Raw genomic sequence first — 54,922 nt, 5'->3', positions numbered from 1 at the left:
CCGCCGTACAGGTACGAGTACTGCTCAGTCCTCGCCGAGATACGCCTTCCGTACGGATTCGTCGTGCAGGAGGTCCTGCCCCGTGCCGGAGAGGACGACCTTGCCGATTTCCATGACGTGGCCGTGGTCGGCGAGGGAGAGGGCGGCCTGCGCGTTCTGTTCGACGAGCAGGATGGTGGTGCCCTGGGATTTCAGCTCGCTGATGGTCTCCATGATCTTCTGCATCATGATCGGGGAGAGGCCCATGGAGGGTTCGTCGAGCATGAGCAGTTTGGGTCGGGACATCAGGGCGCGGCCCATGGCGAGCATTTGTTGTTCGCCGCCGGAGAGTGTTCCCGCGGCTTGTTTTCTGCGTTCGCCGAGGATGGGGAAGAGGTCGTACGCCCGCTGGATGTCCTTTTCGATGCCCTCTTTGTCGTCGCGGAGGTAGGCGCCGAGGCGGAGGTTGTCGGTGATGGTGAGGCGGGGGAAGATGTGCCGGCCTTCGGGGGAGTGGGCGAGGCCCATGGCGACGATTTTGTGGGCGGGGACGCCGGCCAGTGGTTTTCCGTCGAAGGTGATTTTCCCGGAGAGCGGCTTCAGCAGGCCCGACAGGGTGCGGAGTGTGGTGGTTTTACCGGCGCCGTTGGTGCCGATGAGGGTGACGACCTGTCCGGCTTCGACGTTGAAGGAGATGCCTTTGACGGCTTCGATCTTGCCGTAGGCGACCCTGAGGTCTTCGACTTCCAGTAGTGCGGTCACTGGTCGTCCTCCGTGCGGGTGTCGGTGCCGGGTGCTGCTTTGGTGGAGGGGGTCTGGGCGGCTTCGGCTGCTTCGACTTCGGCTACTTCTTCGTCGCCGGGTGCGCCTTCGAAGGGCGTTCCGAGGTAGGCGGCGATGACGCGTTCGTCGGCCTGGACGACGTCTGAGGTGCCCTCGACGAGCTTTTCGCCTTGGACGAGGACGGCGACGCGGTCGCAGAGGTTGAAGATGAACCGCATGTCGTGCTCGATGACGAGGATCGCGATGCCCTGGTCGCGGATGGCGAAGACCAGCTCTTCGGTGGCGCGGGTTTCTTGGGGGTTCATTCCCGCGGTGGGTTCGTCGAGGAGGAGGAGTCCGGGTTCGCTGGCGAGGGCGCGGGCGATCTCGAGTTTGCGTTGTTCGCCGTACGGGAGGTTGCGGGCGAGGTGGTCGGCTTTGTGGGCGAGGCCGATGAACTCGAGGAGTTCCATGGCTCGTTCGTGGGATGCGGCTTCGGCTTTCTTGAATCCGGGGCCGCGGAGGAGTGCCGACCAGAGGCCTTCTTTGGTGCGGGTGTGGCGGCCGACGAGGACGTTTTCCAGGACGGTCATGTTGGCGAAGAGCCGGATGTTCTGGAAGGTGCGGGCTATGCCGGCGCTGGTGACGAGGTGGGGTTTCGGGGGGAGGACGGTGCCTTTGTAGGCGACGGTGCCTTCGGTGGGGACGTAGAGGCCGGTGAGGCAGTTGAAGAAGGTGGTTTTGCCTGCGCCGTTGGGGCCGATGAGGCCGACGATTTCGCCGCTGTTGACGGTGAGGCCGACGGAGCGTACAGCGGTGAGGCCGCCGAATCGCATGGTGACGTCGGTGGCTTCGAGGACGGTGGTGGTTGTCGTCATGGTGGTCACGCCCCCGCCTTGGCGGTGCCGACATTGGTGCCGGGGAGTCTTTGTTCTGGTACGTCGAGTTGGTCGGTCTCGTGGAATTCGAGCTGGGCGCGTTTGTTGGCGACGAGTCCTTCGGGTCGGAATCGCATGAGGAGGATGAGGGCGAGTCCGAAGAGGATCAGCTGGAAGTCTTCGAGGAATTGGAGTTTGGCGGGGATGAGGTAGAGGAGTGCGGCGCCGATGAGGGGGCCGCTGATGGTGCCCATGCCGCCGAGGATGACTGCGGCCAGGAGGAAGGCGGAGTTCGGGGGCACGGTGTTGGCGAACAGGTACTGCTCGGGGGTGATGCTGTACGAGACGTGTGCCTGGACGGTTCCGGCGAATCCGGCGAGGGTGGCGCCGAGGGCGAAGGCGATGAGTTTGACGCGGAATCCGTTGATTCCCATGGCGGTTGCCGCGGTTTCGTCTTCGCGTACGGCGACCCAGGCGCGGCCGATGCGGGATTCTCCGGAGCGTCGGAAGACCATGACGACGACTGCGGTGAAGAGCAGCATCAGGAGGTAGTAGTTGCCGGATCGGCCGAGGGTGAATCCGGCGATGTCGTGGGGTGCGCCGAAGTTGAATCCGAAGAGTTCGAGGTCGGGGATGTTGGGGATGCCTTGGGAGCCGTTGGTGATGTCGGGTCCGGCGCTTCCGTTGAGGTTGTTCATGGTGATGCGGAAGATTTCGCCGAAGCCGAGGGTGACGATGGCGAGGTAGTCGCCGCGGAGTCGGAGGGTGGGGGCTCCGATGAGGACGCCGAAGATGAGTGAGGCGGCTGCGCCGACGAGTACGGCGGCCCAGAAGGGGAATTGGACGCCGAAGGTGGATTGCGGCGATCCGGAGACGAGGGCGGCGGTGTAGGCGCCGACGCCGAGGAAGGCGACGTATCCGAGGTCGAGGAGTCCGGCGAGGCCGACGACGACGTTGAGGCCGAGGGCGACGGTGGCGAAGATCAGGATGTTGGCGCCGATGAGGGCGTAGGACTCGTCGGTCTGTGTGAAGGGGAAGCAGGCCGCGGCGATTAGTGCGGCGGTGAGGGTGATGGTGCGGTGTTTCGCGGTGAGCCGGTTGAGGCGGGCGATGAGGCCGGCGCGGAACACGGCGGGGGCGGCGAGTGCGACGGTGATGAGGAATCCGACGAAGAGTTCGGAGTAGGCGTCGATGCCGTAGGCGAAGACGTAGAGGCCGGTGCCGAATGCGGCGGTGATGATGAGGATTTCGACCCAGTTCGCCAGTTCTTTGGCGGGTGGTGCGGGTGGTGCTTTGAGTGCGTGCTTGAAGCGGTTCCAGGTGCCGGTGGTTTCGTCGTCTGGGGGCAGGTCGCTGGGGAGGCCGAGTGCGGCGATGACGGCGATGAGTGCGCCGATCTCGGATATCCAGGCACCGGGTTCGAGGTTGATGACGCCGCCGAGTTGTACGGAGATGGCGGCGAGGGCGTAGGTGGTGGTGCCGAGGACGGCGAGTGCGGTGAGGGTGACGGGGCTGGTTTTTCCGCCGGGGGTGAGCCAGGTGAGGCCGCGGATTCCTATGCCGGAGAGGGTGAAGAGGATGGTAAGTGCGGCGCCGACGAGGGTGATGACCTGGAGGCCGCCGGGGTAGCCGGTGACGGTGAGGTTGCCTGGGAATTCTTCGGTCCAGGTCCAGGCGAGGAAGGTGCCGGCGAGGGCGAGTGCGGCTCCGGTGAGTACGCCGGTGCGGGCTGCCTTGGTGGGCAGGGGGAGCAGCGAAGTGGGCTGCTGTGCGGGGGTTTTGGTGGTGTTGGTGGTCATGGGTATCACGCCCGATCCGCGACGCGTTCGCCGAGCAGGCCTTGTGGCCTCAGGAGCAGTACGAGGATGAGGAGGGTGAAGGCCCAGACATCCTTCCAGGCTCCGCCGCCGAAGAGTTCCATTCCGGGGATCTCGCCGATGTAGCCGGTGGCGAGGGATTCGGCGACGCCGAGTACGAGGCCGCCGAGCATGGCTCCGTAGATGTTTCCGATGCCGCCGAGTACGGCTGCGGTGAAGGCTTTGAGGCCGAGGATGAAGCCCATTTTGAATCCGACCTGGCCGTTGTGGAGTCCGTATCCGACGGCTGCGATGGCGGCGAATGCGGCGCCAATGGCGAAGGCCATGACGATGATGCGGTCGGTGTTGATGCCCATGAGTTTGGCGGTGTCTGGGTCTTGGGCGGTGGCCTGCATGCCGCGGCCGGATCGGGTTTTGCTGACGAAGAGGCCGAGGGTGAGCATGCAGAGGGGTGCGGCGAGGAGGACGAAGAGGCTGCCTATTTGGATGTTGGCGCCGAGTATGTTGACCGGTTCGCTGTCGAACTGGGGGAAGGAGAGGTCTTTCTTGGCGTCCGGGTACCACTTCCAGACGGCTTGTTGGAGAAAGATGGAGAGGCCGATGGCGGTGATCAGGGGGGCGAGTCGTGGGGCGCCGCGCAGGGGGCGGTAGGCGAAGCGTTCGGCGGCGGTGCCGACGGCTACGGAGCAGATCATGCCGCCGATGATCATGAGGGGTATGGCGGCGGCGAGGGAGAAGCCGTCGGGGAGTATGAGGTGGACGGTGAGGGCGCCGAAGCCCCCGATCATGAATATCTCGCCGTGGGCGAAGTTGATGAGCTGGACGATGCCGTAGACCATCGTGTAGCCGATCGCGATGAGTCCGTACATCGCGCCGAGGATGAGTCCATTGGCCAGCTGCTGCGGCAGTTCGTTCACCGCAAGGCCTCCGTGGAGTGGTTCGGATAAGGCGCCGCGCGGGAGCGCTCGTAGCGCTCCCGCGCGGTCTGGTGCTGTGCCGTTTTGGCGGCCGGGAGGGCCGGGTTCTTATTCGGGCTTGTAAGCGCCGCTGAACTCCGGCTTCCACTCCTTACCTTCGACCCGGTAGGCGGTCATCATGGTGTTGGTGGTGTCGCCGTACTCGTCGAACGAGACGGTTCCGGTGACGCCTTCGAACTTGACCTTGCTCATGGCTTCGAGGACCTTGGCTCGGGCGTCCTCGGGGAGCTTTCCGTTGTTTTCTTCGACGGCGATCCTGACGGCTTCGATGATGGACCAGGTGGCGTCGTAGGTGCCGCCGCCGTAGGCCTCGTAGGCGTCCTTGTATCCGGCCGCTTCGTAGTTCTTGATGAAGGTCTTGGCGGAGTCGAGCATTTCTACGGGTTTGCCGACGGATGTGGCGAGGTCGCCTTCGGCCTTCTTGTTGAGCTTGATGAAGTCGGCGCTGTAGATGCCGTCGCCGCCCATGAGCGGGATCTTGGCGCCGCTGCCCTTGAGCTGTTGGCTGAGGGGGCCTGCTGCCGGGTATTCGCCGCCGTAGTAGACGGCTTCGGCGCCGGAGTTCTTCACCTTGGTGACGACGGCGCGGAAGTCGCGGTCCTCGGGGTTGATGTGGTCGGAGGCGACGATCTTTCCGCCGAGCTTGGTGAAGGTGTCCTTGAAGGACGCGGCGAGTCCGGCGCCGTAGGTCTTCTGGTCGTCGATGAGATAGACCTTTTTGATCTTCGCCTTGTTGTAGAGGTACTTGGCGGCGAAGTCGCCCTGGACCTGGTCGGTCGTGGCGGTGCGGAAGAAGGTCTTGAAGGGGCGCTTGAGGTCGCCGGTCTTCCAGCCGTCGCCCTGGGTGAGTTCGGTGCCTGTGTTGGCGGGGGAGACCTGGACGAGGCCCGCGTCGTTGAAGGGCTTCTGCATCGACTGGGAGACGTTGGAGTTCAGTGGTCCGACGACGCCGAGTACTTCTTTGTTGCTGATGAACTTCTGTGCGTTCTGCTGGCCAACGGAAGGCTGTGCCTGGTCGTCGGTGGCTTGGAGTTTGAACTCGACGCCTTCGACGGTGCCTTCCTTGTTGGCGGTCTTCACGGCGAGGTCGGCGGAGTTCTTGATGCCGAGGCCGAGTGCGGAAAGGTCACCGGTCAGGGGCGCGTCCACGCCGATGACGACGGTGGTTTTGTCTCCGTCGCCGCCGCCTTTTCCTTCGTCGCGCGATCCGCAGGCGGTGAGTGTGAGTGCCCCGGTGGTCAGCACGGTGGTGAGTATGAGCAAGGAACGGTTTCGCACGATTGGTCCTTTCCCTGGCGCGGCTTCCTCAGTGGTGAGGTGCCGTGTGATCGCCGGGCCGTACTGGTGTGGTACAGGGCCGTGCAATTCAGTTCGCGCCCGGCGGCGCGGTGACTGGCGGTGACTCTAAGCGCAGGTGAAGGAGTGTGGGAGCGGTGCGGAGCAGGATGTGACGTTCTTGTTATGCGGGGTGAATCGTCGGCGGTGAAGTGAGGTCCAAACCGGGTTTTTGGTGCTGTCACCGTCGTTCGCATGGTGAGAATTTGCAGTTCCGCTCAGGGGTCTCAAGTGATCTTGAAGTGCCGCTCGATGTGAATCCTGCAGTGTGAATAGGGGATTTCGATGATCCGCTTTGTGTGAACGGATTGTGTCGAGAGGGCCCGTCGAAATTACTCACGGTTACCGCGGAATGGATCGGTCCGGGGTGGGGCCGGGCAGCCCGACGCGGTGGCACGACAGACGGGCGGGGCACGCCACTTGCGTGACGTGCCCCGCCCGTGGTGACCCGGGGTGGCCGGGATCGCATGCCGAGACCGACTGTCGCCCCCCTGCGCCGAGGCCGACCGCTGAAGGGTCAACTCTCCTTGCCCGCCTGGCCGTTGTCGGGCACGGTGTCCCGGAGCAGACAGGTCAGGCGCGCGGTGCAGACCCGCTTGTCCTGCTCGTCGCTGATGACGATCTCGTACGTGGCGGTGGAGCGGCCGCGGTGCACAGGCGTGGCGACACCGGTGACGAGGCCGGAGCGGGCGCCGCGGTGGTGCGTGCAATTGAGGTCGACGCCCACGGCGATCTTGGAGACGCCGCCGTGCAGCATGGAGCCGACCGAGCCGAGGGTCTCGGCGAGCACCGCGGACGCACCGCCGTGCAGCAGCCCGTACGGCTGGGTGTTGCCCTCGACGGGCATGGTGCCGACGACCCGGTCGGGCGCGGCCTCGACGATCTCGATGCCCATGCGGGTGCCGAGGTGTCCGGCGGAGAACAGGGCGGGCAGGTCGACACCGAGTGCGGCGTACTCGGCGACGATCTCCTGCGGGAACTTGACGTTGTGCTTCTCGCCCATGGGCCTCGACTCCAGTTCGTCGTCCTTGTGGCGGCGGTACGGCCGTGCGGTGCACCGTACCCGCCGCCTGAGCAAACGCTTAGACGAGGGCCGATTGTTCCAGACCACCAGGACGGACCACCGCCCGCCCACGGCCGGAGCGGGACCACCGCCCTCACGGGAGCCGGGAGGGGAGGCCCCACCCCCCTCCGGGAGCCGGGCGGGGAGGGCGCACTCCCTTACGGGCGGGCCTCCAGGCGGACGACGACGGACTTGCTGGCCGGGGTGTTGCTGGTGTCCGCGGTCGCGTCGAGCGGCACCAGGACGTTCGTCTCCGGGTAGTACGCCGCCGCGCAGCCGCGGGCCGTCGGATAGTGCACGACCCGGAAGCCCGGCGCGCGCCGCTCCGCACCGTCCCGCCACTCGCTGACCAGGTCGACGTACGCCCCGTCCGCGAGGCCGCCGAGCTCGCGGGCGTCGGCCGGGTTGACCAGGACGACGCGGCGGCCGTTCTTGATGCCTCTGTAGCGGTCGTCGAGGCCGTAGATCGTGGTGTTGTACTGGTCGTGGGAGCGCAGCGTCTGCAACAGCAGCCGCCCATCGGGCAGTTCGGGGTACTCGACCGGTGCCGCCGTGAAGTTGGCCTTGCCGGTGGCCGTCGGGAAACGGCGCTCGTCGCGCGGGGCGTGCGGCAGGGCGAAGCCGCCGGGCCGTGCCACACGCGCGTTGAAGTCCTCGAATCCGGGCACCACGCGCGCGATGCGGTCGCGGATCGTGGCGTAGTCCTTCTCGAACTCCTCCCACGGCGTGGTGCTCTTCTCGCCCAGGACGCGGCGGGCTAGCCGGCTCACGATCGCCGGCTCGGACAGCAGGTGCGGGCTCGCGGGCTCCAGGCGGCCGCGCGAGGCGTGCACCATGCCCATCGAGTCCTCCACGGTCACGAACTGCTCACCACCGCCCTGCAGATCGCGCTCGGTGCGGCCGAGCGTCGGCAGGATCAGGGCACGCGCGCCGGTGACCGCGTGGGAGCGGTTCAGCTTCGTCGACACATGCACCGTCAGGCGGGCGCGGCGCATCGCCGCCTCCGTGACCTCGGTGTCGGGCGACGCCGACACGAAGTTGCCGCCCATGGCGAAGAAGACCTTCGCCTCGCCGTCGCGCAGCGCGCGGATCGCCCGCACCACGTCCAGGCCGTGCTCGCGCGGCGGGGCGAAGCCGAACTCCCGCTCCAGGGCGTCCAGGAACGCGGGCGCGGGCCGCTCGAAGATGCCCATCGTGCGGTCGCCCTGCACGTTGGAGTGCCCGCGCACCGGGCACACCCCCGCGCCCGGGCGGCCGATGTTGCCGCGCAGCAGCAAGAAGTTCACGACCTCGCGGATCGTGGGTACCGCGTGCTTGTGCTGCGTCAGGCCCATCGCCCAGCACACCACCGTCCGCTTCGAGGCGAGCACCATGGCGAGTGCCTCCTCGATACGGGACCGCTCCAGGCCTGTCGCGGCAAGCATCTCGTCCCAGTCCGCCGCACGCGCGGCGGCGGCGAACTCCTCGTACCCATGGGTGTGTTCGCGGACGAACTCCTCGTCCACGGCGCCGGACCCCGCGGCGGACCCGCTGTCGGACGCGGCGAGGATCAGCTTGTTGAGGAGGCGGAACAGGGCCTGGTCGCCGCCGAGACGGATCTGCAGGAACAGGTCCGTAAGGGCTGTTCCCTTCAGCATCCCCTGCGGGGTCTGCGGGTTCTTGAACCGCTCCATCCCGGCCTCGGGCAGCGGGTTGACCGTGATGATCCGTGCGCCGTTCGCCTTCGCCTTCTCCAGGGCGGACAGCATGCGCGGATGGTTCGTGCCCGGGTTCTGCCCGGCCACGATGATCAGATCCGCCTTATAGAGATCCTCCAGGAGAACGCTGCCCTTGCCGATGCCGATGGTCTCCGTCAGAGCCGAGCCCGACGACTCGTGGCACATGTTGGAGCAGTCCGGCAGGTTGTTCGTGCCGAACTCGCGGGCGAACAGTTGGTACAGGAACGCGGCCTCGTTGCTGGTGCGGCCCGACGTGTAGAAGAGCGCCTCGTCCGGTGAGCCGAGCGCGTCCAGCTCGTCGGCGACGATGTCGAAGGCCTGCTCCCATGTGACGGGTTCGTACCGCTCGGCGCCCTCCGCCAGATACATGGGGCGGGTGAGGCGGCCCTGCTGGCCCAGCCAGTACCCACTGCGGCGGGCCAGGTCCGCCACCGGGTGCGCGGCGAAGAACTCCGGCGTGACCCGGCGCAGCGTGGCCTCCTCCGCGACTGCCTTCGCGCCGTTCTCGCAGAACTCGGCCTTGTGCCGGTGCTCCGGCTCTGGCCAGGCGCAGCCGGGGCAGTCGAAGCCGTCCTTCTGGTTCACGCGCAGCAGCGTCAGCGCCGTGCGGCGCACACCCATCTGCTCCTGGGCCATGCGCAGGGTGTGCCCGATGGCGGGGAGCCCGGCGGCGGCGTGCTTGGGGCCTTCGACCTGCGGTGCGTCCTGGACGGGATCGCCGGCGGGGGGCTTGCCTGCCATGACCGGTCTCCTTCGAACAGTCACTGTCTGCGTACGTCTCGATCCTCGCACGCCCGCGACCGGCTCAGGCAGCCTGTGGATAACTCGGCCGAGGGACGCACGACGGACGCACGACGGACGCACGACGGACGCACGACGGACGCGCGACGGACGCGCGACGGACGCATGAGGTACGCACGACGGACGCTCGACCCTGCGTAGGACCTGGGCAGTACCGGCGTACGGGACAGGACAGGGCGAGCGGCCCGGCCAGACCGGCGCCGGCGCGGCGACGGCGGCTCGCGGCGAGGGCGGGAGGAGGCCGGAGAGCGGACGCGGACCGGATTGTCAGTGGGGCGTGGCAGGATCGGGGGCGTGGCAGAGACAGCATCGAAGAAGACCCCCGCCCAGACGAAGGCCGCCAAGGCCGCCGACCCGTCCGCAGGCGGCAAGCGCCCGCGCCTGATGCTCATGGACGGGCACTCGCTCGCCTACCGGGCGTTCTTCGCGCTGCCCGCGGAGAACTTCACGACGGCGACGGGCCAGCCCACCAACGCGATCTACGGATTCGCGTCGATGCTGGCGAACACGCTGCGCGACGAGGAGCCAACGCACTTCGCAGTCGCCTTCGACGTCTCCCGCAAGACCTGGCGCTCCCAGGAGTTCGCGGAGTACAAGGCGAACCGCTCCAAGACCCCCGACGAGTTCAAGGGCCAGGTCGAGCTGATCGGCGAGCTGCTCGACGCGATGCACGCCGAGCGGTTCGCGGTCGACGGCTTCGAGGCGGACGACGTCATCGCCACCCTCGCCACCCAGGCCGAGGCCGCGGGATTCGAAGTCCTCGTTGTCACCGGTGACCGCGACTGCTTCCAGCTCGTCTCCGACCACATCACGGTCCTGTACCCCACGAAGGGTGTCTCCGAGCTGACGCGGTACACCCCGGAGAAGGTCCAGGAGAAGTACGGCCTGAGTCCCTCCCAGTACCCGGACTTCGCGGCCCTGCGCGGCGACCCGTCGGACAACCTGCCCGGCATCCCCGGCGTCGGCGAGAAGACCGCCGCGAAGTGGATCAACCAGTTCGGCTCGTTCGCCGAGCTCGTGGAGCGCGCCGACGAGGTCAAGGGCAAGGCCGGCCAGAACTTCCGCGACCACCTGGAGGCAGTGAAGCTCAACCGCCGCCTCACCGAGATGGTCCGGGACGTCGAACTGCCCAGGACCGTCGCAGACTTGGAGCGCGCGGCGTACGACCGCAAGGCCGTCGCCGTCGTCCTCGACACCCTGGAGATCCGCAACCCCTCGCTGCGCGAACGCCTCCTCGCGGTCGACCCGGGCGCCGAGGACACTGAGCAGACGCCCGCGGCCGACGGCGTGGAGATCGACGGCACCGTCCTCGGCTCCGGCGAGGTCGCCCCCTGGCTCGCCGAGCACGGCAAGGCCGTCCTCGGCATGGCGACCGTCGCCTCCTGGAAGCTGGGCGCCGGAGCCGTCGCCGAGGTCGCCCTCGCCGCCGCCGGGGGAGCGGCCGCCTGGTTCGACCCGTCCCAGCTCGACGAGGCCGACGAGAACGCGTTCGCGCAGTGGCTCGCCGACCCGAAGAAGCCGAAGGTCGTGCACGACGCGAAGAACGCCCTGCGGGTCTTCGCCGAGCACGGCTTGACCATCGAGGGCATCACCATGGACAGCGCCCTCGCCGCCTACCTGGTCAAGCCCGGCCGCCGCTCCTTCGCCCTGGACGCCCTCTCCCTGGAGTACCTGGGCCGGGAACTCGCCCCGGCCGCCGAGGCCGACGGCCAGCTGGCGTTCGGAGCGGACGACACCGCCGAGGCCGACGCCCTGATGCACCAGGCCCGTACCGTCCTCGACCTCGGCACCGCCTTCGGCGAGCGCCTCAAGGAGGTCGGCGCCGCCGAGCTGCTCACCGACATGGAGCTGCCTGTCTCCGCGCTCCTCGCCAAGATGGAGCGCTCCGGCATCGCCGCCGACCGCGCCCATCTGGAGGCCATGGAGCAGCAGTTCGCGGGCGCCGTGCAGCAGGCCGTGAAGGAGGCGCACGACGCCGCGGGCCACGAGTTCAACCTCGGCTCGCCCAAGCAGCTCCAGGAGGTCCTCTTCGGCGAGCTCGGCCTGCCGAAGACGAAGAAGACCAAGACCGGGTACACCACGGACGCCGACGCCCTGGCCTGGCTCGCCGCCCAGACGGACAACGAACTCCCGGTGATCATGCTCCGCCACCGTGAGCAGGCCAAGCTCCGCGTGACCGTCGATGGCCTGATCAAGACGATCGCCGCGGACGGCCGCATCCACACCTCGTTCAGCCAGATCGTCGCCGCCACCGGCCGTCTGTCCTCCACGGACCCGAACCTGCAGAACGTCCCGGTGCGTACCGACGAGGGCCGCGCCATCCGCCGCGGCTTCGTCGTCGGCGAGGGCTTCGAGTCCCTGATGACCGCGGACTACAGCCAGATCGAGCTCCGCGTCATGGCCCACCTCTCCGAGGACGAAGGCCTCATCGAGGCGTTCACGTCCGGTGAGGACCTGCACACCACGGTCGCCTCGCAGGTCTTCGGCGTCGCCGGGGACCAGGTCGACGCCGAGATGCGCCGAAAGATCAAGGCCATGTCGTACGGCCTGGCGTACGGCCTCTCCGCGTTCGGCCTGTCCCAGCAGCTGAACATCGAGGCGTCCGAGGCCCGTGCCCTGATGGACACCTATTTCGAGCGCTTCGGCGGCGTACGCGACTATCTGCACCGCGTCGTCGAGGAGGCCCGCGCGACGGGGTACACGGCGACGATCCTCGGCCGTCGCCGCTACCTCCCGGACCTCAGCAGCGACAACCGCCAGCGCCGCGAGGCCGCCGAGCGCATGGCGCTCAACGCACCGATCCAGGGCACCGCCGCGGACATCGTGAAGATCGCGATGCTGCGGGTCGGACAGGCCCTGGAGAAGGCCGAGTTGTCCTCCCGGATGCTGCTCCAGGTGCACGACGAAATCGTCCTGGAGATCGCGGCCGGGGAGCGGAAGCGGGTCGAGGAGCTGGTCCGCCGCGAGATGGCCGGCGCGGTCAGCCTCCGGGCCCCGCTCGACGTATCGGTCGGCCTGGGCACGGACTGGGAGTCGGCGGCGCACTGAGACGGGGCGGGGTGCGACGGGGGTACGGGCGCGGCCTGGCCGGTGAGCCGGGGAACATGCCCCGTACCCCACCCCAACCACCCTCCCCCACCCCCACAACCACCCTCCCCCGCAGCTCACACACCCGTATGGCCGCTGTGCCCGTGCCGTGGGTCTCGGCAGGCGGCAACGTGGCGGGCATGGTCAGCCACCAGCGCCGCGCGGTCGTACTCGCCGCCATGGTCCCCGCACTGCTCGTGCCGATATCCGCGGTCGCGGCACGCGCCGAGGACCGGCGCGCACGTCGCGCCGCGACCTGCCGCACCGCAGCCGCACCAGTACGCGCCGCCCGTACGTCCCCGGACGTACGGGCGGCGTCGTCGTACGGGCCACCGGACCCCCGGCCGATCCCCGTACCCGAGGACGAGAGCGTGCTGTGGTGCGCGCTCGAAGGCGGTGGGCATCGGCAGGCAGCCGCCGGTCCCAGCCGCGTCCTGCTCGTCGAGACGGTGCTGCGGCGGGCGCAGGAGCTGGGGCGGCGCCTGACACGCGCCGAGACCCGCGCCGGGCAGCGCGCCGTACGCACCCGCACCGCAGGCTCCGGCAGCGAGCGCCGACAGTGACCTCCGGAGGACCGGGCAGCCTGTGGCCAACCGGTGAAAAGCGGTCGGGAACGGGTGTCTGTGCGCGGAAAGTTGCCGTAGGGTCGCTTGGGTCAGCGCGCTGGGGAGAGCGCGCGGTCACCACCGGAGGGGATCTGACGTATGGCAGCGCTGCACGGCCGACGGTTGCGCAAGACAGCGGTGAGCGCGGCGCTGGCCGCGGCGGCGGTGGCGGCGCTCTCCGCGTCGCAGGCTCCGGGCATCACCGACACCCCGCAGGGCCGCAGGACCACCGAGTCCACCGCGCCCGCGGACGACTCCGCGACCGGCAACTCCCCGTACTACACGGACCTTCCGCGCCTGGAAAGCCCGATCCCGCCGGGTGACGGCGACGAGCAGGAGCGCACCGGCGAGGCCGATGCCGGCATACCCGCCACCGTCCTCGACGCCTACAAGAAGGCCGAGGCGGAACTGCGCGCGAGCAAACCCGGCTGCCGACTGCCGTGGCAACTCCTCGCCGCGATAGGCAAGGTGGAGTCGGGGCAGGCGAGCGGCGGCCGCGTCGACAGCAACGGCACCACCCTCGAAGCGATCCTCGGACCGCCGCTCAACGGCGTCGGCTTCGCGAACATCCGCGACACCGACGGCGGTTCGTACGACGGCGACACCACGTACGACCGCGCCGTGGGCCCCATGCAGTTCATCCCCTCCACCTGGGCGACTTGGGCGCAGGACGGCAACGGCGACGGAAGGAAGGACCCCAACAACATCTACGACGCGGCCCTCGCCGCAGGCCGCTACCTCTGCGCGGGCGACCGCGACCTGTCCACCACGTCGGGGCTGCACCAGGCGATCCTCAGCTACAACCGCTCGCAGCACTATCTGCGTACGGTCCTGTCGTGGCTGGAGTACTACCGCAAGGGCACGCACGAGATCCCCGACGGCACCGGTGTCCTGCCCGTGGGCCGCAGCAACGACGACGCCAAGTCCGGCTCCGGAAAGGGCGGTTCGGGCGACGGCGGCAAGGGCCACACGGGGACGGGCCGCGCAGACGACAAGAACCCTGGCGAGAACCCCGGCAAGAACCCCGGCAAGAACCCCGGCGAGACCCCCGACCCCGGCTCGTCCACCGGCGGCTCTGGCGGAGAGACCCCCGGCGGCGACCCCTCCGAGCCCGGCACGGACCCCACGGAGCCAGGCGGCTCCCACCCGGGCGGCGGCGGTCCCGGAGGCAGCGGCGGTGGCGGCGGTGGCGGCGAGAGCCCCAACCCCACGCCCACCCCCACACCCACACCCGCCCCCGAGGACCGCGTCGCGAAGCTCGCGGACGCGGGCACCGGCGAGCTCACCGCGACCGCGGGCCAGACCTTCGCGGTGAAGCCCGCCGTACGGGCGCACGGCGCGAACGGCGCGGGCGTCGCCGAGGTGAAGGTGCGGTTCGAGATCGTCGGCGACACCGACAGCCGCTTCGCGGGCGGCGCCGCCTCCGCGACCGTCACCACGGACAGCCGCGGCAAGGCCGTCGCGCCCGAGCTCCGTGCGGGCGAGAAGACCGGCGAGTTCAAGGTCCGCGCCAAGGTCGTCGGCCGCACCCTCGACGCCGTCGACCACACCGCCGAGGTCACCGCCCGCCAGGCCGACGAGCTGACGCGCGTCGGCGACAAGGAACTGACCTGCGAGGCGGGCGCCGAGTACGCCGACCCCGTCGAGGTGAAGGCCACCTACAAGGGCGCGGCCGCGGCCGGCGTCGAGGCCACCGCGACCATGATCAAGTCGGCGGACGACCCGACCGCCAACGACAAGGGCCCGTACTTCAAGGACGCCGACGGCAAGGCGCTCCGTACGCTCAAGGATCTCAAGACCGACACCGACGGCACCTTGAAGCTCCCGAAGATCTACGCGGGCGACGCCAAGGGCACGTACCTGCTGAGGATCGAGACGGTCGGCGGCGGCAGCGTCACCGTCGAGCTGAAGGTCTCCTGACCCGGACAACGGGCCGCCGCAGACCACCGAGCCGCACAGCCCCACCCCTGGAGACCGCCGAGCCGCACAGCCCGACCCCTGGAGATCACCGAGCCGCACAGCCCAACCCCCGGAACTCCTCCGCCCCCGCGCCCGCTACGGGCCCGGGGGCGGACCCGTATCCGCGGCAGCGCCCCAGGAACCCCGGGGGACCGCGCGTGCAACGTGTTCTCATCTCGCGGTCGCGTTGCTACGGTGCCCCCGCCCTGACGCCGTATCAGGTCGGCGGTTCCGGCCGGCCTGGCCACCACCACGGGAGGCCGAGCATGCGTGCCCTGATCTCCGCCGGCATCGGCCTCGTCGCCGCGATCGCGCTGGTCCTCACCATCACGGCGATCGGCGCGCCACCCGGCGAGACCTCGCCGAAGCCGCTGCTCACCACCGTCCCCGACCACCCGTAGGGAGGGCCGCGATGCGCCGCAAGGCCGGCCTCGTACTGCTCGCGTTCGCCGTGTTCTTCACGGCCCTGTCTCCCCTGATGCGGTTCTACGCCTTCCCGCGTCTGGCGAAGATCCCGCCCAGCCAGTACCAGGAGATGGTCCTGGAGGTGAAGCCCGCGACGCTCATCGACTACGGCACCATGCAGCCCAAGAAGGTCGACAAACTCACCATCGTGCAGACCCTCAAGGGCAACGTCGAGGAGTCGGAGAAGATCGAGAAGCGGGTCGGGAAGGACGTCGTCGTCTGGGACGCCCTCGTCCATGTCGTCGGCCCCGACGGCAAGATGGTCTCCCAGATCCCTGAGCGCTACATCTTCGACGCCCACAGCCAGGAACCCGTGCACGCCAAGGGCGAGATGGTCGACGACCGCCCCGTCAAACGCCAGGGCATCGAGTTCAAGTGGCCCTTCCTGACGGAGAAACGGGACTACGAGTACTACGACGCACGCTCCGACACCACCGCGCCCATCCACTACAAGGGCACCCGGGACTTCCGCGGCGTCGAGGTCTACTACTTCGAGCAGACCGTCCCCTGGACCGAGGTCGAGGTCCCCAACACCCTGCCCGTGAAGGGCATCACGCCGGACTCCGTACGCAAGACCGGCACGAAATTCTGGTACACGACGGTCCGCAAGTTCTGGGTCGAACCGACCACCGGAGCACCCGTGTACGGCGAGGAGATCCACAAGGAGGAGATGCGCGGCGGCACGCTCCTCGAAGGCAGCGGCCGCGACAAGGTCACCGCCTTCGCCGGGCACGCCAAGATCCGCGAGGACTACATCGACTACACCGTCGACCTGGTCAAATCCCAGCGCACCCTGGTCCTGCTGCTCACCAGCTACCTGCCCTGGGGCTTCCTCGGCCTCGGCGCCGCCCTGCTGACCCTGGCCCTCGTCCTGGAGGCCCGCGGCCGCAGGCCCGGCGAACCCGAACCCGAGTCCGCCCCGGAACCGGAACCGGTCAACGCCTGAGGCCCGGCCGCGTAAGGCTCACCGCCTGAGCCGCGCGTTCGTATGGCGGGTCGGCTCCGCCGACGCCGGGTCCTCCGGCCACGGGTGCTTCGGATAGCGGCCGCGCAGCTCCGCCCGTACGCCCCGATAGCCGTCCCGCCAGAACGACGCGAGGTCCGCGGTCACCGCCGCGGGCCGGCCGGCGGGGGAGAGCAGATGCACCAGCACGGGCACCCCCGCGACCTCCGGCGTCCGCGCGAGGCCGAACATCTCCTGCAACTTGACGGCAAGGACGGGCTGTTCGGGATCGGAGTAGTCGACCCGGATCCGCGAACCGCTCGGTACCGCGAGCCGCTCCGGCGCCAGCTCGTCCAGGCGCGCGGCCTGACCGCCCGCCCACGGCAGCAGTCGGTTCAGGCACTGGCCCGCGTCGATCCGGCCCAGGTCCGCGCGCCTGCGCGCCTTGGACAGCTCCGGCTCCAACCACTCCGCCACGCGCGCGTGCAGGGCGTTTTCCGATACGTCCGGCCACGGCGCCCCCAGACGCCGGTGCAGGAACGCGAGGCGGCACCGCAACTCCCTTGCGTCGGCGGACCACTTGAGCAGCGCCGTACCCTCCTCGCGCAGGCCGGTCAGGAGCGCCTCCCGGACCAGGGCGGGGTCGGCGTCCCGGAGCGGGCGCACCGCCAGCTCCACGGCACCCAGGCGGCGCACACTACGCGCGACCACGTCACCGTCCACCCAGGCGACCTCCTCGCCGTCGGACCGCAGCGGCGCGGCAGCCCGTAGGACCGTCTCCTCGTCGACCACCGCACCGAGGCGCACGCGCGCGTGCGGCGAGCCCACCGGGCGGTCCGCCACGGCGACGGCCAGCCAGGGCGCGGCGTGCAGCGGCGATCCGGGGCCCGTCGCGGCGGCCGTGCCCGACGCCATCAGGAACGTGCCGTCGCCACGCGCGCGTGCGACCCGCTCCGGGAACGCGAGCGACGCGACAAGCCCGCACACCCGGTCGTCGCCAAGGCCGGCCCCGCGCCCGCGCCGCTCCCCGACGGCCGCCGTGAGCCTGCGGACCTCCTGCCGCCAGCGCGCCCCGTAAGCGTCACCGCCGCGCCGCGCCGACCGCAGGGCCGCCGCCAGGTCGTCGCCGTACTCGCGCGGCGGCTCCTCGCTCAACAGCGCCACCGCCTCGGCCGCGGCCCGCGCACCCACCTCATGAGCCCCGTCGAGCAGCGCCCGCGCAAGGCGGGGATGCAGCCCCAACCGGGCCATGCGCGCGCCCCGTTCGGTCACCCGACCGGTGTCCGCGGCCAGCGCGCCGAGCGCGGTCAGCACCTCCCGCGCCGCCGCCATCGCGCCGGCCGGAGGTGCGTCGAGCAGCGCGAGGCCCGACGCGTCCGGGGCGCCCCAGCACGCGGCCTGCAGTGCGAACGCCGCGAGGTCCGCCACCTTGATCTCCGGCGCCGGGAACCGTGGCAGCCGCCCCTGCTCCGCCTCCGCCCAGCAGCGGTACACCGCACCCGGCGCCTCCCGCCCGGCCCGCCCGGCGCGCTGCCGCCCGGCCGCCTGCGAGGCCCGCACCGTCGTCAGCGCGCTCAGCCCCCGCGCGTGATCGGTACGGGGCTCCCGCGCGAGCCCCGAGTCCACGACCACCCGCACCCCCGGCACCGTCAGCGACGACTCCGCGACCGACGTGGCCAGGACCACCCGCCGCCCCGCACCCGGCGACAGCACCGCGTCCTGCACCGCGGCCGGAGCCCGCCCGTGCACCTGCAGCACCTCGGCGCCGCCCAGATCCCCCAACTGCCCTGCCACGCGCGCGATCTCACCGACACCGGGCAGGAAGCACAGCACATCCCCGTCCCGCTCCGCGAGCGCCCGACGCACCACCGCCGCGACATGGGAGAGCAGCGCCGGATCCACCCGCATGCCATGAGGAGGCCGCACCGGACGCGTGGGCGGCGCCCACACCACGTCCACCGGGTACGCGACACCCTGCGCCTCGACCACCGGCGCACCGCCGAGCAGCCGCGCCCACCCTTCCGCGTCGGTCGTCGCCGAGGCCGCCACCAGCTCCAGCTCCGGCCGCAGCGCGGCCCGTACGTCGAGGAGGAACGCCGCCACCGTGTCCGCGTCCAGATGCCGCTCGTGACACTCGTCGAGGACGACCACGTCGACCCCGGCCAACTCCTGGTCGCGCTGCAGGCGTTGCAGCAGCACACCGGTCGTGACGACCTCCACGCGCGTGTGCCGCCCGACGACGCGCTCCCCGCGCACCGTGAACCCCACGCTCTCGCCGACCTTCTCGCCGAGCAGCCACGCCATCCGCCGCGCCGCGGCCCGCGCCGCGATCCGCCGCGGCTCGGCCACCACCACGCGCCGCCGCGCCGAACCCCCGAGGAGGCCCGCCAGCTCCAGCGGCACCAGCGTCGTCTTGCCCGTGCCGGGCGGCGCGCACAGCACCGCCGCGCCCCGCTCCTCCAGGGCGGCACGCAACTCGGGCACGGCCTGCCGTACGGGCAACTGCTCCAGGACGTCGCTACGGATCACGCCCACCAGTCTCCCGGACGGCACTGACAGGCCCCGCGTCCGTACGGGATCAGCCGCGCTCGTCCCGTTCGCACACGAAGATCGCGGTACCCGGGATCAGCCCGCCGCGCAGCGGGGACCAGCCGCCCCACTCCTGGGTGTTCCACTCCGGCCACTCCGGCTCGACCAGGTCCACGAGCCGGAAGCCGCCCGCGACCACGTCCCGCACCCGGTCGCCGACGGTCCGGTGGTGCTCCACATAGACGGCGCGGCCCTGCTCGTCCTGCTCCACATAAGGAGTGCGGTCGAAGTAGGAGGCGGACACGGACAGGCCCTCGGGGCCCGGCTCGTCCGGGAAGGCCCAGCGCAGCGGGTGCGTCACGGAGAACACGAACCGCCCGCCCGGCCGCAGCACCCTGCGCACCTCACGCAGCACGAGCACCGGGTCGGCGACGAACGGCAGCGCCCCGTACGCGGAGCAGGCCAGGTCGAAGGAGGCGTCGGCGAAGGGCAGCGCACCCGCGTCCGCCTGTACCAGGGGGAAGGGCGCCGCCGAGTTCAGCTCGTCGATCCGCAGCGCGTGCTGGAGCTGGCGGTAGGAGAGGTCGAGGGCGACCGGGCGCGCTCCCTGGGCGGCCAGCCAGCGCGAGCACTGTGCGGCGCCGGCGCCGATCTCCAGTACGTCCCGGCCCTTCAGGTCCTCGGCCGGGCCGAGCAGCTCGGCCTCGACCTCGTCGAGCCCCTCGGGGCACCAGACGAAGCGGTCGTCGCCGAGGAAGGTGCCGTGCTCGACCTGGTACTCGTCCGCGTTCCGGTCCCACCAGCCGCGGTTCGCGCGGCTGCTCTCGGTGACGCCCGAGTCACGTCGGGTCGCTTCCGGCTCGGGCAGCTCGTGCTCTTGGATGGTCGGCTCCCTCGTCGTACTGTTCCGTCTTGTCCTCGAAAGCTGTCGCTGCGGGGTATTGCGGGGCACTGTTGGCCTCGTGCGACAGTTCTTGTGCCGGGAATGCGGCGATCCGCCCCGGGTGCCCGCCTTCGCGCATTGACCCTGCCCGGCAGCCCCCGTATGCTACAAGTTGCGCTGGCGGCCTGCGCTCCTCAGACAGAGCAGGGTGCGCTCGCATCTGTTGTATGTCCCCTCGGTTGTCGAGGCGATTCCGTTTTTCCCTTGGGAAGTCTTCATGGGGAAACCGCGCCTCCTGAACTGTCTGGCTTCTGCAGGGCGAAATGGGCTCTCGGCGTAGCAGTACCTACGACTTCAATGTCCGTACCGGAGCCCTTTCCCACATGACGAGCAGCACCGAGACCACCGCCACCACCCCGCAGGTTGCGGTCAACGACATCGGTAACGAGGAAGCCTTCCTCGCCGCGATCGACGAGACGATCAAGTACTTCAACGACGGCGACATCGTCGACGGCGTCATCGTGAAGGTCGACCGGGACGAGGTCCTGCTCGACATCGGTTACAAGACCGAAGGTGTCATCCCGAGCCGCGAGCTCTCGATCAAGCACGACGTCGACCCCAACGAGGTCGTCGCCGTCGGTGACGAGATCGAGGCCCTGGTCCTCCAGAAGGAGGACAAGGAAGGCCGCCTGATCCTCTCGAAGAAGCGCGCCCAGTACGAGCGTGCCTGGGGCACCATCGAGAAGATCAAGGAAGAGGACGGCATCGTCACCGGTACCGTCATCGAGGTCGTCAAGGGTGGTCTCATCCTCGACATCGGCCTCCGTGGCTTCCTTCCGGCCTCCCTGGTCGAGATGCGCCGCGTCCGCGACCTCCAGCCCTACGTGGGCAAGGAGCTCGAGGCGAAGATCATCGAGCTGGACAAGAACCGCAACAACGTGGTCCTGTCCCGCCGTGCCTGGCTCGAGCAGACCCAGTCCGAGGTCCGCCAGACGTTCCTCACCACCCTCCAGAAGGGTCAGGTCCGCTCCGGCGTCGTCTCCTCGATCGTCAACTTCGGTGCCTTCGTGGACCTGGGTGGCGTCGACGGTCTGGTCCACGTCTCCGAGCTCTCCTGGAAGCACATCGACCACCCCTCCGAGGTTGTCGAGGTCGGCCAGGAAGTCACCGTCGAGGTTCTCGACGTGGACATGGACCGCGAGCGTGTCTCCCTGTCGCTCAAGGCGACGCAGGAAGACCCGTGGCAGCAGTTCGCCCGCACCCACCAGATCGGCCAGGTCGTGCCCGGCAAGGTCACGAAGCTGGTTCCGTTCGGTGCGTTCGTCCGCGTGGACGAGGGCATCGAGGGTCTGGTGCACATCTCCGAGCTGGCCGAGCGCCACGTGGAGATCCCGGAGCAGGTCGTCCAGGTCAACGACGAGATCTTCGTCAAGGTCATCGACATCGACCTCGAGCGTCGCCGCATCAGCCTCTCGCTGAAGCAGGCCAACGAGGCCTTCGGCGCCGACCCGTCGGCCGTCGAGTTCGACCCGACCCTGTACGGCATGGCCGCGTCGTACGACGACCAGGGCAACTACATCTACCCCGAGGGCTTCGACCCCGAGACCAACGACTGGCTCGAGGGCTACGAGACCCAGCGCGAGGCCTGGGAGACCCAGTACGCCGAGGCGCAGCAGCGCTTCGAGCAGCACCAGGCTCAGGTCATCAAGTCCCGCGAGGCCGACGCCCAGGCCGAGGCCGAGGGTGCGGCTGCGCCCAGCGGTGCGGCTCCGGCTGCGGCTGGCGGTGGCGGCGGCGGTTCGTACTCCTCGGAGTCGGACGACAACTCCGGCGCCCTGGCTTCGGACGAGGCGCTGGCCGCGCTTCGCGAGAAGCTGGCCGGTGGTCAGAGCTGAATCGCTCTGCGCTAGCAGGTAGTTGAACAAGTGGGCCCGCACCTTCTGGTGCGGGCCCACTTGTTGTTTCGTCCATTCGCCGTGGGGCGGCCTCTTGTTTCGCGGGTGCGGCTCTCGTCGTGGTTGCTCGCGCAGTTCCCCGCGCCCCTGTCGCGGCACCCCCAGCCTTCAAGGTGTGACGGGGATGTTCGTCAGGCCCTTGCCGCCCGTGACCGTGTTGCTCGCGTGGACCGTCGTCGGGCAGTCGCCGCTGTGGTTGGCCACGTTGATCGCCAGCTGCTTGCCGCCCGTCGCGCCCGTCAGGTCCGAGGCGTTGTCGCGGAAGACCGTGCCGCAGCCCCAGCCGGGCCTCTGACTGTGTGTCTCGTAGCCGTTGTTCGTGGTGTTCTCGCCCCGGTTGTTCTCCACCAGGACGTCGTTGCCCTTCACGTCGACCCATGAGTCGTCGTAGTTCGCGCCCGTCAGGCCCCTGCCGTCGAAGGTGTTGCCGATGATCCGGGCGCCCGTGGTGCCCTCCTTGATGTCGACGCTCTCGCCGCCGACGTCCGGGCCGATGGTGTTGCCGGTGATCCGCACACGGTCGCTCTTGTCGTCCAGGGTGTTCGCGCTGCCCACGTAGACGCCCTCGCCCATGCCGCGGCCGTCGTTGCCGGTGTCGTAGATGCGGGAGTCCTTGATGACGCCGTCGCTCGACGACTTGCGGAAGTGGACGCCCTCCATGTCCAGACCGTGCACCGTGACGGAGTCGACGGTCACCCCGCGGGCCGCGTCGATCATGATGCCCTTCTGGCCGCCCGTGACGGTGATGCCCCGCACGGTCCAGTACGCGGCCCCGTCGAGGTGCAGGCCATAGCCGCCGCCCGCCGTCAGAACCGCCTTCGGGGAGCCGGTGAGCGTGATGCGGGCGTCGGAGCGGGCCGCCGTCGTGGTCTTGAAGTTGCCGCTGTACGTGCCGTCGGCGAGGCGGATGGTGTCGCCGGCGCGGGCCGAGGACAGGGCCGACTTCAATTCGGCCGAGGTGGACACGTCGATGACCGCGTCCGGAGCCGCGGCGGCCGCCGAGGGGCCAGCTGCGGCGGCGGTCAGGGCGGCCAGAGTGGTGAGGAGAGTACGCGTACGCATGTGGGGGTTCTCCTATATGAATGTGGGGCCCGTTTGTGAACGAGGGGCTGCTCCCGGAAGGTAGGGACGAGGCATGTCCGCGTCAAGGTCTGGACCAGGAGGTGCCGCTTAACTCGGCTTGCCGCTCCAGGTGTTCACGAGCGCGGGTGGGAATGCTCGTGCCGCGTGACGTGTTGTGCAGTACGAACACGAGGAGGAGCGGTCACTGTGGTTGATCCCGAGGGTTTGTACACGTGGGAGCCGAAGGGCCTGGCGGTCGTCGACATGGCGCTGGCGCAGGAGTCGGCCGGGCTTGTCATGCTCTACCACTTCGACGGATACATCGACGCCGGTGACACCGGTGACCAGATCGTCGAGAAGCTCGTCGACACGCTCCCCGGCCAGGTCGTCGCCCGCTTCGACCACGACCGGCTGATCGACTACCGCGCGCGCCGCCCCCTGCTCACCTTCGAGCGCGACCGCTGGAGCGACTACGAGGTCCCGGCACTCGAAGTGCGCCTCCTCCAGGACGCCACCGGCGCGCCCTTCCTGCTGCTCTCCGGACCCGAACCGGACGTCGAGTGGGAGCGGTTCGCGGCCGCCGTCAAGCAGATCGTCGAGCGCCTCGGCGTCCGCCTGTCGGTGAACTTCCACGGCATCCCCATGGGTGTGCCGCACACCAGGCCCGTAGGCCTGACTCCGCACGGCAACCGCAGCGACCTCGTGCCCGGACACACCTCGCCCTTCGATGAGGCGCAGGTGCCCGGCAGCGCGGAGGCCCTGATCGAGTACCGCCTGATGGGAGCCGGTCACGACGTCCTGGGTGTCGCGGCGCATGTCCCGCACTACATCGCCCGCTCCGCCTACCCGGACGCGGCCCTCACCGCCCTGGAGTCGGTCACCTCGGCCACCGGCCTGGTGCTGCCCGCGGCCGCGCACGCCCTGCGCACCGAGGCGCACCGCACGCAGAACGAGATCGACCGCCAGATCCAGGAGGGGGACGAGGAACTCGTCGCCATGGTCCAGGGACTTGAGCACCAGTACGACGCGGCGGCGGGCGCGGAGACGCGCGGCAACATGCTCGCCGAACCGGTGGAGATCCCCTCCGCGGACGAGATCGGCCGAGAGTTCGAGCGGTTCCTCGCGGAGCGGGAGGGCGAGGGCTAGGCGCCGCCCCCTGTGGACCAGGCCCGTCTTCGGATCAGGCCGGTCGACGTGAAGATCCCGAGGGGACGCGCAGCGGAGAGTGAAGCGAGGCCCTAAGCTGCTGGGCATGCTGAAAGTGGGTTTGACCGGCGGAATCGGCGCGGGCAAGAGCGAGGTGTCCCGGCTCCTCGCCTCGTACGGCGCGGTGCTGATCGACGCCGACCGGATCGCGCGCGAGGTTGTGGAACGGGGAACTCCGGGGCTGCGGGCGGTCGTCGAGGCCTTCGGGCCCGAGGTGCTCGCCGCCGACGGCAGCCTCGACCGGCCCCGGCTCGGTGCCGTCGTCTTCGCCGACCCGGACCGCCTCGCCGTCCTCAACGGCATCGTCCACCCCCTGGTGGGCGCCCGCTCCGCCGAGTTGGAAGCCGCGGCCGACGCCGACTCCGTCGTCGTACACGATGTGCCGCTGCTCACCGAGAACGGCCTGGCACCGCTGTACGACCTGGTGGTCGTCGTCGACGCGTCCCCGGAGACGCAGCTCGACCGGCTCGTACGGCTGCGCGGCATGACCGAGGAGGACGCCCGCGCGCGGATGGCGGCCCAGTCCACCCGGGAGAAGCGCCTGGAGACCGCCGACATCGTGATCGACAACGACGGCCCGATCGAGGCGCTGGAACCCCAGGTCCGCACCGTATGGGAGGACCTCGCGCGCCGCGCCGCCGCGAGCGACGCCTGACGGCCCCGCCCATGCTCGTCCTGGCGGTGCTGACCGTCCTCGGCGGTCTCGTCGCGGCCCTCGCCGGTGGTTACGGACTGCACCGGACCCGGCGCATGGAGGAGTCGGTCCAGTCGGTGGACGCGCTGGTCAAGCCGCCGCAGGCGGGTGCGGACCGGCCGCGGGTGCAGTTCGAGACGGCCGACGGCAAGGTCGTGGAGATCGCCTCCCCGGTACGGCGCACGCGCCGCAGGCCGCTGCGGGACGGCAGCGCACTGCGGATCGCGTACGACGCCGACGACCCGCGCGAGATCGTGCTGTTGAGCCGGGACCGCGTCCGCGTCGACCAGGCGTTCATGACGGCCGGGACGGCGCTCGCGGTGCTGGGTGTGGTGCTGGTCGTACGGGCCTGGTGAGCAGCGGCGGGCGGGCGCGCGGGGCGGAATAGCCTTCGCACGGGGCGCGTTGATACCGAGAGCGAAGGGAAGGACTCAGCCGTGCCCGAAAGCATCGGTCGTAACAGCAGCGGACCCGGCGGCGGTGGCTCCGGCGCGGGGCGCAACCCCGAGACGCATGTCATCGACTTCCGCGCGGCCGAGCAGCTCCTCGCCGCGCGCGATCCGCGGGGCGCGGTGAAGCTGCTCGACGAGGTCATCGCCGCGCACCCCGAGAACACCGCGGCCCGGCTGCTGCGCGCCCGCGCGTTCTTCGCCTCCGCTCAACTCCGCGCCGCCGAGCTGGAGTTCTCCATCGTCCTGGAACGCGAGCCGGACAACGCCTTCGCGCACTTCGCCCTGGCGCGCACGTACGAACGCGCCAACCGGCCGGGCCAGGCCCGCCGCCACTTCCGCCTCGCCGCGGCGCTCGACCCGCAGCCGGAGTACCTCGCGGCGGCACGCTTCGACGGATAGCACGGATAGATGGATAGATGGATAGGCGGATAGCGACGGATAGCCCTCAGCCGGTACGAGGACGCCGGTTGCCGTGGTCCGGCTCGTACGGAGGGACGTCCCGGCCCGGCTGGTAGTGGGGGCCCTGGTGGATGTGGCGCAGGACCATCACCAGGTCGACCGTGACGATCACCCACAGGACGCCGCAGGCCGCCGCCCAGCCGGGGCGGCCCGCCAGGGCGAACGCGACGGTGCCGGCCGACGCCCAGATCAGGCCCCACAGACTGAGCCAGAACCGCATCCGGAGCGGACTGCGCGCAGTCACCGGTTCACTGCCCGTGCGCATCGGAGTCATCTCCCGCTGCCGGGTGCACCGAGCACCCGGCGTCGCTGCTGAGCTGCTCCTTCCAGGATCCACCCACGGGCGGCCCTTGCGGTAGTCGGGGCTCCGGTGCGTGCCGGATGACCTCGGACGATGAGCTGGGGTGCACGCGGTGGAGTGGTGCCGTAGAGGCCCTGTGAAACCGTAACGACCATGCGTTGACGCGCTCCTGACACGGTGTCGAATTCATGGCACGCTGCCCCCTGCACGCACCACCCTCCCGACGAAGGAGAACGCAGCGTGAGAAGACGCAGCCTTCGAATACCCCACAGGGCACTGAGCGCGGCCACCGCGACCGGTGCCCTCGTCGCCGGATTGCTCCTGCAGACCGGTTCCGCCTCCGCCACCCCCTCGGTGGAGGACTTCTGGACGGCCGAGCGGATGCGGGCCGCCGAGCCGCTCGACGTACTGCCCGTGAGCCCCGGTGATCTGAACAAGGTCAAGGAGGGCGTCGAGAAGCTGGTGCCGCCGACCGGGCTGCCGGGCGCCGAGGCCTTCCCCGAGACGGGCGGGCCGTGGACCGGCGGCGGCAAGGTCACCAGCACCGCCGGCCGGGTCTTCTTCACCTATCAGGGACGGCAGGCCTCCTGCTCCGGCAACGCCGTGACCAGCGCGAACAAGTCCACGGTCCTCACCGCGGGGCACTGCGTGAAGATGGACGGCGCCTGGCACACCAACTGGGTCTTCGTCCCCGAGTACAAGGACGGGCAGGCGCCGCACGGCAAGTGGACGGCCGCCAAGACCCTGTCCACGCCGCAGTGGACCGCGACCGAGGACATCAACTACGACGTCGGCGCCGCGGTCGTGAACCCGCTCGACGGCAAGAAGCTCACCGACGTCGTCGGCGCCCAGGGCGTGGCCTTCAACACCGGCTACAACAAGAAGATGTACGCCTTCGGCTACCCCGCCGCCGACCCGTACGACGGCTCGAAGCTGATCCACTGCAGCGGCAACTCCATCCAGGACCCGCTGCTCTCCACGGACCACGGCCTGTCCTGCGACATGACCGGCGGCTCCAGTGGCGGCCCCTGGTTCCAGGACTTCGACGAGGCGTCCGGAACCGGCCTGCAGAACTCGGTGAACAGCTTCGGCTACACCTTCCTGCCGGGCTACATGTTCGGCCCCTACTTCGGGGACGACGCGAAGAACCTGTATGAGAAGGCCCAGACGAGCTGAGTCGGGTGTGAGTGTTCCGCGGCCCCCGCATCGATCCGGTGCGGGGGTCGCGTTCTTCTTCACTCGTAAGGGTGAGCGGGTCGGGAACTCCCGTGCTCTGCCTGCCCGTTGGACCGGTATGAGCGAACTGATCCGCGAGGGGTACTCGGGTACGGGGCCGGGGGCCATCACGCCCGACGGCTGCGCGGTCGAGCTGTACGCGCGGCTTAAGGCGGGGGCCGAGCCGGAGGTGATCGCGGGTGCCGTGCCGCCGGGCGCCCGGCTGCTCGAACTCGGCTGCGGGGCCGGGAGATTGACGCGTCCGCTGACCGAGCGCGGTTTCACGGTGACGGCGGTCGACGAGTCGGCGGAGATGCTGGCGCACGTCGAGGGCCTGCCGGGGGTGGCGCGGGCGGTGCGCAGTCCCATCGAGGCGCTTGCCGGGGGAGCGCTCGGCGAGCGGGGCGAGCAGTTCGAGCGGTTCGAGCAGTTCGAGCGGTTCGATGTAGTGCTGCTCGCCTCGTTCCTGGTGCACGCCGCCGACCCCGAGGTGCGGGACGGAATCCTGCGGGCCTGCCGCAGCCATGTGGCGGACGACGGCTGCGTCCTGATCCAGCGCGAGGGCGCCGATTACCACACGGACCTGCCGAGGGAGCGAGTCGACCCCGCCGGGTACACGGTCCGCATCGTGTCGTCCACGCCCGTCGGCGGTGGGGTCAACTCCGTGCACGCGCAGTACATATGGCCGGACGCCACCTGGACGCAGACGTTCCGGGCGCGGGTGCTGAGCGCGGCGGAGTTCGAGGAGCAGCTCGCACGCGCCGGGCTCGCGGTGGACCGCGTCCTGACGGACGACGGGACGTGGGTGCTCGCGCGGCCGGTCACGGCGTAGGCGCGTTCGGCCGCAGGGCGGTCGGCTCGTGAAGGTAGTGCGTCGGGTACTGGGCAGGGTGTGGTCGCCGCCGTCCGGTTGTGGTAGCCAAGCATCGTCCCGGTGTTGTTGACGGTCAGTCAATGCCCCTATCACTCAAGCAGCTTGGCGCTGCCGACGACCCATTGGAGCCCTCTGGTGGAGCCCCAACCGCCCCCTGCCGCGGCCGAGCACACCACGAACGCCGAGCCCTCGCGGGGCTCTGGGCACGCCGAGCCCTCGCGGGGCTCTGGGCACGCCGAGTCCTCGCGGGGCTCTGGGCGCGCCGAGTCCTCGCAGGGGTCTGGGCGCGCCGAGTCCTCGCAGGGGTCTGGGCGCGCCGAGTCCTCGCAGGGGTCTGGGCATGCCGGGCACGCCGAGTCCTTGCGGGGCTCTGAACGGGCCGAGCATGCCGGGCACGCCGGACACGCTCAGAGCCCCCAGACCCCCCAGATCACCCCGAGCCCCCAGGGCCCCCAGGGCCCCGAGAGCCCCCAGGGCCCCGAGAGCCCCCAGGGCCCCAAGAGCCCCCACGGCCCCGAGAGCCCTCAGAGCCCCGAAGGCTCGGGTGTCGGTCGGCGCAAGGTGCTCGCGTATCTGGTCGCCGCCCCCACCCTGACGGTCGCGGTCCGGGTCGGTGCCGATGCCTGGGCGCCGGAAGCCGCCGCGGCCACCCCGGAGGCCACCGCCCTGCCGGACGTGCTGCCCGACCTGGGTGACGTACTGATCCTCGCCGCGGCGCCCACCGCACACCTGCTCACCCTGGAGCTGGGCGAGGACGGTACGGCCCGCTTCGGTCTGCCCCGTGCCGAGGTCGGCCAAGGCCTCACCACGGCGGTGGCGATGCTGATCGCCGACGAGTTGGACCTGCCGCTCGACCGGATCAAGGTCCGACTCGACGACGCCAGGCCCGAGTTGCTCTTCAACCAGCTCACCGGCAGCTCCAACTCGATCCGCGCCCTGCACCGCCCCGTCCGCGCCGCGGCCGCCGCCGCCCGGGCCCGCCTGATCGCGACCGCCGCCCGCCGGTGGGGCACGGACGCCGCGGACCTCACCACCCGCGAAGGCGCCGTGCACGCCCCCGACGGCCGCACCCTCGACTACGGCGCGCTCGCCGCCCGAGCCGCCGCTCCGCGGACGACGGAAGCACCCGAGGTCACCCTCAAGCCGGCCGGCGAGCAGCGCGTCGTCGGCCGCCCCACCGGACGCATCGACGCCCGCGCGATCGTCACCGGCCGCCAGGAGTACGCCCTCGACCTGGACGTCCCCGGCGCCAAACCGGCGATGGTGCGCAGGCCGCCCACCGTCAACGGCACCGTGGCGAAGGTCCACAACGCCGCCGCCGTACGGGGCATGGCCGGTGTCCTCGACGTCGTGGAGATCGCCACCGGCGTGGCCGTCGTCGCCGAGACCTTCGGGCAGGCCCTCGCGGGCAAGGACGCACTGCGCGTCGACTGGGGTCCGGGCACCGTGGACGAGCTGTCCCACGAGGACATCAAGGCCAGGCTCCGCAAGACCGTCCCCGACTTCCTGCCGCCGCTGCTCGTGCGGCACATCGACGCCGAGTACGACTTCGCGCCCGTCAGCCACGCGCCCCTGGAGACCAACAGCGCGGTCGCCGACGTAAGGGACGACCGGGCCACCGTGTGGACGGCCGCGCAGTCCCCGATCGCCGCGCGGGCCGCCGTCGCGAAGGCGATCGGACTGCCCCCGTCCCGCGTCGACTTCCATGTGGTGCAGGCGGGCGGCTCGTTCGGGCGGCGGCTGTTCTACGACGCGGCGATCGAGGCCGCCCAGGTGTCCAAGGCCGCGGGCCGTCCCGTACGCCTGATGTGGTCGCGGGTCGACGACATGCGGCACGGGCGGATGCGGCCGCCCACCCACCACAAGCTGCGTGTCACCCACACGCGCGGCGGCACGCCGTTGTCCCTTCAGCACCGGACGGCCTCGGTGGAGATCGACGCGGGCCACGGTATCGGGGACGCGCTCACCGCCGGGCTCACCGAACTCCCCGCTGCGGGCGAGACGTTCGCGCAGACCATGTTCCGGCTCTCCATGCGCTCCCCGTACGACCTCGGGGCCACCGCGCAGACCCTGACCGAGCTGCCGCTGAAGCTGCACACCGGCTCGTGGCGCAGCGTGTACTCGGGCACCGCGCGGGCCGCCGAGGAGATGTTCCTCGACGAGGTGGCGGAGCAGCTCGGCGCGGACCCCGTGGAGTTCCGGCGTACGCGGCTGAGGACCGCGGCGCAGCGGGCGGTGCTCGACGCGGCCACCCGCGACTGGGGCCGGGAGCTGCCCGCGGGCTGTGCGCAGGGCGTCGGCTTCCACGAGGAGTACAAATCGCGGGTGGCGTACCTCGTCGAGCTCGACGCCCGCGATCCGAAGGAGCCGCGCGTGACGCGTGCGGTGATCGCCGTCGACGTGGGGCGGGCCGTCAACCCGCGCGGGGTGGAGGCGCAGATGCTCGGCGGGCTCACGGACGGCATCGCGACGGCCCTGCGCGCCGGGCTCCACTTCGACAAGGGCCTTCCCCTGGAGGGCAGTTACTCGCAGTTCCACTACGCGCGGCAGAAGGACTCCCCACCGGACGTCACCGTCCACGTCATCGATTCCGACGCCGAACCGGGCGGGGTGGGCGAGCTGGGCGTGCCCGCAGCGGTCGCCGCGGTCGGTAACGCCTACGCCCGCGCGACCGGCACCCGGGTGCGCAGCTTCCCCATCCTGTTCGACGTCGACTTCGAGCCGTTCCCGCGCTGAGCGCCGGCACCCTGCTGAGGAGTTCTCCCTTGCCCGCACACACCTTCACCGTGAACGGCGAGCAGGTCACCGTCGACGCGCCCGACGACCTGCCGCTGCTCTGGGTCCTGCGCGACCTGCTCGGCATCCGCGGCCCCAAGTACGGCTGCGGCATCGATGTCTGCAAGGCCTGTACGAGCCATCTCGACGGGGAGGCGGTCAACCCGTGCGCCGTGCCCGTTTCGGAGGTGGCGGACCGCGAGGTCACCACGATCGAGGGGCTCGCCGACGGCGACCGGCTGCATCCCGTGCAGGAGGCGTGGCTGGAGCAGGACGTCGCGCAGTGCGGTTACTGCCAGCCGGGGCAGATCATGGCGGCGGTCGCGCTCCTCAGGCGGACGAAGAGTCCGACGGACGAGGAGATCGACGCGATCGCGAACGTGTGCCGGTGCGGGACGTACTTCCGCATTCGGGAGGCGATCAAGTCGGCCGCGGCTCGGATGAGTTGAGGACGGCCTCGGCGATCACGCGCCCGGCAGGCGGGAGTTGAGTGCCCGCAGGCGCTCCATCTCCCTGCGGTCCCGCTTCGTCGGGCGGCCCGTCCCCGGGTCGCGCACGCCCGCAGGGGCGGCGGCCTCGCGGGGCGGGGGCGGCGGGCTGTTGTCGACGTAGCACTCCACCGCCACCGGGGCGCCGACGCGCTTGCGGATGACGCGCTTCACCACGACCACCCGGTCCCGGCCCGCGTACCGCAGCCGCACCTCGTCGCCCGCCTTCACGGCGTGCGCCGGCTTGACGCGGTCGCCGTTGACGCGGACGTGACCGCCGCGGCAGGCCGTGGCGGCGGCCGAGCGGGTCTTGATCAGGCGCACCGACCAGATCCAGGCGTCGACGCGCACGCTGCCGCCCTCCTGCGGCTGCGTCGCCGGGCGCTGCGGGGCGGCCTTGTCGGGCTGCGAAGTCATGCCCGCACTGTAGCTCTCGGGCGGGCCCCGACGCCGCCGAGATTTCCGGGTCTCCCGTACGTACCGTGGTCACATGTCGGGCTCCCATGACTCCCATGACTCCACCGCCTCTGCCGCCTCCACCGCCTCCGCCGCTTCTGCCACGTCTGCCGCCTCCACGGCCTCTGCCGCCTCCACCGACTCCACCGCGCCCGTCGCCCTCGTCACCGGCGGCAACCGGGGCATCGGCCGTGAGGTCTGCCGTCAGCTCGCCGGACTCGACCACATCGTGCTGCTCACCGCCCGCTCCCTGAAGGCGGCCGAGAAGGCGGCGGCCGAACTCGGCACCTCCGTCGTGCCCGTACAGCTCGACGTGACCTGCGAGGACGACCGGCAGCGGGTCGCCCGCGAGGTCAGGGACCGCTTCGGCCGGCTCGACGTCCTGGTCAACAACGCGGCCATCGCGTACGACACCTGGCAGTGCGCCGTCAGCGCCGACCTGGATGTGGTCAGGGAGGCCGCCGAGACCAACCTGTACGGGCCGTGGCGGCTCACGCAGACACTGCTGCCGCTGCTGCGGGCCAGCCGCCGCGGGCGGGTGGTGAACGTGTCGAGCGGGGCGGCGTCCCTGGCCGACATGGGCGCGGGCACCCCCGCGTACGCGACCACCAAAGTCGCCCTCAACGCCCTCACGCGGATGCTCGCCGCCGAGCTGCGGGCCGACGGCATCCTGGTCAATTCCGTCTGTCCCGGCTGGGTGGACACGGACATGGGCGGTCCCGGCGGGCGGCCCGTCGCGGACGGCGCGGCCGGGGTCGTCTGGGCCGCGACCCTGCCCGGCGGCGGCCCGACCGGCGGGTTCTTCCGCGACGGGGTGCGGGTGGAGTGGTGAGCAGGCCGTCGGGGGAGGGCGTCGGGGAGGCAGGCCCGCCTCCCGGCGCCTGGCCGTATCCCGAGCTCGGCGCCCTCGACCGGGACCTGTCCCACTGCCGCCGCTGCCCCCGCCTCGTCGCCTGGCGCGAGGAGGTCGCCCGTACGAAGAGGGCCGCGTTCGCCGACGAGACGTACTGGGGGCGGCCCGTGCCCGGCTTCGGGCCCGCCGACGCCGCCCTCCTGATCGTCGGCCTGGCGCCCGCCGCGCACGGCGCCAACCGCACCGGGCGGATGTTCACCGGCGACCGCTCGGGCGACGTGCTCTACCAGGCCCTGTACGACATCGGACTCGCCTCGCGGCCGACCGCCACCGCCGCCGACGACGGGCTGACCCTGTACGGCGTCCGGATCACGGCGCCCGTGCACTGCGCCCCGCCCGCCAACAAGCCGACGCCGCAGGAGCGGGACAACTGCCGCCCCTGGCTGGTGGACGAGCTGCGGCTGCTCGCGCCCACGCTGCGCGGGGCGGTCGTGCTCGGCACCTTCGGCTGGCAGGCGGTGCTGCCCGCGTTCGCGGCGGCGGGCTGGCACGTGCCCCGGCCCCGGCCCGCCTTCGGCCACGGCGCTCGTACGACCCTGCGGGGCGAGCCCGGCGCCCTCGACTTGTTCGGCTGCTTCCACGTCAGCCAGCGCAATACGTTCACCGGACGGCTCACGCCCGCGATGCTCCGGGAGGTCCTGAGCGACGCGGCCACGGCGGCCGGGCTCCCCGTACGCCCGAAACGACCCCGATAACCCCTGGAAAGCAGTCGAACTGCGCAAAAGGTGCGGCGAGCCTAACTTGGGCGGGGTGACAGACACCGCTGACAGCCCCCGCGCCGCTGCCGCCGCCCCCGCCGGTCCCGGTGCCGCCGCTTACCGCAATCTGATCGTGGCCACCGTCGGCTTCACCTTGACGTTCTGGGCCTGGGACCTGATCGCGCCCCTGAGCAGCGGCTACCAGGACCGGCTCGGCCTGAGCTCCTTCCAGCAGTCGCTGCTGGTCGCCGTGCCGGTGATCGTCGGCTCGATCGGCCGTATCCCGGTGGGCGCGCTCACCGACCGCTACGGCGCCCGACTGATGTTCCCGCTGGTCACGGCGCTCACCATCGTGCCGGTGCTGCTGCTCATCCCGGCCAAGAACTCCTACGCCGGACTGCTCGGCGTGGGCTTTCTGCTCGGGCTCGGCGGGACGACGTTCGCGATCGGTGTGCCGCTGGTCAACTCCTGGTTCCCGCCCGCCAGAAGAGGCTTCGCGATCGGCGTCTTCGGCATGGGCATGGGCGGCGTCGCGCTCTCCGGCTACTTCACGCCGCGCATCGCGAAGCACGGCGAGAACCTGCCCTTCCTGGTGGTGGCCGCGGCCCTCGCCGTGTTCGCGGTGCTCGGCGCGCTGCTGATCACCGACCGGCCCGACCGGCCGGTGCCCACCGCCTCGCTCTCCTCCCGCCTCGGCTCGGCCGGACGGCTGCGCGTGACCTGGGAGCTGTCGGCGCTGTACGCGATCGGCTTCGGCGGTGTCGTCGCGTTCGGCGTGTACCTGCCGACGTACCTGAAGACCTGGTACGAGCTCTCGCCCACCGACGCGGGTACCCGAGCGGCCGGGTTCGCCCTGGTCACCGTCGTGTTCCGGCCGATCGGCGGCTGGCTCTCGGACCGCGTCCACCCGGCCCTGGTCACCGCCGGCGCGCTCGTCCTGGTGGCCCTGCTCGCGATCGTGCAGGCCTTCGACCCGTCGCTCGTGCCGATGGGCACGATCTGCCTGCTCGGCATGGCCGCCGGTCTCGGCGCCGCGAGCGGCAGCGTGTTCGCGATGGTCGCGCAGGTCACGCCGCAGCCCCAGGTCGGCTCCGTCACCGGCATCGTGGGCGCGGTCGGAGGCCTCGGCGGCTTCGTACCGCCGCTGGTGATGGGCGCGATCTACAGCGCCAAGGACTCGTACTCGATCGGCTTCATGCTCCTGTCCGACCTGGCGCTCGCGGGCTGCGTGTACGCGTACGGGCGAATGCGGGCGGTGCGGCCGGACACGCTCTAGGCCGGACACCAGCTGGGCCGGACACGGCCTAGGCCGGACACCAGCTGGGCCGGACACGGCCTAGACCGGACACCAGCTGGGCCGGACACGACCTGGGCCGGGCACGACCTGGGCCGGACACGACCTGGGCCGGACACCGCCTGCGGGCGGTCAGTCCGGCACGACCGCCGTCGCCGTGATCTCCACCAGCTGCCCCGGATAGCCCAGCGTCGGGACGCCGATCAGGGTCGAGGAGTGCGGGCCCGAGGCGCCCGTGGCGAGGCCGGACTCCTCGACGATCCGCCAGACCTCGGAGAGCGGCCCCGGCTCGTCCGCGACCACGTACACATCGGTGTACGCGACGAGCGAGAGGTCGCTGCCGACCGCCTTCACCTGCTCCTCCAGGTTGGCGATCACCTGCCGGGCCTGCGCCACATGGTCGCCGGGGCCGACCAGCTCGCCCCGAGCGTCGAGCGGCACCGAACCGGCGAGGAACGCGAGCCGCGTGCCCGCCTCGACGACGGACGCGTGGGTGTACCGGGGCGGGGTGAAGAGAGTGGGGACGACGCTGCGCCTGATCACGGGTGCGGCCTCCTGAACGCCTGCCGACATGCCTGCGGGGACTACCGATCGGATCATGTACGGGAGGGACTGCCCCTCGCACCCGAATTTCGCCGGGAACGCTCAGTACCACCGGGGAGTTGCGCCCACCATGAAGGCAATCGCACTCGACAGCTACGGATCCCCCGACGCCCTGCGCGTCGCCGATCTCGCGGAGCCCAAGGTGGCCCCGGGCGAGGTCCTGGTCCGCGTCCGCGCGGCGGGCGTGAACCCGGTCGACTGGAAGCTCGCCGCGGGCGGCCTCGACCCGGTCATGGAGACGCGGTTCCCGCTGATCCCCGGCTGGGACGTGGCGGGCGTGGTGGAGGCGAACGGGCTCGACGCGTGCGAGTTCACCCCGGGCGACGAGGTGTACGGCTACATCCGCAAGGACTGGGCGCAGAACGGCGGGTACGCGGAGCAGGTCTCGGCGAGCGTACGGATGCTCGCGAAGAAGCCCGCCGCGCTCGACTGGAACCAGACCGCGGGCGTCCCGCTCGCCGGGCTGACCGCGCTGCAGTCGCTGCGCCGGGTCGGCGTGGGCGCCGGTGACACGGTCCTGATCCACGCGGCCGCGGGCGGCGTCGGATCGTTCGGCGTGCAGATCGCGGTGGCCGCGGGCGCCCGGGTGATCGGCACCGCGAGCGAGCGCAACCACGCCTTCCTGCGCGACCTTGGCGCCGAGCCGGTGACGTACGGGGACGGGCTCGTCGACCGCGTCCGCGCGCTGGCGCCCGATGGGGTGGACGCTGTCCTCGACTTCGTCGGCGGCGGGGTGGCCGAGGTGTCCGTGCCGCTGCTCAAGCGGGCCCCGCAGGGCGCCCGTTCCGCCCGTCTGGCGTCCATCGCGGACGGCGATGTCCTGGGCCTGGGCGGCCACCACGTGTGGGTCCGCCCGGACGCGGAGGGCCTCACGGAGCTCGCGGGGCTCGCCGACGCGGGGAAGCTCACCGTGCACGTGGACCACGCGCTGCCGCTGGAGAGCGCGGCGGAGGCATGGCGGCTCAGCCAGGAGGGGCGGACGCGCGGGAAGATCGTGCTGACGGTCTGAGCCTCTCCTCGGCGAGGACGGCGAGGACGGCGAGGACGGCGAGGACGGCGAGGACGGCGAGGACGGCGAGGACGCCGGCGCGGCGAGGGCGGCGAGGACGGCGAGGACGGCGGCGAGGCGAGGACAGCGAGGACGGCCTACGCCCCCAGGTGTGCAAGCAGACCCGCCGCCACCGGATACTCCCGCTCCTTGGGCAACATCCCCCGTGCCGCCTCCAGTTGGCCCTCCCGTACGAGCGCGTGCACGGTGTGGGCGGTTTCGGTGACGTCGGTGAGGGAGACGATCCACTCGTCCGCGTACCGCCGCGTCGCCTCCCCGGCCAGGCCGAGCTGGAGCGAACGGTACGGGAGCGGCCGGAGGCGGATGTCGCGTTCCGGGTCCCACTGCACGCGCGCGGGCGCGGACCGCAGTTCCCGGCGCCATGCCTCGTGGTCGGCGTGCAGGTCCCGGTCGTAGTGCGACAGGCAGGCGTTCCGCAGCGCCCACTCGAAGCCCGTACGGTCGATCTCGACGGCGAGCACGGTCTGCTGGCCGTCCTTGGTGGCCCAGCCGCAGCGGTACATCATCCACAGGAACGACGGCTTGACCCAGGTCATCCGGTCCCGCTTCCACGCGGCGGGGAAGCGGCCGTCGCGGGCGGCGGGGACGCCGATGGCGGGGGAGTAGGCCTGGTAGACGGTGACGGTGTCGGCGGTGTGGTGGGCGCGGATGCTCCTGGCGGCGATCGCCACCGCGTCTTTGTGGTCACTTTGACTCATTGGGGCATCATGAGGGGACAACACCCGCCGGGGCCACGGAATTTCGATCGAGGGCCGTACGCGGGCGCCGCTAGCTTGGCCCTATGGAGCACAGCGCCACCACCCCCACGGCCGACGGCGACACCGATGAGGCTTTCCTCAACCGCCTCGCCGACCGCCTCTCCGCACTGCCCGCCGTCGAGGCCGTCACCCTCGGCGGCTCGCGCGCCCAGGGCACCCACACCGCCGAGAGCGACTGGGATCTGGCCGTGTACTACCGCGACACGGCGAGCGTCTCCTTCCACCCCGAGCAACTCCGCCTTACGGCACACGAGTTCGGCTGGGAGGGCGAGGTCTCCGAGATCGGCGGCTGGGGCGGCGGCGTCTTCAACGGCGGGGCCTGGCTCACCGTCGAGGGCCGCCGCGTGGACGTGCACTACCGCGACCTGGACGTCGTCGAGCGCGAACTGGCCGACGCCGGACAGGGCAGGTTCCGCTGGGAGCCGCTGATGTTCCACCTGGCCGGCATCCCCAGCTACCTGGTCGTCGCCGAACTGGCCGTCAACCGCGTGCTGCGCGGCGAACTCCCGCGCCCCGCCTACCCGCGGGCACTGCGGGCCGCGGCCCCGGAGGTGTGGCGCGGACGCGCGGCGCTCACCCTCATGTACGCCAAGGCCAACCACGCCCCGTACGGCCGCCTCACCGAGGTCGCGGGTGCGCTCGCCGTCGCCGCGGCCGAGGCGGCGCACGCGGTGCTCGCGGAGCGCGGGGAGTGGGTCACGAACGAGAAGACGCTCCTCGTCCGCGCAGGACTGCGTGACCTCGACGCCGTCCTGACGGGCCTCGCCCCGGAACCCGAGCCCCTGGTGAGGGCGGTGGAGCGGGTGGAGGAACTGCTGCTCGGACGGGAGCGACGAAGGCGGGTCGGGGCCGCCATCGGCCCCGACCCGCCCTCATGCATGGCTACTTGGCCTACTTGGCCTACTTGCCCGCGCCCGGCTTCGGCAGCCCGCAGCCCTCCGCGTCCAGGTCGATCTTGCTGCCCGCGCCCACGCACGGCACCATCTGGTACGTCTGCTGGCCGTAGTTGATGCCCTTGCGGACGGTCACCTCGCCGTTCTCGTCCACCTCGCACGGGTTGTTGACCGTGCACTCCTCGCCGCTCTCATTGCCGGTGTTGTTGACGGCGACCACCTTGCCGGTGGCGTCGTCCACGACCGGGGAGCCCGAGGTGCCGCCTATCGTCTTGCAGGCGTCGGTGTAGCGGACCGAGTCCTTCCAGGTCCAGTCGCCCTCCTTGAGGGTGTGCACGAACCCGTCGATGTCACAGCTGTACGTCTTCTTCCAGTACCCGGAGACGACCGTGATCGCGGTGCCCGCGGTGGGGTGCTCCGCGTTCAGCTCCAGGGCCTTGATGCCGTACTCGCTCTCGATCTGCTCGTACGTATCGGTGAGTTCGTACAGCGAGACGTCCGTGTCGGTCATCGTGCCGTACGCCAGCTTGCTCGCCTTCAGCGTGCCGATCTCGGCGCCCGAGGCGTTCAGCAGGTCGAAGGTGCGGCTGGACGGCTGGTCCACGAGGACCTCGCCCGGGCCGGGCATCCCGCCCTCCAGGCAGTGCCCGTTGGACATCACGAGCGCCGGGTCGCCCGCCTCGGCGTCCGGGGTGCGGACGACCGAGCCGGAACAGTTGCTGAGCGCCACCGTCCCGGCGAAGTCCACGGCCTTCGGCTTCTTCTTCGCCTTGCCGAGCAACTGGTCCAGTCCGGCGCCGAGTTCGGTGCCGGTCGCCGACTTGCCGGGCGCAGCGGGCGTATCGGAGGGCTCGGCCTGCGCCGCGGCGGGTGCGGCGCCCGCTCCCGCGAGCAGCAGCGCTGCCGCGAACGCGCCGACGAGAGGTTTCTTCATGTGGGGGTCCCCTCTGTGGCCGAGGGCCTTGGCGCCCTCGGCTTTGTCATGCGCATTCTTATGTGGTGAGCGCTCTGCGGACAACAGTGCGCGCCTGTCGGACAGTTGGTTGACCGCCGCCGACTCCCGGGTGAGAGTCACGCGGTGGAGATCAGTGAGCTGACGGGCAGTGAGCGACGGGTGTGGGAGGCGTTTCCGCACGGCGGCAGGGTCGACCTGGCCGGCGAGCCGGAGGAGAGCCGGGCCCTGCGCGCCGAGGTGCTGCGCGGCCTTCTCCTCGGCGACAACCGGCGCGACGACGACGTGGCCGCCCTGCGCGTCACCGGCGCCCTGATCACCGGGAAACTGGATCTGCGGTACGCCGTCGCGGAGTCCGCGATCAGCCTGCCGGCCTGTACGTTCGAGGAGCCGCTCGACCTGTACGGCGCGCGGTTGCGCCAGATCGACCTCAGCGGCTGCACGCTGCCCGCACTGCACGCCGCCACCGTCCGCGTCGACGGAGTGCTGCGCATCACCGGTTGCCGGATCCCCGGACCGGTACGGCTCGGCGGGGCTCAGCTGTCCGGCGCGTTCTTCCTCGACCCGGCCGAACTCGGCCGACCCGGACGGGAGTTGGGCGAACCCGTGCTCCAACCTGCACGGCATGCGACTGCGAGCGGTGGGCCGAAGGCGTCGCCGTCCGTTTCGGTCACGACCTGTGGGGCCCCCGGCTCGCGCGCGGGGTGCGCGTACCCGGCCAACTCAACTTCGCCTTCGCCCGGTTCGCCAACCCCGGCGGTACGGCCCTCAGGGTCAGCAGCGCCGTCGTCGGTGAGCTGTGGCTGCGCGAGGCGGACCGGATCGACGGCGAGCTGACCCTGCGCCGCTCACAGATAGAGCTCCTGCACATCGCACCCGCCACCTACCCGGACGTGGTCCGCCTCGACGGACTCGGCTACGCCACGCTCGACCCGCACGAACCCGCCGAGCACCGCCTCCAAGCAGCGCCGGCACCGGGCGACCCTGCCCGCGTACGCCAGGGCTGGGGCCATCTGCAGGACGCAGCGGTCGGCTACGGATTCCGGCCCGTGCGGGCGGCCGGCCGGCTCGCGTCGCCGCTGCTCGTCGGCACGGTCGCGTTCGCTCTCGACGTGCCGCGCGCCCTCAAACCCGAGGAGTCACCGCCCTTCCAACGCGCTCGCGTACGGGCTGATCGTCACCGGCTGGGTGCTCGCGACGACGATCGCGGCGGGCGTGACTCGGACGATCAGCCGACAGCGAGCGGCGCGGGCCCGCCCCGCGAGGGATGATCCGGGCATGAGCGAAGACGCCTCGCACCCCGCCGGAGCCCTGCGCACCCGCAGCGCGGCGGGCCGCTGGGTGCTCCTGACCACGGTCCTCGGCTCCGCCATGGCACTGCTCGACTCGACCGTCGTGAACGTCGCCCTGCCCCGCATCGGCGCCGACCTCGACGCGGATCTGGCCGCGCTGCAGTGGACCGTCAACGCGTACATGCTGACCCTGGCCGGGCTCATCCTGCTCGGCGGTGCGCTCGGCGACCGGTTCGGGCGGCGGAAGGTGTTCGTCCTCGGCGTGGTCTGGTTCGCGGCGGCCTCGCTGCTGTGCGGGCTCGCCCCGAACGCGGGCGTCCTGATCGCCGCCCGGGCCTTGCAGGGCATCGGCGGCGCCCTCCTCACGCCCGGCTCCCTCGCCCTGATCCAGGCCTCCTTCCACCCCGGCGACCGGGCCAGGGCGGTCGGCGTGTGGTCCGGGCTCGGCGGGGTCGGCGCGGCCGTCGGGCCGTTCCTCGGCGGCTGGCTGGTCGACGGACCGGGCTGGCGCTGGGTGTTCCTGCTCAACGTCCCGCTCGCCGCGGTGTGCGTGCCGGTCGCGCTGCGGCACGTACCCGAGTCGGCGGGCGGCGCCGAGGCCCGCGCGCACTCCTTCGACGTGCTCGGCGCGGCCCTCGGCGCCCTCGCGCTCGGCCTGCTCACCTACGCCCTGATCGCCGCCCCGGACGGCGCCGCGTCCCCGGCCGTGCTCGGCTCAGCCGTCGCCGGACTCGTCCTGGCCTGGCTGTTCGTCAGGGTCGAGCGGCGCCGCCCCGATCCGATGCTGCCGCCGTCGCTGTTCCGGGCCCGCCTGTTCACCTCCGTCAACATCGTCACCCTCTGCGTGTACGGGGCGTTCGGCGGCTTCTTCTTCCTGGCCGCGCTGCAACTCCAGGTCGTCGCGGGTTACTCGGCCCTCGGCGCCGGTACCGCGCTGCTGCCGACGACGGTCCTGATGCTGCTGCTCTCCGCCCGCTCCGGCGACCTCGCTCAGCGGACCGGGCCGCGCCTGCCGCTCACCGTCGGGCCGCTGCTGTGCGCGGCGGGCATGCTCCTGATGCTGCGCGTCGACGGTACGCACACCTCGTACGCCACCGATGTGCTGCCCGCCATGGTCGTGCTCGGGCTCGGCATGGTCACCCTCGTCGCCCCGCTCACCGCGACCGTCCTCGCCTCGGTGGACACCGCGTACGCCGGACTCGCCAGCGGGGTCAACAACGCGGCCGCCCGCGCCGCCGGGCTCGTCACCGTGGCGGCGCTGCCGCTGCTCGTCGGCATGGGGCCCGAGGCGTACCGCTCGGCGGCGGAGTTCGGGGGCGCGTTCCGGCGTGCGATGCCGCTGTGCGCCGGGCTCCTTGCCCTGGGCGCCCTCGTCGCCTGGTGGACGGTGCGGGCGCCCGAGGCGGAGCGCGCCGAGCGCTGCCACCCGGAGTGCCGTACGAACTGCGCGGTGGCGGGACCGCCGTTGGAGCCGTCGGAGGCGGCGGGGGAGGGGCGTTGGGAAGGGCGCCACGAAGGGAGCCCGGAGGAGCGCCGGGAGGAGCACTGGGAGGAGCACTGGGAGGAGCGCCGGGAGGAGCCCGAGCCTCCGGAGGCTCCGCGCGATTCCGGCTGACCTCTTGACCGTGGCCGGACAACCGCTATGGTCTGTGCCCAAGGTCTAGACCAAGAATGAGCGTGAACTCCCGTAGTGGGCCGCTGAGTTGGCGCCCTGGCGGTCCGCCGGGCTGTGCACCTTCACGCTCCTTCACCTCCCCCCACCGAGCGGAGCCGTCGTACCCCACGAGAGCGGCGGCTCACTGCAGTGAAGGAGTAGCCATGCAGCGAAACCGGAAGCTGGCCTTCGCCCTGGGCGCGGGCATCGCACCGCTCATCGCCCTGACCCTGTCCACCGGCACCGCCAGCGCGCACGGATACGTCAACTCGCCGCCCAGCAGGCAGGCCCAGTGCGCCGCGGGGACCGTCCCGTGCGGTGCGATCAAGTACGAGCCGCAGAGCGTCGAGGGCCCCAAGGGCCTGAAGAGCTGCGCGGGCGGCAACGAGCGCTTCGCCGAGCTGGACGACGACAACAAGGGCTGGGCCGTCACCCCGGTCGGCAGCTCCCAGGACTTCACCTGGAAGCTGACCGCCCGGCACGCCACCAGCACCTGGGAGTACTTCCTCGGCGGCAGCAAGATCGCGTCGTTCGACGACGGCGGCGCCCAGCCCGGAGAGACCGTCACGCACAACGTGAACTTCGGCGGCGCCACCGGCAAGCAGAAGGTGCTCGCGGTGTGGAACATCGCCGACACGTCGAACGCCTTCTACGCCTGCATCGACGTCAACATCGGCGGCTGAGCGATTTGTACGGGGACGGGCCCGTACCGTCGACTCGGTCACCGCCGATCGCCCTGCGGGCTCGTCCTCAAACGCCGGACGGGCTGATAAATCAGCCCCTCCGGCGTTTGAGGAGCGGGGGCCCGGGGGCTGGCCCCCGAAGCACTCACGCCCGCGGACGCACGACCCGCAGTAGGGGCGGCGAGCCCTGCGGGGTGCTCGCGGCGGGGCGGGCCGTGGTCTCCTCCCGCCGCCGCCCAGGCTCGTGCAGGATCAACGTCAGCCGGGTCAGACCGCGTTCACGCAGCGTGCCGGGCGTGTCCGTGACGATCCGGCACGTGGTGGTGCCCCAGGCCGGATCCGGGTGCCGCAGCGAACGCACCGCCCCGTCGTGGTCCAGGGCGGCCGGGCCCACGCTGTGCATCCAGCGGGGCAGCCCCTGCTGGTAGGCGGCGTTCATCAGCGGGTCACGGGCGATCTCCTCGCGGATGTCGCGCAATGTGGCGTCCTGCCCGTGCGCGTCGAGGGCCGCCGAGAACTGCGCGAGCAGCGGCAGGCACCAGCCCGTCTCGTGCTCGCGGAGCACCCTGCCGGCGTCCGGGTGGAAGAGGACGAACCGCAGCAGGTTCTCGCCCGGCATCGCCGAGGCCACCTCCCGCACCTCCCGGAAGAGGCTCTCGTACGCGGGATTGGCGGCCAGGACGTTCCACGCGTGATCGACGAGGAGGGACGGGTGGGGCGTGGCGGCGATCAGCGCGGTGTAGTCGCGGAGGTAGGCCCGCAGTGCCAACTCACGCTCTGCGGAGGTCGGTTGGGCCTTGCCGGTGCCGTGGGGCCAGGCCTTCAGGGAGCCGGAGGATCCGGACGCCGGGTCATTCGCCATCGAGATCATTCGTCATCGAGACGCTGTCCCTCCCGTGGAGTGAGACCTTCCGTACGCGGGTCCGCGAGGCGGTTCCTCGGGCCCGGACCGGTCCGCGGTGCTCCCTGCCCGGCTGCGACCGTCCGTTACGTACTTTGTTGAAGGCGATACTCCTTGTCCCGCAGACCGTGTGTCAATGATCGTGGCATTTCCTGCCGCAGGCCGATCGCTTTGCGCCACAGCTGTGGCAAGTCTTGGCCGGGCCGTTGCGGACCGACTACCCTCCGGGCAGCCCCGGTTGTTGTCCGAAGCCGGTACGGCACCGGCGTCGAGCCGCCCAAGTACGCCCAGGGCAAGGAGAGTTCCCCAGAGTTCCCCGGAGTTCCGTGGAATTTCCCGGAACTCTCCGGAGTTCCCCGAGGTGAGCGCCGTGCGAGAGGTCCGCCGGACACGACGCGGCCGTACGGAACGACAGTTGACCGAATCGAAGCTCTCGACGTAGGAGACCCACCGGTGACTGATGACTTCTCGGTTCCCGGTCCGGCAGCCGCCGGGCCGCTCGCCGTGGTGGTCGCCCGAGTCGCCGAACTCGCCGACCGGGTCGGCGTGCCCCGCGCCGAGGCCTTCCGGCCCGCCAAGCTCTCCGCGGAGTCCGGCGTGCCCGTCCCGGTCGTCGAGGAGCTGCTCGCAGGACGGTCCGGGGGCGAGGCAGACCTCCAGGCGCGCTTCCTGCAACGCTTCGCCCTGCTGCGCAAGACCCGGCTCAAGCCCGACGGCCGGCGGTACACGCAGCAGGAGATCGCCCACGGCGCGGGCATGTCACGTCAGCAGGCCGGCGCCCTCATCAACGGCGACCGGCGCCCCACCATGGAGCACTGCGCCGCCATCCAGCGGTTCTTCAAGGTGCACGCCGGATTCCTCACCGCCGAGGACACCGACGCCCTGACCGGCGCGCTGCGGCGCGTGGAGGAGGAGTTGCGCCAGCGCCAGGCCGGGCTCCCGGAGGAGCGCCCGCCGGTCGACGCGGCCGGGCACGCCGGAGCGCCGGGATCCGCCGCGGCCCCGTCGACCGCGCCCGCGGCCGCGGCGGAGGGGACGGAAGAGGCCGCCGACGGCCCGGCGGACCCGCTGCAGCGCCTGCTGCAGGACCACGGGGTGCGCGGCATCGCCTGGCGCGCCGCCCAACTGCCCACCGACAAGCACCGGGACACGGTCACGGAGTGGCTGGACATGCTCCTGGAGAACGTGCGGCGGTCGGAGTCCTGATGGCCGCCGCCAGGAGCAGCACCAGGTTCAGGAGCGAGGCACGGAGAGAACCGTGGGGATAGCCAAGGACATGCGCAGGCTCTGCGCCGACCTGCTCGCCGGAGTCGAGTCGGCCGCGCCCGCCCGCCCCCAGGACCTGCACGCGGCGCTCTGCGAGGCGATGAGCCGGCGCCGCGGCCGCCCCGTACGGCTGCGCACCGCCTCGTTCCCGCCCGGCACCGCCAGCGGGCTCTGGCTCGACATGGTCGACCAGGACCTGATCGTGATCGAGGAGCGCACCGCCCCCGACCACCAACTCGTCATTCTGGGACATGAGTTGTGGCACATGGAGGCCGGGCACGCCAGCCACCACGTGGAGGGCGCGGGCGTCGCCGCCCGGCTGCTCGCCGACGAGGCCGACCTCCAGGCGACCGTCCTCAAGGTCGCGGCCCGCACCCACTTCGACCACCATGACGACGAGAGCGACGCGGAGAGCTTCGGCCTGCTCCTCGCCAGCAGATGCCGTGCCTGGCTCATCGGGACGGACCAGGCGGGCCCGGCCGGCCGCGACCGCCTCATCGGCCGCATCGAGGCCTCGCTGGGATACCGCCGCCCACGCGGCTGAGGGACCAGGCTCAGGACCAACTCGCCCTGGACACAGACTGGTTCACCCCATCCGCCGCACCGACAGCACCCTCCGCGCCGCCGCGTGCGCCCCCACCGCCGCCACCCCCGCAAGGCCCAGGCTCAGCGCCGCGTCCTTGGCGGTCGTCGGCCGCAGCACACCCGCGCGGCGCAAGCGGCCGCGCGCCCACAGCGTGAACGGCACCACCAACAGGGGCGAGGTGGCCGAGCCCGGCGTATAGCCACGGGTGGCGGCGGCCTGGGCGAGGTGGACCAGGCCGTGCAGACCGAACCCGTCGAGCACCGACTGGTAGTACGCCGAACGCCCGCCCGTGCGATGCCCGTCCGCCGCAGCCGACGCCACCACGAGCCCCACCCCGGCCATCGCGACGGCGAACTCCCGCCCCCGCATGCCCTCCATGCTCCGCCACAGCCGCTCCGGCACCTGCGGAAAGCGCCGCCGCAGCTCCGGAATCCGCGTACGCGTCCAGCGCGGCACGGTCGCCAGCTCCTCCAGGTCATGCACCAGCCAGGCCGCGAACAGGCCGAGAGTGACGGCGGCGTCGACCCGCCCGGGCTCAGGAGTTCGATTCATGCCCGCAGTCTGTCAGCGGGGCCGGAGCCGGAGCCGCACCCCGGGAATGAGCCGCAACCCTCAGACCCCTCAGACCCTCAGAAGTCGACCCTCAGCCGGTCGTCGATCCGCGCCACCGCCTCCTGCCCGTACGCGCGGATGTACGCGTCCCGGATCCGCTCCACCTGCGGATCGCGCTCCGCGGCCGACGCCGCCGGATACAGCAGGACCAGCTCGTACGAACGCTCCCGCTCCACCGTGCCGTGCGCGTCCCGCCACTGGCCGTGGCCGGTCTGCACGGTCAGGCCCTCCGGGAAGCGCGGGGTCACCTCGCGGTCCACGAAGTCCATGAACTGCCGGTCCGTCACATCGGGACCGCCGTCGGGCCGTTCGGTGCCGAACATCAGCCGGGTCTCGACATACGCGTCCCCGCGCGCACCGGCCGCGGAGACCGGCTCCTTGTCGAGCGAGGCGTACGCGGCGGGCGCGCCCACCGTGAGGGTCGTCAACGCGAGTGCGGCGACGGCGAGTCGGGTACGGGCGGAGGCGGTGCGGGGCATGCGGATCCCTTGGTCGGAGGGGTGGGGAGCGGGCCACGGACGGTTGCCCGGGACCCGGCGCCGCTCACTATGGCAAGGACATCTGCCGAGTTGTCCGGACACGCCGCGACGCCGCCCGCAAGCCCCTACCTTGGCGGGATGACAGCGACCGACCAGCCTGCCGCCGAACCTCCCGCCCCCGGCGCGCGCGGCCCCGCCGACCTCGTCGTCACCCACTGCACCGCGCTCGTGCACGACCCCGAGGGCCGCGTCGGCTTCGCCGCCGACCGCGCGATCGTCGTCCGCGACGGCATCGTCGCCGCCCTCACCTCCAGCGCGGAGGCCGCGCGCCTGGACGCCGTCGAACGCATCGACGCACACGGCCAGGTCGCCCTGCCCGGCCTGGTCAACTGCCATACGCACAGCCCGATGGTGGCCCTGCGCGGCATCGCCGAGGACCTGCCCGTCGAGGAGTGGTTCAACGACTGGATCTGGCCCATCGAGTCCAACCTCACCGACCGCGACGTGGCGCTCGGGGCGCGGCTCGCCTGCGCCGAGATGATCCGCGGCGGCGTGACCTGCTTCGCCGACCACTACTTCGCGATGGAGTCGGTCGCCGACGCCGTCACCGACAGCGGCCTTCGCGCCCACCTAGGCGCCGCCTACTTCTCCTCCCAGGGGCCCGAAGGCCGCGCCCGCTCCCTGGAGTTCGCCCTCGACCACAGGGGCGCCGCCGACGGCCGCATCACCACGTGCCTCGCGCCGCACGCCCCGTACACCGTGGACGACGCCGACCTCGCCGCCATCGCCCAACTCGCCCAGGAACACGGCCTGTCCGTGCACATCCACGCCGCCGAGAACCGCGACCAGACCGAGTCGAGCCTCGCCCGCACGGGCCGTACGCCCATCGAGACCCTGCAGCGCGCCGGACTCCTCGACGAGGGCGTCGAGCTGCTGATCGCGCACGCCACCGGACTCGTGGAACGCGACCTCGACGTGCTCGGCGCCGCAGGCGGGCGGGTCGCCGTGGCGAGCGCGCCGCGCGGCTACCTGAAGTTCGCCTGGGACACCACGCCTGTACGCGCCCTCGCTCGGCTCGGCATCCCCGTCGGCCTCGCCACGGACGGCGCCGCGTCCAACAACACTCTCGACGTGTGGGAGGCCATGACGCTCACCGCGCTCGTCCAGAAGCAGTCCACCGGCGACCCGGCCTGGCTCACCGCCCGCCAGGCCCTGCACCACGCCACCCTGCAGAGCGCCCACGCCGTCGGCCTCGGCGACACCGTCGGCTCCCTCGCGCCGGGCCGGCGGGCCGACCTGATCCTCGTCGATCTGAGCGGCCCGCACACCCGGCCCGTGCACGACCTCGCCGCGACCCTCGTGCACAGCGCGCGCTCCGCCGACGTCACCACGACGATCGTCGACGGCAAGGTCCTGATGCGCGACCGCGAGCTGCTCACCCTGGACGTCCCGCGCATCGCGGCCCAACTGGAGGAACGGCTACCGGAGTTGACCCGCCGCGCACCCGGCCGACGGATCCAGGACTACCGCCCCTGACACCCGGTGGGCGAGGCCGGTGCCGTGCGCGTCGTACGCATCCAGAGCGGGACCGTGCCCGTGATCCGGCAGACCGTGAGGTACAGCGGGATCGGCGGCGTGTAGGGGGCCGTGCCCTCGGGCCGGTGCACGAGCCGGGGCGCGCTCGGGCCGGACGGGAGCCGCGCCCCCGCCGCGTACCGCAGCGGAAGCGGCCAGTCCAGGGAGACCGAGGAGCCCGACGGAACGATCCACCACCAGCGGGCGCCGTCCTCGTACACACAGCCGATGCGCGGCAGCCGGGCCCGTACCTGGTGCCCGAACTCCTCGGGCATGCCCACGGCGTCGCAGCCGAGCGGGGTCGTCATGCCCTCGGGCAGCTCCAGGGGAACGTCATGGGGCAGGCGCGCCAGCGAGGCGAGCTTCGTCAAGGTCAGTACGCGCATCCCGCCACCCCGGTCTCCGTGCGGGCCGCTCCCGTACCGTCTTCGGCCCGCGTCACGCGGCCGCCGCCCCGGCAGACCGCGGCAGCTCGGCCCAGACCATCAAGCCGGGCCCGTCCTCCTGGGCGCCCCACGCGGAGCTCACCGCCGAGACGAGCAGCAGGCCACGGCCGTGGTCCTCGTCGCCGGAGCGCGCGGGGTGCGGATGGGGGCCGCCGTGCCTGCCGGGGCCCTCGTCGCGTACGACTATCCGGACATGGCCCGCGGTCGGGTCGTCCGTGAGGTCGCAGACGATCTGCCGGCTCACCGTGTGCACGAGGGCGTTGGTGACCAGCTCGGAGACGACGAGTGCCGCCGTGTCACAGGTGTCGGGGCACACCGCGAAGCCCGAGAGGTGCTCGCGCGTCAGGCGTCTGGCGTGCGGCACGGAGTCGGGGCTCGCGGCCAGCTCGAAACGGCAGCGGCGGTCGCCGAACGGCGCCCCGGCAGGGGACTGCACAGCATGGGTCTTACCGAGTGCCACGGCCGGTTCCTAACGGGGCGGACGAGTTCACGCCTGCCACTATCTCCCCGCCGCGAACACTTGGCAAGCGCCACTCTGAAAAGTGCAGAGTGCAGTGTTCCTCGCGGAGTGCCCGTGGCACACTTCTCCAGCGGCATCCGTACGGCGCCGCGCGGGCAGGGATTTTCCCGCTGGCGGGCAGCGTTTTTTCCTATGTCCGACAGCTTTTTTCCCGTTGGCCGACAGCGATCACCGGCGACGGACCCCAGGCGAGACGGAGGCAGCAGTGAGCGAACCGCGGTCCGCTCCCACCGTGGGTCAGGTCGTTCTCGGCAAACGTCTCCAGGAGCTCCGTGAGCACGCCGGGCTCAAGCGCGAGGAGGCCGCACGCGTCCTGCGCGTCGCCCCCGCCACGGTCCGCCGCATGGAGACCGCCGAGGTCACGCTGAAGATTCCGTATCTCCAGCTGCTGCTCAAGGCGTACGGCGTCGATGACGAGGAGGCCGACTCCTTCGTCACGCTCGCCGAGGAGGCCAACAAGGCCGGCTGGTGGCAGCGCTACCACGACATCCTGCCGAGCTGGTTCTCCATGTACGTCAGCCTGGAGGGCGCCGCCAGCCTGATCAGGTCGTACGAGCCGCACTTCGTGCCCGGTCTGCTGCAGACCGAGGACTACGCCCGTGCCGTGATGCGCTCCGGAGCCGTCGGCCGCACCGACGACGCCGAGATCGAGCGGCATGTGGCGCTGCGCATGCAGCGCCAGGAACTGCTCGCCCAGGACGACGCCCCGAGGCTGTGGGTCGTCATGGACGAGACCGTGCTGCGCCGGACGGTCGGCGGGCCCGAGGTGATGCGGGCGCAGCTCGACCGCCTCCTGGAGGCCACGCGGCTGCCCCACGTGACCCTGCAGGTCGCCGAGTTCGCCCAGGGCCACCACCCGGGCACCTACGGCCCGTTCGTGCTCTTCCGCTTCGGGGTGCCCGAGCTGCAGGACATGGTCTACGCCGAGTACCTGACCGGCGCGGTCTATCTGGACCGCCGGGCCGAGGTCGTCACGTACCTGGAGGTCATGGACCGGATGGCGGCGCAGTCGGCGACGGCACACCGCACGAAGGAGATCCTCCGGGGTCTCCGCAAGGAGCTGTGAATGGACCGCATATCCGTCGAGGACCACGTGGACCCCGCGGACCCCGCGGGCCGCGCCGACGAGGGCGGCTGGGTCTACAACGGGATGCCCGCGCGCGACCTCGGCACGGAGGGCTGGCACAAGCCCTGGAGCGGCGGCAACGGCGGCAACTGCGTCGAGGCGATGAAGCTCGCCGACGGCCGCGTCGCCGTGCGCCAGTCCGCCGACCCGGACGGGCCCGCCCTGATCTACACGACCAGCGAGATCCACGCCTTCATCCAGGGCGCGAAGTCCGGCCAGGCCGACTTCCTGCTGTCCTGAGCCGCACCCTTTCGCCGTTTCCTCCTTTCCTCCTTATCTCTTTTCCTCCTTTTCTCCGTTCACCGCTTGGAGCGCGCCATGACCGGGCCCGACCCCATCGACACGACCAGGCCGCACCCGGCCCGGATGTACGACTGGTTCCTCGGCGGAAAGGACAACTACCCCGTCGACGTGGAGATGGGCAGGCAGCTCGTCGCCATGGACCCGCGCACCCTGACCATGGCCCGCGCCAACCGCGCCTTCATGCAGCGCGGCACGGACTGGCTGGCCCGGCAGGGCGTACGGCAGTTCCTGGACATCGGCACCGGCATCCCCACCGAGCCGAACCTCCACCAGATCGCCCAGCGCGTCGCCCCCGAGAGCCGGGTCGTCTACTGCGACAACGACCCGATCGTGCTGCGGCACGCGGAGGCCCTGCTGCGCTCGACGCCCGAGGGTGTCACCGAGTATCTGCAGGCCGACGCGCGGGAGCCGCGGACCATCGTCGAACAGGCCCGTGAAGTCCTGGACTTCGACCGGCCGGTGGCGCTCTCCCTGATCGCCCTGCTGCACTTCGTCTCCGACGAGCAGGGCGCGTACGAGCTGGTGCGCAGCCTCATGTCCGAGCTGCCGTCGGGCAGCTACCTGATGCTGTCCCATGGCACCGGCGAGTTCACGCCCGACAACGCGCGGGCCGCCACCGAGATGTACCGCGCCCGCGGCCTCACCCTCGCCCTGCGCGACCGCGCCGAGGTCGCCCGGTTCTTCGACGGCCTCGAACTGGTCGAGCCGGGCGTCGAGATCGTCACGCGCTGGCGGCCGGAGCCGGGCGCGAACGGCTTCGAGGCGGACGAGTCGGAGGGGCCGACTCCGGGATTCGTGGGGATCGGGCGCAAGCCGTAGGCGCGCGTCTTCTCACGACCCGTCAGGGGGCAGGACGGCGCACAGCGCGTCCACGGCCGCCGGGTAGGCGTGCTCCGGTGGCGTCGCGTACCCCACGACCAGGCCCTCGCGCCGCGCGCCCGTCGCGTCCGGGTGCCGGAACTCCGCCAGGCCGTCCAGGGCGAGGCCCTGCCACCGCGCCGCCTTCAGCGTCGACCGCTCCGTGCCGGGCGGCAGCCGCAGCACCGCGTGCAGGCCCGCCGCGACCCCGGTGACCGGGATGTGCGGGGCGCGCGCCGCCAGGGCCTGCACCAGACGGTCGCGCCGGCGCCGGTAGCGCAGCCGCATCCGCCGCACATGACGGTCGTACGCGCCGCATTCGAGGAAGTCCGCGAGCGCCAGCTGGTCCGGCACACCCGTCCATGCCTCCCGCTCGCCCTTGACCCGCAGCACGGCGTCGACCAGATGCTCGGGCAGCACCATCCAGCCCAGCCGCAGCGCGGGGGAGAGGCTCTTGCTGACCGAGCCGAGATAGACCACCCGCTCCGGGTCGAGGCCCTGCACCGCGCCCACCGGACGACGGTCGTAGCGGAACTCGCCGTCGTAGTCGTCCTCCAGCACCAGGGCACCACGCGCGCGTGCCCAGTCGACGGCCGTCGCGCGCCGCTCCGCGTGCAGCGGGCCGCCGGTCGGGAACTGGTGCGCGGGGGAGAGCAGCACACCCCGCTGGTCACGCAACTCGTCGGTGCGCGCGCCCTGTTCGTCCAACGGCAGCGGAACCGTCCGTACCGCCGCGTCGGCGAGCAGCGCGCGATGGAAGGCGAGCCCGTACTCCTCCACGGCGAGCGGACCCTCAAGCGCGCCGCCGCCGCGCCCGCCCGCGCCGCCGAACAGCAGCCGCAGCGCGTGGGCGAAGCCCGCGCAGATCACGATCCGCTCCGGGTCGGTCCGCACGCCACGCGCGCGTGCCAGATACGTGGCGAGCGCCGTGCGCAGCTCGGTCCGGCCCTGCGGCGAGCCCGGCCCGAACGCCTCGTGCGGCGCCGCGTTCACGGCCCGCCGCACGGACGCCACCCAGGCCGTACGCGGGAACGAGGCCGGATCCGGCTGCCCCTGCCGCAGGTCGAACCGGGGCCCACGCGCGCGTGCGGGCGATTTCTTCGGTACGCGGACGGGGCTCGCGGGGGCGGCCCGCTCGGCGACCCGGGTGCCCGAGCCCTGGCGCGCGACCAGCCAGCCCTCGGCGACCAGCTCCGCGTACGCCTCGGCGACGGTGTTGCGGGCGATGCCGAGGTCGGCCGCGAGGGCGCGGTAGGGCGGCAGCAGGGTGCCGGGAGCGAGACGGCCCGACCGTACGGCTGAGCGCAGCGCGTGCTGCAGGGCGAGGCGGCGGCTGCCGGTGGGCGGGAGGTCGAGGTGCAGGTCGGTGCCGGTCGACGGCTCGGCGGGCCCGTGATTGACCTCAGAAACTCCCATGGAATTGCACCCTACAGTGGGTCTTTCGGGCCCGTAGGTTCGTGGTCATGAGCAACGAGACGACGTACGAGACGACGTACGAGACGACGTACGAGACGACGTACGACACGACGAACCCCCTGGTCGGGCGGCCGGTCCGGGTCAACTTCGCCAAGGCCGCGCCCCGCGCCTTCAAGGCGCTGATCGGCTTCGACGCCGCCGCCCGCGCGGGCCTGGACCCGGCCCTGGTCGAGCTGGTCCAGATCCGGTCCTCGCAGCTGAACGGCTGCGCCTACTGCCTGCACATGCACACCGGTGACGCCCGTAAGGCGGGTGAGAGCGACGAGCGGCTGCACATGGTCGGCGTCTGGCGCGAGGCCCGGCACTTCTTCACCGAGCGCGAGCAGGCCGCCCTCGCCCTCGCCGAGTCCGTCACCCTGGTCGCGGGGGGCGGTGTGCCGGACGACGTGTACGCCGACGCCGACGCCCGCTTCTCCGAGGAGGAGCTGGCCCAGCTGATCGCCCTGATGACCGCCATCAACACCTGGAACCGGGTCGCCCTCGCCACCGGCAAGGTGGCGGGCACGGACGAGCGGGCCGCGGCCTGAACTTCCGTACCGGAGCGGGAGGTTCCAGCGGGGTGCTACGCCCGCATCGGCCGGGCGTCCGCCGTGATCGGTGCGGGCAGGCGGGTGGCTCCGGTCAGGCAGCGGTCCACCGCGGCCGCCGCCGCCCGGCCCTCCGCGATGGCCCAGACGATCAGTGACTGCCCGCGGGCCGCGTCGCCCGCCGCGTACACCCCGGGCGCGCCCGTCGCGAACCCGGAGTCCCGTCGCAGCACCCCACGTTCGTCAAGTCCGAGCCCCAACTGCCCGATCAGGCCGTCCTCCTTGTCCGCCGCGGGGGCGGTGCCGAGCCGGTCCGCCTCCGGGTCGTGGCAGGCGCGGTTGGCGTACGGCAGGTACTCCATCGCCTGGTGCATGCCCCTTGACTCCCGCCCCGGAACCGGGAGTTCACGCCAGGCCGTGGTGCCCGTCGCGAGCACGAGCGCGTCGTGCCGCCGCCGCAGCTCGCCCGCCAGGTCGTCCCGCTCGTACACCACCACCGTATGCCCCACCCGCGTCAACTGCTGGGCCGCCGCGAGGCCCGCCGGGCCCGAGCCGCCGTCGGCGACGGCCACCTCGACGCTCTTGATGGTGACCGCGGGCTGGTTGATCGCGAGGACACAGCCGCCGCCTCGCAGGGCGCGGGGCGCAACCTGCCGGTGAGTTCGGGGAAGTTGTTGGTCGCGTGCAGCCGCTCGCTCGCCGCGTGCCAGTCGTCCCGCGCTGGTGGCTCTTGAGTGTGCTGTCCGGCCTTCGGTGGCCGCTTCGCCGGTGCGGGCGGCGGTCGCCCGCTCGTCCGCCGAGAGCGCCGTCTACGCTGACGGTGGACCGCGGACGATCACGCTGAGGGAGTGGAAATGGCCAAGCTGCGCTGCGCCGTGCTCGACGACTACCAGGGCGTCGCCCTGTCCACGGCCGACTGGTCACCGCTCGCCAAGGACATCGACATCCATGTCGTACGCGAGTACCTGGACGACGAGGACTCGGTGGCCGCCGAGATCGCGGACTGCGAGATCGTCGTCATCATGCGTGAGCGCACCCCGTTCCCCGCCTCGCTCCTCGCCCGCCTCCCCAAGCTGCGCCTGCTGATCACCTCCGGGATGCGCAACGCCTCCGTCGACCTGGACGCCGCCGCCCGGCACGGCGTGACGGTCTGCGGCACACCCAGCAACTCCGAGCCGCCCGCCGAGCTGACCTGGGCCCTGATCCTCGGTCTCGCCCGCCACGTCCTGCCGGAGGGCGGCGCGCTGCGGGACGGCGGCCCCTGGCAGTCCACGCTCGGCGCCGACCTGCACGGGCGGCGCCTCGGCGTCGTCGGGCTCGGCAGAATCGGCACCAAGGTCGCCCGGGTCGGCCGCGCCTTCGGCATGGACGTGACGGCCTGGAGCCAGAACCTCACCGCGGAGCGCGCCGCGGCCGCCGACGTGGAGCTCGCCGCGTCCCTCCCCCACCTGCTGTCCCGCAGTGACTTCGTCTCCCTGCACGTCCAGCTCGGCGACCGTACGCGCGGCCTCATCGGCGAGCCCGAGCTGCGCCTGATGCGCCCCGGCGCGTACCTCGTGAACACCTCCCGCGCGGCACTCGTCGACCAGGACGCCCTCCTCCGCGCCCTGCACGAGGGCTGGATCGCGGGCGCGGGCGCCGACGTCTTCGACCGGGAGCCCCTGCCCGCCGCCCATCCGCTGCGCACCGCCCCGAACTTC

At 71.5% G+C, this 54,922-nt stretch carries 50 protein-coding genes and 2 pseudogenes; 30 read left to right on the top strand and 22 right to left on the bottom strand.

Annotated features, from left to right (window positions below):
* Positions 1-24: 24 nt before the first annotated feature.
* The 7 genes from QIT00_RS33205 to QIT00_RS33175 all read right to left on the bottom strand — a co-directional run bounded on the left by QIT00_RS33205 (position 25) and on the right by QIT00_RS33175 (position 9,270).
* The gene (locus tag QIT00_RS33205) at positions 25-741 is read right to left on the bottom strand and encodes an ABC transporter ATP-binding protein (RefSeq protein ID WP_282539182.1); all 717 of its coding nucleotides are present in this window, start codon (positions 739-741) and stop codon (positions 25-27) included.
* The gene (locus QIT00_RS33200; protein WP_282539190.1) at positions 738-1,619 is read right to left on the bottom strand and encodes an ABC transporter ATP-binding protein; all 882 of its coding nucleotides are present in this window, start codon (positions 1,617-1,619) and stop codon (positions 738-740) included. Before QIT00_RS33200 ends, QIT00_RS33205 begins: the two co-directional genes overlap by 4 nt.
* 5 nt (positions 1,620-1,624) lie before the next feature.
* Positions 1,625-3,418 (bottom strand): branched-chain amino acid ABC transporter permease, encoded by a 1,794-nt coding sequence (locus QIT00_RS33195; protein WP_282539181.1) that lies wholly within the window; start codon positions 3,416-3,418, stop codon positions 1,625-1,627.
* Between the two features lie 5 nt (positions 3,419-3,423).
* Positions 3,424-4,353, bottom strand: coding sequence for a branched-chain amino acid ABC transporter permease (locus QIT00_RS33190; RefSeq protein ID WP_282539180.1), 930 nt, complete (start codon positions 4,351-4,353; stop codon positions 3,424-3,426).
* A gap of 108 nt (positions 4,354-4,461) precedes the next feature.
* Positions 4,462-5,676 carry a branched-chain amino acid ABC transporter substrate-binding protein gene (locus tag QIT00_RS33185; RefSeq protein WP_282539189.1) on the bottom strand — a complete coding sequence of 405 codons (1,215 nt, stop codon included), beginning with the start codon at positions 5,674-5,676 and terminating at the stop codon, positions 4,462-4,464.
* Positions 5,677-6,265: 589 nt separating this feature from the next.
* Complete coding sequence (locus tag QIT00_RS33180; RefSeq protein WP_282539179.1) at positions 6,266-6,751, bottom strand: PaaI family thioesterase; 486 nt, start codon at positions 6,749-6,751, stop codon at positions 6,266-6,268.
* Between the two features lie 218 nt (positions 6,752-6,969).
* A complete protein-coding gene (locus tag QIT00_RS33175) occupies positions 6,970-9,270 on the bottom strand; it encodes an FdhF/YdeP family oxidoreductase (RefSeq protein WP_282539178.1) in 2,301 nt (766 codons plus the stop codon).
* Positions 9,271-9,624: 354 nt separating this feature from the next.
* Here QIT00_RS33175 and polA point away from each other — a divergent pair, with 354 nt between their 5' ends.
* From polA to QIT00_RS33150, 5 genes are all read left to right on the top strand, one after another.
* Positions 9,625-12,378, top strand: coding sequence for a DNA polymerase I (gene polA, locus QIT00_RS33170; protein WP_408909900.1), 2,754 nt, complete (start codon positions 9,625-9,627; stop codon positions 12,376-12,378).
* A gap of 128 nt (positions 12,379-12,506) precedes the next feature.
* The gene (locus tag QIT00_RS33165) at positions 12,507-12,980 is read left to right on the top strand and encodes a hypothetical protein (protein WP_282539177.1); all 474 of its coding nucleotides are present in this window, start codon (positions 12,507-12,509) and stop codon (positions 12,978-12,980) included.
* A 141-nt stretch (positions 12,981-13,121) separates the two neighbouring features.
* Positions 13,122-14,942 carry a lytic transglycosylase domain-containing protein gene (locus QIT00_RS33160; RefSeq protein ID WP_282539176.1) on the top strand — a complete coding sequence of 607 codons (1,821 nt, stop codon included), beginning with the start codon at positions 13,122-13,124 and terminating at the stop codon, positions 14,940-14,942.
* A 305-nt stretch (positions 14,943-15,247) separates the two neighbouring features.
* Entirely contained in the window at positions 15,248-15,382 is a 135-nt protein-coding gene (locus QIT00_RS33155) for an SPW_0924 family protein (protein WP_282539175.1), read from the top strand.
* Between the two features lie 11 nt (positions 15,383-15,393).
* A complete protein-coding gene (locus QIT00_RS33150) occupies positions 15,394-16,392 on the top strand; it encodes a DUF3068 domain-containing protein (protein WP_282539174.1) in 999 nt (332 codons plus the stop codon).
* Positions 16,393-16,410: 18 nt separating this feature from the next.
* Here the strand turns inward: QIT00_RS33150 and hrpB are convergent, their stop codons facing one another.
* Positions 16,411-18,918, bottom strand: coding sequence for an ATP-dependent helicase HrpB (gene hrpB / locus QIT00_RS33145; RefSeq protein WP_282539173.1), 2,508 nt, complete (start codon positions 18,916-18,918; stop codon positions 16,411-16,413).
* 49 nt (positions 18,919-18,967) lie between these two features.
* Positions 18,968-19,870 (bottom strand): class I SAM-dependent methyltransferase, encoded by a 903-nt coding sequence (locus QIT00_RS33140; protein ID WP_408909899.1) that lies wholly within the window; start codon positions 19,868-19,870, stop codon positions 18,968-18,970.
* A 314-nt stretch (positions 19,871-20,184) separates the two neighbouring features.
* Between QIT00_RS33140 and rpsA the strand changes: the two genes are divergently transcribed.
* Positions 20,185-21,696 carry a 30S ribosomal protein S1 gene (rpsA, locus tag QIT00_RS33135; RefSeq protein ID WP_282539172.1) on the top strand — a complete coding sequence of 504 codons (1,512 nt, stop codon included), beginning with the start codon at positions 20,185-20,187 and terminating at the stop codon, positions 21,694-21,696.
* Between the two features lie 168 nt (positions 21,697-21,864).
* On the opposite strand, the gene QIT00_RS33130 is transcribed toward rpsA, so the two are convergent.
* Entirely contained in the window at positions 21,865-22,818 is a 954-nt protein-coding gene (locus QIT00_RS33130; RefSeq protein ID WP_282539171.1) for a right-handed parallel beta-helix repeat-containing protein, read from the bottom strand.
* A 207-nt stretch (positions 22,819-23,025) separates the two neighbouring features.
* On the opposite strand from QIT00_RS33130, the gene QIT00_RS33125 reads away from it, so the two are divergent.
* The 4 genes from QIT00_RS33125 (at position 23,026) to QIT00_RS33110 (ending at position 25,569) form a co-directional block, all read left to right on the top strand.
* Positions 23,026-23,964 (top strand): PAC2 family protein, encoded by a 939-nt coding sequence (locus QIT00_RS33125; RefSeq protein WP_282539170.1) that lies wholly within the window; start codon positions 23,026-23,028, stop codon positions 23,962-23,964.
* A gap of 106 nt (positions 23,965-24,070) precedes the next feature.
* Positions 24,071-24,679: a dephospho-CoA kinase gene (coaE, locus tag QIT00_RS33120; protein WP_282539169.1), complete on the top strand. Its 609-nt coding sequence runs from the start codon at positions 24,071-24,073 to the stop codon at positions 24,677-24,679.
* The gene (locus tag QIT00_RS33115) at positions 24,637-25,074 is read left to right on the top strand and encodes a DUF3592 domain-containing protein (protein WP_282539168.1); all 438 of its coding nucleotides are present in this window, start codon (positions 24,637-24,639) and stop codon (positions 25,072-25,074) included. Before coaE ends, QIT00_RS33115 begins: the two co-directional genes overlap by 43 nt.
* Positions 25,075-25,167: 93 nt before the next feature.
* A complete protein-coding gene (locus QIT00_RS33110) occupies positions 25,168-25,569 on the top strand; it encodes a tetratricopeptide repeat protein (RefSeq protein WP_282539186.1) in 402 nt (133 codons plus the stop codon).
* Between the two features lie 46 nt (positions 25,570-25,615).
* Here the strand turns inward: QIT00_RS33110 and QIT00_RS33105 are convergent, their stop codons facing one another.
* The gene (locus tag QIT00_RS33105; protein ID WP_282539167.1) at positions 25,616-25,903 is read right to left on the bottom strand and encodes a DUF6343 family protein; all 288 of its coding nucleotides are present in this window, start codon (positions 25,901-25,903) and stop codon (positions 25,616-25,618) included.
* A gap of 267 nt (positions 25,904-26,170) precedes the next feature.
* Here QIT00_RS33105 and QIT00_RS33100 point away from each other — a divergent pair, with 267 nt between their 5' ends.
* From QIT00_RS33100 to QIT00_RS33085, 4 genes are all read left to right on the top strand, one after another.
* The gene (locus QIT00_RS33100) at positions 26,171-27,106 is read left to right on the top strand and encodes a trypsin-like serine peptidase (protein WP_282539166.1); all 936 of its coding nucleotides are present in this window, start codon (positions 26,171-26,173) and stop codon (positions 27,104-27,106) included.
* Between the two features lie 118 nt (positions 27,107-27,224).
* Positions 27,225-27,977, top strand: coding sequence for a class I SAM-dependent methyltransferase (locus QIT00_RS33095; protein ID WP_282539165.1), 753 nt, complete (start codon positions 27,225-27,227; stop codon positions 27,975-27,977).
* Positions 27,978-28,580: 603 nt separating this feature from the next.
* The gene (locus QIT00_RS33090) at positions 28,581-30,755 is read left to right on the top strand and encodes a xanthine dehydrogenase family protein molybdopterin-binding subunit (protein WP_282539164.1); all 2,175 of its coding nucleotides are present in this window, start codon (positions 28,581-28,583) and stop codon (positions 30,753-30,755) included.
* 29 nt (positions 30,756-30,784) lie between these two features.
* A complete protein-coding gene (locus tag QIT00_RS33085) occupies positions 30,785-31,243 on the top strand; it encodes a (2Fe-2S)-binding protein (protein ID WP_282539163.1) in 459 nt (152 codons plus the stop codon).
* A 15-nt stretch (positions 31,244-31,258) separates the two neighbouring features.
* Here the strand turns inward: QIT00_RS33085 and QIT00_RS33080 are convergent, their stop codons facing one another.
* Complete coding sequence (locus tag QIT00_RS33080; RefSeq protein WP_282539162.1) at positions 31,259-31,699, bottom strand: RNA-binding S4 domain-containing protein; 441 nt, start codon at positions 31,697-31,699, stop codon at positions 31,259-31,261.
* A 73-nt stretch (positions 31,700-31,772) separates the two neighbouring features.
* Here QIT00_RS33080 and QIT00_RS33075 point away from each other — a divergent pair, with 73 nt between their 5' ends.
* The 3 genes from QIT00_RS33075 to QIT00_RS33065 all read left to right on the top strand — a co-directional run bounded on the left by QIT00_RS33075 (position 31,773) and on the right by QIT00_RS33065 (position 34,625).
* A complete protein-coding gene (locus QIT00_RS33075; protein ID WP_282539161.1) occupies positions 31,773-32,570 on the top strand; it encodes an SDR family NAD(P)-dependent oxidoreductase in 798 nt (265 codons plus the stop codon).
* Positions 32,571-32,656: 86 nt separating this feature from the next.
* Positions 32,657-33,346 carry a uracil-DNA glycosylase gene (locus QIT00_RS33070; RefSeq protein ID WP_282539185.1) on the top strand — a complete coding sequence of 230 codons (690 nt, stop codon included), beginning with the start codon at positions 32,657-32,659 and terminating at the stop codon, positions 33,344-33,346.
* Between the two features lie 55 nt (positions 33,347-33,401).
* Positions 33,402-34,625, top strand: coding sequence for an MFS transporter (locus tag QIT00_RS33065; protein WP_282539160.1), 1,224 nt, complete (start codon positions 33,402-33,404; stop codon positions 34,623-34,625).
* A gap of 150 nt (positions 34,626-34,775) precedes the next feature.
* On the opposite strand, the gene QIT00_RS33060 is transcribed toward QIT00_RS33065, so the two are convergent.
* A complete protein-coding gene (locus QIT00_RS33060) occupies positions 34,776-35,186 on the bottom strand; it encodes a RidA family protein (protein ID WP_282539159.1) in 411 nt (136 codons plus the stop codon).
* A 130-nt stretch (positions 35,187-35,316) separates the two neighbouring features.
* Between QIT00_RS33060 and QIT00_RS33055 the strand changes: the two genes are divergently transcribed.
* Positions 35,317-36,255 (top strand): NADP-dependent oxidoreductase, encoded by a 939-nt coding sequence (locus QIT00_RS33055; protein WP_282539158.1) that lies wholly within the window; start codon positions 35,317-35,319, stop codon positions 36,253-36,255.
* Positions 36,256-36,392: 137 nt separating this feature from the next.
* Here QIT00_RS33055 and QIT00_RS33050 read toward each other — a convergent pair whose 3' ends face one another.
* Positions 36,393-37,013 carry a DUF4291 domain-containing protein gene (locus tag QIT00_RS33050; protein ID WP_282539157.1) on the bottom strand — a complete coding sequence of 207 codons (621 nt, stop codon included), beginning with the start codon at positions 37,011-37,013 and terminating at the stop codon, positions 36,393-36,395.
* 83 nt (positions 37,014-37,096) lie between these two features.
* Here QIT00_RS33050 and QIT00_RS33045 point away from each other — a divergent pair.
* Positions 37,097-37,888, top strand: a pseudogene (locus tag QIT00_RS33045) (nucleotidyltransferase domain-containing protein); the annotation flags it as partial.
* A gap of 85 nt (positions 37,889-37,973) precedes the next feature.
* Here the strand turns inward: QIT00_RS33045 and QIT00_RS33040 are convergent.
* Positions 37,974-38,900 (bottom strand): S1 family peptidase, encoded by a 927-nt coding sequence (locus QIT00_RS33040; protein WP_282539156.1) that lies wholly within the window; start codon positions 38,898-38,900, stop codon positions 37,974-37,976.
* Between the two features lie 144 nt (positions 38,901-39,044).
* Here QIT00_RS33040 and QIT00_RS33035 point away from each other — a divergent pair, with 144 nt between their 5' ends.
* The 3 genes from QIT00_RS33035 (at position 39,045) to QIT00_RS33025 (ending at position 42,547) form a co-directional block, all read left to right on the top strand.
* A complete protein-coding gene (locus tag QIT00_RS33035; protein WP_282539155.1) occupies positions 39,045-39,755 on the top strand; it encodes a hypothetical protein in 711 nt (236 codons plus the stop codon).
* Positions 39,756-40,196: 441 nt separating this feature from the next.
* Complete coding sequence (locus QIT00_RS33030) at positions 40,197-41,825, top strand: MFS transporter (protein ID WP_282539154.1); 1,629 nt, start codon at positions 40,197-40,199, stop codon at positions 41,823-41,825.
* A gap of 203 nt (positions 41,826-42,028) precedes the next feature.
* Complete coding sequence (locus QIT00_RS33025; protein ID WP_282539153.1) at positions 42,029-42,547, top strand: lytic polysaccharide monooxygenase auxiliary activity family 9 protein; 519 nt, start codon at positions 42,029-42,031, stop codon at positions 42,545-42,547.
* Between the two features lie 145 nt (positions 42,548-42,692).
* On the opposite strand, the gene QIT00_RS33020 is transcribed toward QIT00_RS33025, so the two are convergent.
* Positions 42,693-43,409 (bottom strand): MmyB family transcriptional regulator, encoded by a 717-nt coding sequence (locus tag QIT00_RS33020; RefSeq protein ID WP_282539152.1) that lies wholly within the window; start codon positions 43,407-43,409, stop codon positions 42,693-42,695.
* A 492-nt stretch (positions 43,410-43,901) separates the two neighbouring features.
* On the opposite strand from QIT00_RS33020, the gene QIT00_RS33015 reads away from it, so the two are divergent.
* Positions 43,902-44,654 carry a helix-turn-helix domain-containing protein gene (locus tag QIT00_RS33015; RefSeq protein WP_282539151.1) on the top strand — a complete coding sequence of 251 codons (753 nt, stop codon included), beginning with the start codon at positions 43,902-43,904 and terminating at the stop codon, positions 44,652-44,654.
* A gap of 70 nt (positions 44,655-44,724) precedes the next feature.
* A complete protein-coding gene (locus QIT00_RS33010) occupies positions 44,725-45,258 on the top strand; it encodes a toxin-antitoxin system, toxin component (protein WP_282539184.1) in 534 nt (177 codons plus the stop codon).
* Between the two features lie 42 nt (positions 45,259-45,300).
* Here QIT00_RS33010 and QIT00_RS33005 read toward each other — a convergent pair whose 3' ends face one another.
* Entirely contained in the window at positions 45,301-45,852 is a 552-nt protein-coding gene (locus tag QIT00_RS33005; RefSeq protein WP_282539150.1) for an HXXEE domain-containing protein, read from the bottom strand.
* A gap of 77 nt (positions 45,853-45,929) precedes the next feature.
* The gene (locus QIT00_RS33000; RefSeq protein ID WP_282539149.1) at positions 45,930-46,391 is read right to left on the bottom strand and encodes a DUF3574 domain-containing protein; all 462 of its coding nucleotides are present in this window, start codon (positions 46,389-46,391) and stop codon (positions 45,930-45,932) included.
* 138 nt (positions 46,392-46,529) lie between these two features.
* On the opposite strand from QIT00_RS33000, the gene QIT00_RS32995 reads away from it, so the two are divergent.
* A complete protein-coding gene (locus tag QIT00_RS32995) occupies positions 46,530-47,927 on the top strand; it encodes an amidohydrolase (RefSeq protein ID WP_282539148.1) in 1,398 nt (465 codons plus the stop codon).
* On the opposite strand, the gene QIT00_RS32990 is transcribed toward QIT00_RS32995, so the two are convergent.
* Entirely contained in the window at positions 47,915-48,352 is a 438-nt protein-coding gene (locus QIT00_RS32990; protein ID WP_282539147.1) for a hypothetical protein, read from the bottom strand. The genes QIT00_RS32995 and QIT00_RS32990 overlap by 13 nt on opposite strands.
* Positions 48,353-48,404: 52 nt before the next feature.
* Positions 48,405-48,872 (bottom strand): ATP-binding protein, encoded by a 468-nt coding sequence (locus tag QIT00_RS32985; protein WP_349017221.1) that lies wholly within the window; start codon positions 48,870-48,872, stop codon positions 48,405-48,407.
* A 265-nt stretch (positions 48,873-49,137) separates the two neighbouring features.
* Here QIT00_RS32985 and QIT00_RS32980 point away from each other — a divergent pair, with 265 nt between their 5' ends.
* The 3 genes from QIT00_RS32980 to QIT00_RS32970 all read left to right on the top strand — a co-directional run bounded on the left by QIT00_RS32980 (position 49,138) and on the right by QIT00_RS32970 (position 51,180).
* Positions 49,138-49,998: a helix-turn-helix domain-containing protein gene (locus QIT00_RS32980; RefSeq protein ID WP_282539146.1), complete on the top strand. Its 861-nt coding sequence runs from the start codon at positions 49,138-49,140 to the stop codon at positions 49,996-49,998.
* A gap of 84 nt (positions 49,999-50,082) precedes the next feature.
* Positions 50,083-50,298 carry a DUF397 domain-containing protein gene (locus QIT00_RS32975; protein WP_282539183.1) on the top strand — a complete coding sequence of 72 codons (216 nt, stop codon included), beginning with the start codon at positions 50,083-50,085 and terminating at the stop codon, positions 50,296-50,298.
* 78 nt (positions 50,299-50,376) lie between these two features.
* Entirely contained in the window at positions 50,377-51,180 is an 804-nt protein-coding gene (locus QIT00_RS32970) for an SAM-dependent methyltransferase (protein ID WP_282539145.1), read from the top strand.
* A gap of 12 nt (positions 51,181-51,192) precedes the next feature.
* On the opposite strand, the gene pdxR is transcribed toward QIT00_RS32970, so the two are convergent.
* Positions 51,193-52,635: a MocR-like pyridoxine biosynthesis transcription factor PdxR gene (gene pdxR / locus QIT00_RS32965; protein ID WP_282539144.1), complete on the bottom strand. Its 1,443-nt coding sequence runs from the start codon at positions 52,633-52,635 to the stop codon at positions 51,193-51,195.
* Between the two features lie 47 nt (positions 52,636-52,682).
* Between pdxR and QIT00_RS32960 the strand changes: the two genes are divergently transcribed.
* The gene (locus tag QIT00_RS32960; RefSeq protein ID WP_282539143.1) at positions 52,683-53,222 is read left to right on the top strand and encodes a carboxymuconolactone decarboxylase family protein; all 540 of its coding nucleotides are present in this window, start codon (positions 52,683-52,685) and stop codon (positions 53,220-53,222) included.
* Between the two features lie 35 nt (positions 53,223-53,257).
* Here the strand turns inward: QIT00_RS32960 and QIT00_RS32955 are convergent.
* Positions 53,258-53,940, bottom strand: a pseudogene (locus tag QIT00_RS32955) (NAD(P)-binding protein); the annotation flags it as partial.
* 136 nt (positions 53,941-54,076) lie between these two features.
* Here QIT00_RS32955 and QIT00_RS32950 point away from each other — a divergent pair.
* Positions 54,077-54,922 (top strand): D-2-hydroxyacid dehydrogenase family protein (locus QIT00_RS32950; protein ID WP_282539142.1); only part of this gene is annotated, 846 nt, incomplete at its 3' end.

The organism is Streptomyces luteolus (assembly GCF_029968015.1).
In the GTDB taxonomy this organism is placed as follows: domain Bacteria; phylum Actinomycetota; class Actinomycetes; order Streptomycetales; family Streptomycetaceae; genus Streptomyces; species Streptomyces luteolus.
The sequence above is the reverse complement of the archived record's forward strand: the minus strand, read 5'-3'. Positions and strand labels throughout refer to the sequence as shown.

Excerpts from the sequence above, each read along its gene's own strand:
- QIT00_RS33200 (WP_282539190.1), bottom strand. The coding sequence starts at position 1,619 with ATGACGACAACCACCACCGTCCTCGAAGCCACCGACGTCACCATGCGA.
- QIT00_RS33195 (WP_282539181.1), bottom strand. The coding sequence starts at position 3,418 with ATGACCACCAACACCACCAAAACCCCCGCACAGCAGCCCACTTCGCTG.
- QIT00_RS33180 (WP_282539179.1), bottom strand. The coding sequence starts at position 6,751 with ATGGGCGAGAAGCACAACGTCAAGTTCCCGCAGGAGATCGTCGCCGAG.
- QIT00_RS33175 (WP_282539178.1), bottom strand. The coding sequence starts at position 9,270 with ATGGCAGGCAAGCCCCCCGCCGGCGATCCCGTCCAGGACGCACCGCAG.
- QIT00_RS33165 (WP_282539177.1), top strand. The coding sequence starts at position 12,507 with ATGGCCGCTGTGCCCGTGCCGTGGGTCTCGGCAGGCGGCAACGTGGCG.
- QIT00_RS33160 (WP_282539176.1), top strand. The coding sequence starts at position 13,122 with ATGGCAGCGCTGCACGGCCGACGGTTGCGCAAGACAGCGGTGAGCGCG.
- QIT00_RS33155 (WP_282539175.1), top strand. The coding sequence starts at position 15,248 with ATGCGTGCCCTGATCTCCGCCGGCATCGGCCTCGTCGCCGCGATCGCG.
- QIT00_RS33150 (WP_282539174.1), top strand. The coding sequence starts at position 15,394 with ATGCGCCGCAAGGCCGGCCTCGTACTGCTCGCGTTCGCCGTGTTCTTC.
- rpsA (WP_282539172.1), top strand. The coding sequence starts at position 20,185 with ATGACGAGCAGCACCGAGACCACCGCCACCACCCCGCAGGTTGCGGTC.
- QIT00_RS33130 (WP_282539171.1), bottom strand. The coding sequence starts at position 22,818 with ATGCGTACGCGTACTCTCCTCACCACTCTGGCCGCCCTGACCGCCGCC.
- coaE (WP_282539169.1), top strand. The coding sequence starts at position 24,071 with ATGCTGAAAGTGGGTTTGACCGGCGGAATCGGCGCGGGCAAGAGCGAG.
- QIT00_RS33115 (WP_282539168.1), top strand. The coding sequence starts at position 24,637 with ATGGGAGGACCTCGCGCGCCGCGCCGCCGCGAGCGACGCCTGACGGCC.
- QIT00_RS33105 (WP_282539167.1), bottom strand. The coding sequence starts at position 25,903 with ATGACTCCGATGCGCACGGGCAGTGAACCGGTGACTGCGCGCAGTCCG.
- QIT00_RS33095 (WP_282539165.1), top strand. The coding sequence starts at position 27,225 with ATGAGCGAACTGATCCGCGAGGGGTACTCGGGTACGGGGCCGGGGGCC.
- QIT00_RS33080 (WP_282539162.1), bottom strand. The coding sequence starts at position 31,699 with ATGACTTCGCAGCCCGACAAGGCCGCCCCGCAGCGCCCGGCGACGCAG.
- QIT00_RS33075 (WP_282539161.1), top strand. The coding sequence starts at position 31,773 with ATGTCGGGCTCCCATGACTCCCATGACTCCACCGCCTCTGCCGCCTCC.
- QIT00_RS33055 (WP_282539158.1), top strand. The coding sequence starts at position 35,317 with ATGAAGGCAATCGCACTCGACAGCTACGGATCCCCCGACGCCCTGCGC.
- QIT00_RS33050 (WP_282539157.1), bottom strand. The coding sequence starts at position 37,013 with ATGAGTCAAAGTGACCACAAAGACGCGGTGGCGATCGCCGCCAGGAGC.
- QIT00_RS33040 (WP_282539156.1), bottom strand. The coding sequence starts at position 38,900 with ATGAAGAAACCTCTCGTCGGCGCGTTCGCGGCAGCGCTGCTGCTCGCG.
- QIT00_RS33030 (WP_282539154.1), top strand. The coding sequence starts at position 40,197 with ATGAGCGAAGACGCCTCGCACCCCGCCGGAGCCCTGCGCACCCGCAGC.
- QIT00_RS33025 (WP_282539153.1), top strand. The coding sequence starts at position 42,029 with ATGCAGCGAAACCGGAAGCTGGCCTTCGCCCTGGGCGCGGGCATCGCA.
- QIT00_RS33020 (WP_282539152.1), bottom strand. The coding sequence starts at position 43,409 with ATGGCGAATGACCCGGCGTCCGGATCCTCCGGCTCCCTGAAGGCCTGG.
- QIT00_RS33010 (WP_282539184.1), top strand. The coding sequence starts at position 44,725 with ATGCGCAGGCTCTGCGCCGACCTGCTCGCCGGAGTCGAGTCGGCCGCG.
- QIT00_RS33005 (WP_282539150.1), bottom strand. The coding sequence starts at position 45,852 with ATGAATCGAACTCCTGAGCCCGGGCGGGTCGACGCCGCCGTCACTCTC.
- QIT00_RS33000 (WP_282539149.1), bottom strand. The coding sequence starts at position 46,391 with ATGCCCCGCACCGCCTCCGCCCGTACCCGACTCGCCGTCGCCGCACTC.
- QIT00_RS32995 (WP_282539148.1), top strand. The coding sequence starts at position 46,530 with ATGACAGCGACCGACCAGCCTGCCGCCGAACCTCCCGCCCCCGGCGCG.
- QIT00_RS32990 (WP_282539147.1), bottom strand. The coding sequence starts at position 48,352 with ATGCGCGTACTGACCTTGACGAAGCTCGCCTCGCTGGCGCGCCTGCCC.
- QIT00_RS32975 (WP_282539183.1), top strand. The coding sequence starts at position 50,083 with ATGCCCGCGCGCGACCTCGGCACGGAGGGCTGGCACAAGCCCTGGAGC.
- QIT00_RS32970 (WP_282539145.1), top strand. The coding sequence starts at position 50,377 with ATGACCGGGCCCGACCCCATCGACACGACCAGGCCGCACCCGGCCCGG.
- pdxR (WP_282539144.1), bottom strand. The coding sequence starts at position 52,635 with ATGGGAGTTTCTGAGGTCAATCACGGGCCCGCCGAGCCGTCGACCGGC.
- QIT00_RS32960 (WP_282539143.1), top strand. The coding sequence starts at position 52,683 with ATGAGCAACGAGACGACGTACGAGACGACGTACGAGACGACGTACGAG.